Below are 54710 nucleotides of genomic sequence, written 5' to 3'. Positions count from 1 at the left end.
ACCGTTCGGATATCAAAAACTCGGTACACCATTCGCTCTAAACACGCTTAACTGAATGGTGTTAGCCTAATAGCGGGTTTTCGATTAGCTTTTTAATCGCTTTATCTAGATCCGCTTTTTGGTTTTGGTGAAGTTTTTTTACCGCTTTTTTAAAGGTAGGGGTTTGCAGGATTTGGGTTATGTTAGCCAAACTTATATGCCTCAAGCTTACCGGCTTCTTTTTCCGCTTTGGCTATAATGGCTTGTTTGACAAACTCATAAGACAATTCTGGATTATCCTCCATCATTACACCAATTTTAGCCCAGTGTTCGATTTGTTTGGGCGTGGTACGGTGTAACGCCTTTCCCATGATGGCGGCTTTATCCACTAAATTTTGATCAAGTCGTATGCTCGCTGTAGACATAATAAGCTCCTTTGCATAAGTCACAACAAGTGTAGCGTAACGCTACACTTGTAGCAATGCGCACCATAAAAATGAAGAACGCTACGTGCACAAATTGTTAAAAGAGCCTTAATCAGGATGACGGCAGGCCCTTCGGCCAGCTGTATGCTGTCAGATAAAGGTAAACACCGTTTTTTGTAGTCCGCCCGTCTCTTCAGTGAAGAGGACTTCGACGGTCTTGCGGAGCAAGATGGTTTTAAAATCCCGCTAAGACGGGACTATCAGCTAAAGCGATAGCCTACAAAAAACGGTGAGGGGTCATGAGTAAAGGGGGAAGGGTAAACCCCCAAATACTACAAGAGAGATACCGGAGCAGATCCGGTATGACGGCTGAAAATACAGCTGACGGCTTACAGCTTTCACTTCAATCTGATCCTTTTTCCGTGTTGTTCCGTGACTCTCGTAAAAAAGAAGCGTGGCAAAAAAATTTAGTGTCTAAAAGGTAGTTACTGGCTCGGTAAAACGAAAAACACCGCCCTTTGTGGGAGCGGTGTTTTGGGTTTAGCTTGGTGCCGAGCGCTTGGTGCTCGGCGCTGCTAATTAAATATAATTAAACAAGCTCATGCCTTGCAGCTTGCCGAATACACTTTGGCTGGCTTGCAGGGCGACCATGGTTTGGTTGAGCTCGCCAATGGCTTGGGCATAATCTAAGTCTTCCATGCCACTGCGTACTTTATCGAGCGTGAGCGTCATGTCGGCATGGGTTTCTCGCTGGCTGTCTAGCCGTTGCAGTCGAATACCGGTGTCGGCACGAATGCGGGTAAAGTGGCCACCCACGGCGTCTAGCTCGTCTAATATATCGGCAAATTCACTTTGCTCACTGGCCGTATTGCCGTCACCGTCTAGCCACTCTTTGGCTCGATTTAGCGCATCAAATACACCTAACGTGCTTTTGGCTGCTCCCTGGTTGGCTGCATCTGCCTTCAGGGTGACTTCATCTCCGGCTTTGGCTTCGCCGGTTAAGGTAATGCTGAGGCCACCGGCGCTAATGGCTTGGCCTGACTGATAAGGTTGAGGAATAAGCGGGTCGCCGTTGCTATCTAGCAGGGCATTACCATCACGGTCACTCACTAGCACTTCTACCGCCCCGGCGTTATCACTAAAGGTCAGGGTATAAGGCTGGGCGGCGGCCACATTAGTAGCGTCGTTAATCACTGCCTGTTCAACCATCAACCCTTGTTCGCGTACGCCGCCTTGCAAGTTGTAGCTGGCGGTTAAATCTCCTTTAGGGTTGGGCACTTGACCAAACACCAGTTTGCCATCGTGATTAAGCGCCACTTTTACATTATCGCTAATGGCTAATTCCCGTTGGCCGCTGTCACCTTGATAACTCACGCTGCCGTCGGCTTGACGTAAAAAAGGTTCGGCATCGGTTTGAAAGCCGGCAAATATATAATCACCAAATTCATCGCGGCTGTTGGCCAAGTCTAATAATTCATCTATACGACTATTTAGCTCGCTGCTTAGTGCCGCTTTTTCTTGTGCGGTATAAGCGCCGTTGTTGGCCTTTAGCATCAGCTCTTTGGCTTGTTGGCTGAGATTTTCTGCGCTAGTGAGTAGGCTTTCTTCGCGGCGTAGGAGATTTTCACCCATATTAATATTGTTTTGATAACGAGCAATATTACTCAGCTCTTGCTTGTAACTCATAATGCCATTGGCGGCTACCGGATCATCGGCGGCAGTTTGTACACGCACTCTAGACGATAGCTTATCGAGCTGCTGATTAGCTTGGCCGCTTTTATTGGTAATGTGACTCAGGTTGTTTTGATAAAATTGTGAAGTAGATAAGCGCACAACCTCTCCTTAGCGAATTTGCAGCAATGAGTTAAATAGTTCGTTAGCCACGCTAACCACTCGGCTAGACGCCATATAAGCCTGCTGAAAGCGCAACAGGTTAGCGGCTTCTTCATCCAAATTAACACCCGACACCGACTGCATGCGGTTTTGCGACTGGGTTAGTGCGGCGGCGGCAGAGTCGGCTTTTATTTTTTGGCTGTAGGTTTTACCACCCACATTAACCATGGTTTGGTTCAAACTGTCTGTAATAGTGCCTTGGCCGTCGTTAAGCCACTTCTTTTGTTTAATATCACCAAATGCTTGGGCATTGACGTTATTGCCGGCACCACTGGCGGCGGCAATTTCAAAGCTATCTCCGCCAGAGCTACCCAGGCCCGAGACGTTAATATCCAGACCATTAAGGCTAATCACCGGATCGGTGGGATCTAATGTGCCATTTTGAATAATGGTGGTGGGGTCGCTTTTTTTGAACACCTGATAGTCACCCGCAGCATCCAGCGTTACCACTAACGGATCGTTTTTAGTGGGCAACTCGGGGCCGCTACTGTCTGTTATATGTGGCGTTAAGCTGGCGTTACCGGTGTTTTGCGGGCTGGCGGTGGTGGTAAAGGCGCTGGACGCCGCCAGGCCTTCTGGCTGCTTCAAGCTCACCGCAAGATCTGCCGCCCCATTGCGCGTAGGGCGGATCAGCATGTTATCGCCATTGGCAGGCACATCACTCAGGCTGATAGAAAACCCATCTACATTAAGATTACCATCGGCATCGGCGGTCACGAGTTGGCGCTCACCAACGGCTAAGTCGGTAATAAAGTAATCCCCGTCTTTATAGTCGAGTCGATATTCACTGCCGGTTAATTTGCCGGTGTCGGTAATGGTAACTTCACCGCTCACGTTGGCGTTATCGGTAAAAAAGCGGCCAATGCGAGCATTGTCACTATTAATATCGGTAAACAGGTTTGCGCCTGGCACGCCGTTCAAGTCGACTCCCTGCTTCTGCACCTGGTTAAAGGCATCAGCCAAGCCGATGGCGGTGCGCCCCATGTCACTCATGGTAGGCGCCAACACCGTGTCTCTAAATTTAACCGTTGCCCCTAGCTTCCCGCCTAACTCGCTGGCATTAAGCTTGGTAGATAGATTAGGTTGATCGGGCGCAGTTAGGTGCAGTTCGGTTTGTTGCGGATCTGGGGTGCCTGGTTTGGCCTGCAAGCTAAAGGCACGGCTGCCACTCACCAATGTCTCGCGCCCACCTAACATCACCGACACTACGCCATTGGGCTCATTGATGGTGGTAATACTGACTTCTTGCCCAAGGTCGCTAATCAGCTTATCGCGTCGATCTAATAAATCATTCGGCGAGCTGTTCGTCCCGGTGTTCATAATTTGTTGGTTGAGCTCTGCTATGCCGGCAGACAACTCGCTAACGCGATGAGCGCGGCTGGCAATGTCTTCGCTGTTTACCGAATATTGCTGATTCAGGGTGTTCTGCATGGCATTAAAGCTGCTGGCTACGTCTTGAGCATGGCCCAGCAACAACTGACGATTGCCTAAATCTGCGGGGTTATCGGTAAAGGCATCAATGGTTTTATACAGTGAGTCAAGGTTTTGACTCACTGCTTTACCCATGTCGTTCACACCGCTGTTCAGGTAGTTCAGCTGCTCATACATGGCGTTGGCACCGGCTTGTTCGGTGCTGTTCGTCAGCACATCTTTAAAGGCGTACTGTTGATAGATACGGGTAACATCACTAATACTGGTACCAGTGCCATAAAATTGACCACCAGAATACTGAGCGCCTTCGGTCATTTGCTCTGCACGTTGCCGATGGTAGCCTTCGGTATTCACGTTGGCAATGTTGTGGCCGGTGGTGGCTAACTGGGCTTGAGCGGCCATTAAACCACTCACACCGGTTTGATACATATCAACAGCCATGATGTGTCCTTATGCTTGTGATACCAGTCGGGTAACGGTATCAAAAATGGAGCTGAGTTTGTCGGCATATTTGGGATCGGTAGCGTACCCTGCCTGCTGCAACTCTTTAAAATATTGCTTAGGCGAACCGGTTTGCTGCAAGGCGTTGCCGTAGCGCGGGTTCTCATGCAGAAAGTCTACATAGTTGTTAAAGCTGTCATTAAACGACTCATAAGATCGAAATGGCGCTTTAACCTTTACCGCTATGCCTTGTTCATATTCTAGGGTGTTCACCCATTTTTTTTCAGCCTTCCAACTGTTATCGGCCTTAATGCCAAAAAGATTATGGCTAGAGTCAGAATTTTTTGGCCCGATGATTTTTTTACCCCAACCGGTTTCTAGCGCGGCCTGCGCCAGCATGGCTTCGGGCGGGAGACCCATGCGTTTTCCGGCCTCAACTGCGGCGGGCATTAAGCGCTTTACAAAGTCTTCTGGCGAGCGAAACGGCTCGCTGGCGTTATAGACCACTGCGTCTTTATCGTTAGCTGACAGGCTAGCGGCTTGCAATGGCGGGCGCGCCATTTCTTTGGCTTTTTCAACCGCGCCAGCTACGCCATCGGCACCTAAGGGGCGTATTACTTTGCCGGATATTCGGCGCACATCGGCCAGATCAAACTGGCGAGCTTGGGGCTGCGGTGCGGCCTGTTCGCCGCCTAGCTGTTTAGAGACCAAATCGGCTAAACCTAAGCTGCCGCGCCGACTAAGTTCCGATGACATTTGTTGGTCGTACATGTCTTGATAATGCTCGGTGTAGCGGCTGTTCATGGGCCCGTCGGCTTCAAATACTTTGTTAGCCGCGCGCATCGATTTAAACAACTGTTGCGTAAACAGGCTTTCAAACTGCTGCGCAGCTTCGTCTAGCCCTTTGCCTCTATCTTGTGCAAAACCTTGTTGGCGCAGCTTATCGAGCCCTTGAATGTCGTTAACCAGTAAGCTGTTGCTGTATGAATCGACCGGTTTCATCCGCTACTCCTGAAAACATAGCTGGAAGCTTTAAGCTGTCAGCTGTAAGAAAAACCTAAATCTATATTTGCCACGGAATCCACGGAACCCACAGAAAAATAGAGATCAAATCTAAAACAAAGCTTTAAGCTATTAGCTGTAAGCCATAAGTTAAGTTCAACAACCAAGCCATCCTGCTCTGCAGAGCCAGCAGCTAAAGCGCAGGGCTACAGGCAGGAGCCGGTGCTTATCTTCGCTGATAGCTTACGGCTTAAAGCTTACCGCTGCCCGAAGGGCTGCCCCTTGTCTCAACCTTAATTTTTCCGTGCGTTCCGTGCTTCTCACAGCAAAGAGTCGCGGCAAAGATAGGTTTCGCCTACGGCAAAATGCGAGAGCAAGCGTTCGCCTACAAAACAATACGATCCCTGCCGTCTAGGTTTTGCTCTTACGAATAAGATTTCTTGGTACTTTTCGCACTTATCTCATCTTAATTTTTCCGTACGTTCCGTGTTCTTCCGTGGCAAAAAATCTTTAGGTTTAGGCTTGGCTCGTCAGCTGTAAGAAAAACCTAAAACCGAGATCCTGACGTGCGTCAGGATGACGGCTAAAACAACACACCTTTCTTTGTCTAGCTGGGCGCTTGGTGCTGGGCGCCGGGCGCTGCTCTTAAATAATAACCAGCTCGCCTTGTATGGCGCCGGCTTGGCGTAGCGCTTCTAAAATGGCTACTAGGTCGCCTGGGGCTACGCCCACCTGATTAACCGCGCGCACTAAGTCATCTAGCGTGGTGCCTGTGTCTAGTTTAAACATGCGGCCGTCTTGTTGCTCAACGTTAATATTGGTATTGGGCACTACCACGGTTTGGCCACCGGCAAGCGCATTAGGCTGAGATACCTGTGGGTTTTCCGAAATGGTGATGGTTAACCCGCCATGGGTGATCGCAGCAGGTTTTAACTGTACGTTTTGGCCAATAACCACGGTGCCAGTGCGCGAGTTAATAATAATTTTCGCCGCTTCGTCTGCCACATCTACTACTAAGTTCTCTAAGGTAGACAAGTAACTAACGCGCTGGCCGGGGTCGCGCGGTGCATAAACGCGTACCGAAGTGGCATCCAGCGCTTGGGCATTGTTAGGGCCTACTAAGTTGTTAATGGCCTCTGCCATGTGCTTAGCGGTGGTAAAGTCGGAGCGATGTAAGTTAAAGGTAATGGTGTCGCCACGGCCAAACGAGCTTTGCACTTCGCGCTCTACCATGGCACCGCCAGGTATGCGGCCCACGGTAGGAATGTTGATCATAATAGAAGAGCCATCGGCGCCTTCTGCCCCTAAACCGCCCACTACTAAACTGCCTTGTGCGATAGCATAAACCCGCCCGTCTACCCCTTTTAAGAAGGTTTGTAGCAAGGAGCCTCCGCGTAAGCTTTTGGCTTCGCCAATGGCCGACACGGTAATATCGATGGTTTGGCCGGGCTTAGCAAAAGCAGGCAACTCGGCGTGCACCGCAACCGGCGCTACGTCGTTCATTTTAGGACGCATATCGTCTGGCACCGTAATGCCAAAATTATTGAGCATGGTTCTAAATGTTTGGGCAGCAAAGGCGTTATTACGCTCGCCGGTGCCGGGCAAGCCCACTACTAGGCCGTAACCCACCAATTGGTTGGCTCGCACGCCCGCTACCGAGCTAATGTCTTTAATTCGCGCCGCATGGGCGGGAATAAAGGCACCGGCCAATAGGGTTAAGCTCAGTAATAATCCGGTGAGCAGCTTCATTTATTTCTCCTGAAAAACCTTAAAACAAAGCTGTAAGCTTTAAGCCGTAAGCTGGAAGCCGTAAGCTGGAAGCTGGAAGCCGTAAGCTGGAAGCCGTAAGCTGGAAGCCGTAAGCTAAACCCAAGATCCTGATTTTCATCAGGATGACGACAAAAAAAGAGACTAAACCCACAAGATTTTAAAACCATCCTGCTCCGCAGTTCCGGCAGCTAAAGCGCCGGCTACAAAATTCGGTACCTGCTTTTAACTTCCAGCTTCTAGCTTACGGCTTCAAGCTGCTTTAAAAAGGCATCCATTCGCTGTTGAAAAATTTGGCTAACCAGCCGCGGCTTTGGGTGTTGGCAAAGTCGCCGGTGCCGCCGTAATAAATACGCGCGTTAGCCACGCGGCTAGATTCTATTCGATTGTCGGCACCAATGTCTTGTGAGCGGATCATGCCGCTAATGCGCACATATTCTTCGCCAGTATTGAGCATAATCCATTTTTCGCCCTGCACCATCAGGTTACCGTTGGCCAACACTTGAGCCACGCTCACGGTAATGCTGCCTTGCAAGCTGTTGCTTTGGTTAGTGTTGGCCTGGCCGTCAAACTCGTTACTGCTAGACAGTGATGCACTAAAAGGATTACCCGCAATGCTGAGACCTCGGGCACCAATGGTTGGGGCGGCAATATTTACGCTAGAATCTTTACCCTGCTGGGTAGTCGCGCGCTTTTGGGCGCGGGTCGACTCTGCTAAATCCACAGTAATAATGTCGCCAACGCGGTGCGCTTTAATGTCGGAATATAGGCTGTTGGCGTAGTTATCCTGAAAAATAGCGCCGTTAGGCTCTAGCTGTTGCTCGCTTAAGCTGGGGATCACCGGCGCAAAATCTGGGTCATCCGGCTTAGGCGTATAGGGCGTGCTCGTACAGCCGGCTAAACCGAGTGCAGTTAGCACAACCACCCAGCTTAAGGCGGTAATTATGTTTCGCATCACGCTCGTCCCCTCACTGCTCATCATTATAACTGCTGATTCACATACGCCATCATGTCATCTACTGCCGAGATCACCTTAGAGTTCATCTCATATACCCGCTGCGCTTGAATAAGATTTACCAGCTCTTCGGTCACGTTCACATTAGAGGTTTCTAGCATGCCCTGCTTGATGGTGCCGTAACCGTCGGCACCGGCAATACCTTGCATAGCGGCACCGCTCGACTGGGTTTCTAAATACAAGTTTTCACCTTTAGGTTGCAGGCCCGCAGGGTTGGCAAAATCACTGATAATAAGCTGGCCAATAATTTGTGACTCGGCCTGGCCGGCTATTTGTACAGACACTTCACCGTTGGTGCCTACGCTAATACTTTGCGCATTATCGGGGATCTGCATTTCTGGCTGCACCGGATAACCGTTGCCTGGGCTAACAATCACGCCTTCTTCATTAAGCGCGAACTGGCCGTTACGGGTATAACCAGTAGTGCCGTCTGGCAGTAGCATTTCGAAAAAGCCACGGCCATCAATCATCACATCCAGCGCATTATCGGTGGTTTGCACACTACCCTGAGTAAAGGTTTTTTGCGTGGCCACCACCTTACTACCGGCACCCAACATTAGACCCGACGGCAAGTTAGTATCGGCAGTGGCTCGGCCGCCCGGCTGATGAATGTTTTGATAGAGCAAGTCTTCAAAAATAGCGCGGCCTTTTTTAAAGCCCACGGTGCTGGCGTTCGCCAAGTTATTAGAGGTTACCGAGATATTGGTCTGCTGAGCATCCAGGCCAGTTTTACTAATCCATAGTGCTGGGTTCATTGTAATCTCCTTTAGATGCGCAGCAGCTGGGCATGGGCTTTATCGTTTTCTTCCGCGTGGCTCATCATTTTAAGCTGAGTCTCAAAGCGGCGCTGCAAATCAATTAAATGGGTCATTTCGGCAACCGGATTCACGTTACTGCCTTCTAGTGCACCTGCCAGCAGCTGTACTTGGGCCGAAGGGGCTTCTATTTGGCCGTCTTTACGACGAAATAGACCGTCTGGCCCTTTTTCAAGATCGGCATTGTTAGGCAGTACGGTTTTAATACGCTGCAATTCTGCGCCGCCGTTGGCCGGTTCGCCTTCTAGCCGAGCAAAGATGGTACCGTCTTTATTTATTTCCATTTTTTCTAGCGGCAGTGGCAAAAAGATAGGCGCACCACCGTCGTCTAACACGCTAAGGCCATTGCTAGTTTGCAACAATCCGTCTGCCGCCACTTGCAGGCTGCCAAACCGGGTGTAAGCCTCACCGCCATCTTTAGACTCCACCGCCAACCAGCCGTCGCCGGCCACGGCAACGTCAAGATCCCGACCCGTGGTTTGTATGGGCCCGGAGGCAAAACTTTGCCCCGGCCGCTCGGTCATGGCAAATACGCGGGTTGGCAAACCTTCGCCAAAGGCCTGCATGGCTCGCGCCTGCTCCATGTCGGCTTTAAAGCCGGTGGTATTGGCGTTGGCCAAGTTATTAGAGCGCACGGCCACGCTGTGCATGTTTTCTTTGGCGCCAGACATGGCGATATAAAGCAAATGATCCATTTCAGCTCCGTCGGTGAGTTAGCCGAATAAATACTGATTAATGCTGAACAGTCGCAAAGTTCTGCCACTGACCGCTAATTGATTAAATACAATGCAAGATTGGTGCCACAAAGAAAGCTTGGAGCGATAAGCTGGAAGTTAAAGAAAAACACCCAGCCAAACACTACACCGCACTCCTTGTAGCCTGCGCTTCAGCTGCAGGTCCTGCGGAGCAGGATAGTTTTTAAATGCCAGCAAAGGTCACTGGCCCCCCGCCTTCGCGAGGGTGACGATAGGGGGAAGCCTGCGCTTTAGCTGCTGGGACTGCGGAGCAGGATGGTTTTTAAATCCCGCTGAGACGGGAGTGCCAGCTAAAGCGTCACCCTACAAAAACACCGACCTTGTAGCCTGCGCTTCAGCTGCAGGTCCTGCGGAGCAGGATAGTTTTTAAATGCCAGCAAAGGACACTGGCCCCCCGCCTTCGCGAGGGTGACGATAGAGGTAAGCCTGCGCTTCAGCTGCAGGTCCTGCGGAGCAGGATGGTTTTTAAATGCCAGCAAAGGTCACTGGACCCCCGCCTTCGCGAGGGTGACGATAGAGGTAAGCCAGCGCTTTAGCTGCTGGAACTGCGGAGCAGGATAGTTTTTAAATCCCGCTGAGACGGGAGTGCCAGCTAAAGCGTCACCCTACAAAAACACCGACCTTGTAGCCTGCGCTTCAGCTGCAGGGACTGCGGAGCAGGATGGTTTTTAAATGCCTGCAAAGGGCACTGGCCCCCCGCCTTCGCGAGGGTGACGATAGGGGTAAGACAGTGTTTGGCTCGTCCCCTTTGCTCTTAACACTTCACAGGTTTAAAGCGGCGAAATGCGAGAGCAAGCGCTCGCCTACAAAAGCTAAAGAGCAGATCCTGACTTTCGTCAGGATGACGGCATAAAGCAAAACTAAAGCGAGATCCTGAATCAAGTTCAGGATGACGGCATAAACAAAAACACCGCCCTTAAAGGAGCGGTATTTGGTTTTTCTGACAGCTGACAGCTTATCGCTTACAGCTTACAGCTTTAAATTAACGTATTTGCAGCACGGTTTGCATTAGGGTGCTGTTTACCTCTAATGCTCGTGAGTTAGCTTGAAAGTTACGCTGAGCGGTAATTAAGTCAACTAACTCAGACGTAAGGTTGGTATTAGATTGCTCTAGTTTAGAGGCGTCAATCTTACCCAAGGTGCCGGTATTTGGCTGCCCGACTACGGCTTCGCCCGATAGTAATGACTGTCGCCACTGGGTATCGCCTACTTGCGTTAGTCCTTGATCGTTAGGGAAACGCGCCAACGCAATAATACCCAGCTTTTCATTAGTGCCATTGCTGTAGGTTGCCACCACGTTACCGTCGGGCCCAACATCTACCTTCGTCAAGCGACCAACCGTTGCTCCATCTTGTGATAAACGACTAACTTCAAACGGAGAGGCAAACTGAGTAATGCTACTAAAACCAATTTCTAGCGTTTGTGTAATATCAGAGCCATTATTAAAATCTAACGCATTTGACGTGATTTCAGTCGGCTTGGGGGCTTGTATCAAGCCATTTTCATCAAAGGTAATATTTAATGTACGAGCTATCATAGGAGAAGACAGATCATTGGGATCGGACAACTCTGTACCTAGCGCATCCTGGCCATCAACGTAGGCGAACATTTGCCATTGGTTCTCTGCTGCGGTGTCTTTAACAAAATACTTAGTTAAAGTGTGCGGTTCACCTAATGAGTCATAAATAGTCACTGAAGTGGACGAGCTATAGGTTTCAGATATAGCCGGATCGAAACCTACAGGGTCAAGCGGTTCCGCCTTTGCTGGCAGATTCATTTCACCATTAGTACCCTCAGTCTTTTTAGGCACACCGGCACGCTCGGGTATTTGCAGGGGGCCACTAGCATTCAAAGACAAAGAGATGGGCGTTCCGTCTTCATTTACATCAAATTTTTGTAGGTAACTACCTTGAGAGTTGACCACAAAGCCTTGATCATTCAGCCTAAATGCGCCCGCTCGACTAAAGGTTCTATCTAATGAAGCTGTGTCATTAGACATTACAAAAAAACCATTGCCGTTAATCGCCATATCCAGCGCATTATTCGTAGTTAAGCGGCTACCCTGGTGAAATTGCTGTGCCACCGCGGCCGTTTGCACACCATTACCCACTTGAGTTTTTGAGTTTGCAAAAATCGAATTAGAGTATACATCGGCAAATTCAGCCCGTGATTCTTTAAAACCAATGGTATTCACGTTAGCAATATTATTAGCAGTTACATCAAGATCTTTCTGGGCCGCATTTACACCGCTTAGGGCAATATTAAAAGACATTATTGTTCTCCTTACGCCGCTTTACGGCCTGCAATTTCAAGCACTTGGCTTAAGGGGATGCCCCCAAGCCCAGAAAGATTAACCAAAGTAGGACTATCGCCACTACCAAGGGTGACACTGTTTACTCGAGCAAACATTAATGGGTTTAAGTCTTGTCGTTCATTACCGATTAATGCGTTAACTTTAAACTGGTATTTACCCACCGGAGCAGGTTCACCTTGCTCATTTAGGCCATCCCAGCTAAAAGGCGTATTACCACGCTGAGGGCCATCTAAGGTGATTTCTCTCACTAACTGACCACTTTCATCTTCTATACGCACCTTCACATTTTGTGCGCCTTCGCCAACGGCAATGACACCATTTACCGCGTCACCTTGATCCCAATATGCTAAATCACTGGGTAATAATACATCTTGCCCAACTAAGCTGGATGCTTGTAATGCTTGATTAGATGTCATCACTTCATTTAAACCGGCAAGTTGTGCACTCATCTGGTTAATACCTTCAGAGGTTGCAAAAGATGTCATTTGCGACACCATTTGTGCATTATCTGCTGGCTTAAAGGGATCTTGATAAGCCAATTGTTGAGTTAATAAAGAGAAAAAATCTTCTTGTTCTAACTTGGCATTATTATTTTGTTCTGCTTTTTCCGCCGGGCTAGCTTCGCCAGTCCATTTAAGGCCGTTAAGGTAATCTTGGTTTACTTGCATGGCTTATTACCCCTTGCCTAGGCGCAGCGTTTGTTGCAGCATTTGCTTGGCGGCGTCGGCTACTTGCACGTTAGTTTGGTAATTGCGCGAAGCACTTAGCATGTCGGTCATTTCTTCCACCACGTTGACATTCGGCTTATAAATAAAACCGTCTTGATCCGCCATGGGGTGGTCGGGGTGAAACTCTTTTAATAATGGCTTATCGGTTTCGACGATGCCCATCACTTTAACGCCGACGCTTTCTTGGCGGTTCGACAACGCTTGATCTAAATTAGCGGCAAACACCGGCTTGCGAGCACGGTAGGTTTCGTTAATGCTCGAGCTTACGCTGTCGGCGTTAGCCAAGTTACTGGCTGTGGTATTAAGCCGTACCGACTGAGCGCTCATGGCACTGCCGGAAATATCAAATACCCGAAATAGGCTCACATTGATTCTCCTTTAATCGCTTTTAACAGGCCGCTGATTTTACCGTTTAAAAACTCAAGCGAAGCCTGATACTGCAAGGCGTTTTCCATATAGCTATTACGCTCTGTTTGCACATCTACTGTATTACCGTCACCGGTGTCGGGTTGGTTAGGCACTCGAAACTGCACTGCACCGGGGGGCGCTAGGTTAACGGCAAAATGCTGCTGGCTGGTGCGAGCGAGTGAAAAGCCTTGGTTATTTTGTGCTTGACTAAGTGCCGCCTGAAAATCCATGTCTTTGGCTTTAAAACCTGGCGTATCGGCGTTAGCCAAGTTGCTGGCCAGTAGTTCGGCACGGCTAGAGCGTGTCACTAAGGCGTGTTGATGAATACCAAAGGCTTTATCGAAGGAAATCGTCACCCTGCACCTCTTACATTGTGTTGGCCAAACGGATTTGCACACTTGCTAATGCAAATTCATATTGATGTAACCTGCATATATCGATGCAAGGCTTGTGCCAAACTTCTGAAGCAGAGTATAAGAGGTGCCAAGTATTACTTAAGGCGGTAAATAATTCCGGGGTTACAGCGGATCATTTCAAACTTATCAGATAGTCCTGTTAAAGACTCAGACGCCCCCAGCAGCAAGTAACCACCAGGATTCAGCGCGCCGGCAAATTGATTAAGAATCTTAGTTTTATTGGCTGCAGAGAAATAAATCAACACGTTACGACAAAAGATGATGTCAAACTTGCCCAGCAAGCTATAGCTGTCCAGCAAGTTGAACGGCCGAAAAGACACCATTTTTCTTACTTTATCTTGCAGCTGCATTTTTCCTTCAGCTAACGGCGTAAAAAACTGGCTTCTGCGCTCGGGAGACAAGCCCCGAGCCAATGACAAGCTGTCATAAATACCGCTTTTGCACTGTTCCAGCATGCTACTAGAAATGTCGGTGGCAACAATTTGCAGCCCCGGCAATGCACCCGGCTTGCGAGACTGGTACTCGAGTGCGGTCATGGCAATAGAGTACGGCTCTTGCCCCGAGGAGCTAGCAGACGACCATATCTTTAAGGTTTTACCTGGCTTAGCTAGCTCAGGAAATAACTTTTCACTTAGCAAAGTAAAAGGGTAAACGTCACGAAACCACAAGGTTTCGTTAGTGGTCATGGCATCAATTACTGCTGTTTTTAGCTCTCGCTCACGCGGCGACATACTCTTAACAATTAAGTCATCAAGCGATTCTGTATGAAAGCGGGATAACAGCGGAGAGAGTCGGCTTTTTACTAAGTACTGCTTATTCTCGCCCAACACTATGCCTGTGCTAGCTTCAAGAAACTGGCAAAACGCTCGATACTGTTGATCGGTCAGATCCTTCATCAATTATCTGTTCCTTTATGCCTATTCTAAAGTGCGCTTTTAACGGCTGATGCCAGCTCATCGGGATGGAATTTAGCGATAAAATCGTTAGCACCCACTTTTTCAATCAAGGCTTTGTTAAACACACCACTGAGAGAGGTGTGCAAAATAACGTGCAGATTTTTTAGTGCTGCATTATTACGGATTTCGGCCGTTAATGTGTAGCCATCCATCTCCGGCATTTCTACATCAGAAATCACCATAGACAGTTGGTCTTGAATCGGCCCCAGCTCAGCCAATTCTTTCAGCTTGTTGAGCGCCTGCCTACCATTTTCGGTCACAATAACCTCAAATCCAAGACTTTCTATGGTTTTTTGAATTTGGCGGCGCGCAACAGAAGAGTCATCAGAAATCAAAATAGGCTTTTGCGTCACTCTGGTTAACTCAGACACCTCATCCATTAGCTCTTTTTTGACGGTAGAGTTAACGGGATTAATTTCATCAAGTATTTTTTCTACGTCTAGTATTTCAACCAGTTCGCCATCTATTTCTGTTACTGCGGTCATGTAATTTGAACGCCCTGCTCCTTTTGGCGGCGGTAAAATAGACTCCCAGTTAACGTTAATTATCCGTTCAACTGAGTTGACCAAAAAGCCTTGTACTGAGCGGTTGTACTCAGAAATAATCACAAAACTATTGTCAACCTGCTCAATGGGCCGCCCGCCCATGGCTTTACTAATATCAATAACAGAGATGGTTTGACCTCGAATATTAGCTACCCCTTTAATTACCGGGTTGCGCTGCGGCAAGGCCGTCAACTTGGGGCACTGCAGTACTTCCTTTACCTTAAACACATTAATGCCAAATCTTTGGCGGCCATTCAACTTAAATAGCAATAGTTCTAGTCTATTTTGACCAACAAGTTGTGTTCTTTGGTTTACTGAGTCGAGTATCCCTGCCATTACCATTTCTCCGTATATGCCATTACGAATGAATTTTCATGGCATGTTTTATGCTTGTATTGTGGTTGCTGTGCGTTTACCAAGCGCTAAAGCTTAACACTCGCACTAAGTGGACGCCAACTGCGGCCAGCTTACGTTCTTTATCGGCCACGAGGTAGTAATGCTTAGAATATTTTTTCGATTAGGTTTCACCTACAAACCGCATCGCTGGTTAGCATGTAAGGTGTGGCCATATAGAAAAAGCGTCATTATTGGCTTGTTAATTAACGGTGTGTTCGGGGCAGCGCACGCGCAAATACCTATCCTGTCGGTGCACGACAACATTCGCCAATATGCCGAAAATTATGTTCGCGATTTAGTTCCCGTACAGCCAAATGATAAGTTAGAAATTAACGCTGCCAGCGTAGACACTCGTCTACAACTCACCGAGTGCTTAGGTAAGCTCACTGCCGACATTCGAGGTGCGGGCGAGGTAAAACGTAATACTCATGTGTATTTACAGTGTCACGAAACCCCTGGCTGGGAGCTGTTTGTGCCCGTTCGAGTTCGCGTACTTAAACCCGTCGTTACCGCCCTCGACCCTATTTCGCGCAACACCCTGCTGCAGGCTCAGCATTTACATATAGAATATCAAGATGAAGTCTTACTGCGAGGCGATATTTTTAGCAGCACCAATGAGCTAATTGGCTCACGCAGCAAGCGCGACTTGCGCCCAGGCCAACCGATACGCAGCAGTCAACTTTGCGTCGTATGCAAAGGCGACAAAGTCAGTATTTTGGCGAAAACTGGCGGGCTAATGCTTAAAACTGATGGTATAGCCGAAGAAGATGGCTCATTTAATGACCGCATTCAAGTTAGCAATCTTAACTCTGGGCGCAAAATTAGTGCGCGCGTGATGGCCGCTGGGCAAGTACAAGTTAAATTATAAATTCTGCTAAAGTTATGGCTAACAAGGCCGATACTCCTTCTACGCAGCAGCAGAATAGGACGCTCACATTATGGCTATCGATAAATTACCCGCGGGCATTGGCAACAGTACGCCACTGACGAACAATAAATATAAACAACATGTTGGCAGCGAAACGCCACCAAGCACTACGCAGTCGGCCGTTTCAGCAAACCAAGACTCCGTTACGCTTACACCTCAGGCCCAGCGCCTTAGCCAGGTGCAGCAAACCTTGGTCAATACTCCGGCACCCGATAACAGTGCGCGGTTAGAGGCGCTAAAAAAAGCCATTAATGAAGGCAGTTATCAAGTAGACAGTGATAAGCTTGCAGCCAATATCTCAAGCTTTGAACAGGACTTAGAAGGCCTCTAATATGTCTCTTGCTGCGCTGCTAGAAACCCAAACATTACAGCTCAAGCAACTGTTGGATATCACCCAGCAGGAGCTTGAGTTGATCGTTAAACGTAAAGCCCTCGAACTCCCCCCGCTGACTGAAAGTAAGCAAACTCTGCTAACTCATATTCAGACAACGGACAGCGAACTGGCTAATCATCCAGAGCGCGAACGCTTAAACCACGAGTTTAAAGAGCAAGTAAGCCAACTTCGCGAATTAGTAGTGCAATGCCAAGAGCAAAGCCAGGTGGCCGAACAACTGTTAGAGCAGTCGTTAAATGGCGTGCGCCAACTTGCCAACATTTTAAGCAAACTCCACGAGCGCCAAAGCATGACCTATGACCAAAAAGGTCATACCAAAGGCATCAACAAGGGCGCCGGGTTTAAGGTTTAGGGGCTTAGCCCGTGAAGTGTAAAGGGTGAAGTGATGTGGCTAGCTTACCTTTATCGTCACCCTCGCGAAGGCGGGGGTCCAGTGACCTTTGCAGGCAACCCGCAGACTGACCGTTCTGCGCCACAAGTTCTGGATTCCCGCCTTCGCGGGAATGACGTTTCTACGCGACATTTAAAATCATCCTGCTCCGCAGCTGCTAAAGCGCTGCCTTACCCCTATCGTCACCCTCGCGAAGGCGGGGGTCCAGTGTCCTTTGCAGACAACCCGCAGACTGACCGTTCTGCGCCACAATTTCTGGATTCCCGCCTTCGCGGGAATGACGTTCCTACGCGAGATTTAAAATCATCCTGCTCCGCAGTCCCTGCAGCTAAAGCGCAGGCTACAAGGTCGGTGTCTTTTGTAGGGTATCCATATTTTGAATAAAGGATAACTGCTCTCCCACCTCTGTATTTCAACATTCAACACTCAGCATTGCCGTTTCGGTCACTTCCCGCGCCGTAGTTTTTCATACACATTTAGATCTAACTCTAACTCGGTAATGTACATATCGCCGTCGGGGTAGCTGTTCACTACTTTTGCGCCACGTACTATGCCGCGGCTGCTGTTTATCACGGTGCCATCTTGCAAAATATTGCTGTTCATAGTGCTTGAACTAGAAGACATAACGCCACCCAGTTGCTCGGTTAGCTCACGATAGGCATCCATTTTAGAAGCACGCATGGCATGTAATAACTTTTGTTGATGATCCGCCGGGTTTTGCAAGCTAATGGGCGCATACCCCACCGCATAAAGATGATTTTTAGCCGAATTAGCTCCATTCTGCTGGCTGCTACACCCAGCTAAAGTCACTAATAACAGTAGCCAAAGCTTACTTCGCATAACGGCTCCGTTCTGCAGCGGTGATCACTCGCGGTTGTGGACCCCTAGCGTTTAACATACCAGCTACTAAATACTCAGGAATATAATGCTGAGCACTGGCCACCACACTATTATCGCCAATAGAAACTAAACGCGCATTAATTAAACGACCACCGGTGGTTTCACTTACGGTACCGTGCAACAAGTAACGTGCATCCAACTGTGCGCTTAGCTGGCGATAGTCACGGCTGGTGCTAACGTCACCCTGAGGAGTAATGCGAATAAAAGGCAACGTTTTAAAATCAACAACCCGTAAGCCGTATTGATTAAGCTGAAACATCATGGTTTCGGAGAGTAAGCGGCTAAAGTTACTCTGACTCTCATAGTCCTGTTGATCAACAAAACCACTGACCGCAATACCTGCTTGTCCATTTAAATTATGCGCGCTGGACAGCAGACGAAAAGCAAGCGCCGATATATGCTGTTGCAGTAAAGTTTGCCCCTCTACCGCTGACGGTTCAGAGGGCGGCAGATAGACACTGCGAGCACCAGCACGCATCCGCATTGGCACACCATCTCTAATATGTCGAGGCGCTAAGTTTGCCTGTACTAAAGGACCCCGAGGCTTACTGTGAATGTAGTGAGACGCATGATCATGAGGCAGATAATGATGATGAGGATCAAAGACTGGCCTTTCTGTTGACGTACAGGCAGTCAAGCCAAATATGGCAACAAGAAAAAAAGGTTTTATCATTGTATAACTCGCTAAAATTAGTGGTATCAATAACTTATCGGCTGCTAAACAATAAGCTTTAATTTTATTTCCTCCATAATACATCTTCGTTTGTTAATAAAAATAACGAGTGTAAAAAAACTATGCATTTACATTATAATATTTTATTTAATGGGCAAGGTTTTTGCATAATCCTTGCCCATAATTGATCGACGCTGTGCTTTTATGAAACAGCCGTCTTAACACAGGATGATCCAGTGTCAATAAAAGCCCTTTTGCCCTCGTTGCTTCTACTGCTGCCGCTGACATTGCCGTTAACAGCTAACGCCAACTGGTATCAGACCGAAGGCTCAGCACCATTAAGCTTAGGCCCCGAAACTGCCCGCCAGCAAGCGTTGGAACAAGCGCTAACTGAAGCGCTGCTACAAGCCGGAGCATCACTGACCACTGTGCAGTCGGTTACTAACGGCGCGCTTTCTGAGCAGCAGCTTGATATTGCAGCTCAGGGTGAGCTTATGGATTATGTGGTTCTTAAAGAACGGCGAGCGCAAGGCCGACTGTGGCTAACCCTTAGAGCCGATATCTGGCCGAATAAACAAGTAACACCACAATGTAACGGTCGTTATAACCCAGGCGTTACCCTCAGTAACTTTGTGCTGCAATATCCCGAACAGGCTCGTTTTGGTCAAATATTTGACTTAGGCACCGCTGTTACTGCAAAGCTCGCGCACCACCTCACACCCAGCGTCAACCTAATGACACAACTGCCCTATCAAGTGATCACAGACCGCCAACTGCCTCGCAGCCCAGGGCTGCGCCAAGGCGGAGATGTACTAGCCAAACAGCAGCAGTCTAGGTTGTTGTTAAGTGGCGTGATCAATGACATTAGCATGGCAGAAGGCGACTGGGTGAAATGGCGCTTTAGTGACATGCCACGTCAGTTTAGCCTGTTAATTACGCTAGAAGACAGCTTCACAGGCGAGCGCTTAGTACAGCAACGCTATCAGGTAGAAGCGCCGTGGGCTTATAGCAAACACGCTAAGGTAAAAGTACTAGCACAAGAGTTTTGGCACTCAAGCTACGGGCAGCCCGTCGACCAGCTGCTACAACGCATTGCCCGAGATATTACCAATGCTCAGTCGTGCATGAAGGCCATCGGCCATATCTTGCAGCAGTCTGAAGAAGGTATCTTAATGGACTTAGGCCGGCAATCAGGCATTCAACCGGGCGATCGCTTCACCCTTATTAATCGCCGCCAGCTGCAGCCCGGTTATTACAGTGAAACCTCTACCAAGGTACAATTTGTCGTGCGGCAAAGCCATACCGATTACAGCATACTCACACCAGCGGATAATCAAGCAAAACAAGTACGCATCACCCCAGGCGACATCATGACGGCAATACATTAAAGTAAACACAGCGCCCGGCGCCAAGCACCCAGCTAAACAAAGGGCTAAAGAATATTGCTGAGTGTTGAATGAAAACATTTAACTCAACACTAGTTTGTAGCCAGCGCTTTAGCTGCTGGGACTGCGGAGCAGGATGTTTTTTAAATCCCGCTAAAGAACGTCATCCTCGCGTAGGCGGGGACGGACTATCAGCTAAAGCGATAGCCTACAAGAAACACCGAATTTCTGCCGTCATACCGGACGCGTTCCGGTATCTTGTTTCGTCTTTAAAGGTCAAAAGCGAGATCCTGATGTTCATCAGGATGACGGCTGTAGTGCGTCATCCTGACGTGCGTGAGGATGACCCCTTTCTATCCTTGTTTTTTGTAGGGGCGAATTCATTCGTACAATAATGGTGGCACGGCCTAAAAGAGACCAATTTACAAAAATACATTTTCAGATTTGATCTCTATTTTTCTGTGCTTCTCATAAATAAAGAGGCGTGTATTTTATGGCGAAGAGATCGTTAGTCTTACTGTTTAAGTAATGCCGCTTAACAGGCGTGGTTCTGGCGTCATTCCCGCGAAGGAACGTCATCCTCACGTAGGCGGGGACGGGACCCCAGGACCTGTGGCGCAAAGCTGTCAGCCTGCGCTTCTCCTGCAAAGACACTGGCCCCCGCCTTCGCGAGGGTGACGAGAAAGAAAAGCTAGCCCCTGAATCCACATAAGTTACGCAGGATTACTTAAGTACTAAAAAATAAAAACCGCCATGTTGGCGGTTTTTATTTAGCTGGGTGCAGGGCTCAGTCATGCTTAGCTTGCTCTCTTCCCCCTTCTCCCTTCACATTCTTTTAGCTGCAGCTGGCGTTTGCGGCTGCGGCTCTGGCTTTTTCTATACGCTCGGCGCTGGATGGGTGGCTAGAGAATAAACCGCCGCCATTACCAGATTGCTTAAGCAGTACTTCTTGAGCACGCATGGCAGCAAAAGGGTCCATGTTTAACTGACACAGCACTTCAATACCATATTCATCCGACTCTAGCTCATCGCCTTGCGAAAACTGAGCGCTCATAAACTGAGTACCAATATCAGCATATTGAGATGATGCCAAAGAGCCCACCGTTCCACCCACGGCGGTAGCCGCTTGGCGTGCAGCTTCTGTCAAATAAGCCGTTTTAAACTGGCTTAATGAGTGCTCAAGTTTAATGTGACCAATTTCGTGACCAATCACGGCAACCAGCTCGTCATCTTTCATCACGTCCATTAAACCAGAGTACACACGCACTGTGCCATCGGGCATAGCAAAGGCGTTAATTTCGTCGGCTAAATACACTTGAAAGTTAAGCGGCGTGCTATCAACAAAGGTTAACCCTTTGGTTAACTTAGCAAGACGCTGGCTATATTTGTTATTAGCAGGGGCTAGCTTATTTTCGCTGTCCATTTGCTTGGCAGACAAACTGGCTTGCATCTGTAATTCGCTTTTAGATAACGTAAGCCCTTTAAACGCCGTCATACCGGCGCCTAAAAACTGGCTAGGATCATCAGACACACAGCCGCTTAAGCCCAGAGTGATAACCGTGGCTGCAATTAATGTTTTTTTCATTTGTCTCTCTATCCCTGTGTAATATTATTTAGCTTAATATGTGTACTAACGTAGCGGCTCGATGCCAGATACAAAAGTAGCGTGCGTGATACCGGTATCTCGCTCTTAGCCCTAAACCTAACCCAAGATCCTGACGTGCGTCAGGATGACGGCTCAGGGCAAGGCCCTGACGACATAGCGCTGGGCGCTAGATTAGCAATATCCGTAGCCCATTAGGCGTTGGTAGCGCTGTTCTAGCAGAGTGTCGGTGTCTAACTGATCCAAGTCGGCTAAATCGGCAAGTAAGCGGGCCTTTAAGAACTCGGCAGCTAATAGCGGATTACCGTGGGCGCCGCCCATTGGCTCTTCTACTACGTTATCAATCAGCTTTAGCTCGTGAATACGCTTAGCCGTAATACCCATAGCTTCGGCAGCCAGCGGGGCTTTATCGGCGCTCTTCCACAAAATAGAAGCACAGCCTTCTGGCGAAATTACCGAATAAGTAGAATATTGCAGCATGTTCACGCGGTCACCCACGCCAATGGCTAATGCGCCGCCAGAGCCACCTTCACCAATCACGGTGCAGATAATTGGCGTTTTAAGGCCAGACATTACCTTTAGATTGCGAGCAATGGCTTCACTTTGACCGCGCTCTTCGGCACCCACACCCGGGTATGCACCTGGGGTGTCAATAAAGGTCAAAATAGGCATTTTAAAGCGCTCGGCCATTTCCATTAAGCGCAAAGCTTTACGGTAGCCTTCTGGGCGCGGCATACCAAAGTTACGACGAATTTTCTCTTTAGTTTCGCGGCCTTTTTGCTGGCCAATCACCATCACTGGGCGACCGTCGAGGCGGGCAATGCCGCCGACCATGGCTTTGTCGTCGGCATAGGCACGGTCGCCGGCCAGTTCGTCAAACTCACCAAAAATGTGCTCAAGATAATCTAAGGTATACGGGCGTAGCGGATGGCGAGCCAACTGCGAAATCTGCCAAGGCCCCAAGTTGGCGAACACCTTTTTGGTTAGTTCATCGCGCTTACCTTCAAGACGACTAACTTCTTCGTCTAGGTCAACGGCGTCGCCTTCGTTTACATGACGAAGTTCTTCGATTTGGGCCTGTAGCTCGGCAATCGGTTGTTCAAAATCCAGAAATTGGTGGCTCATAAGTCCCTCAGTTCAAAAATAGTTCGACTCAAAAAAGTAGCTCGACTTTATCTGGGCCCAGCAGTTGCTTTAACGACGCTAACACCTCGTCGGTGGGGGTTACCCGCCACTCGGTGCCTAACATCAACTGTGCCCGCGCTCCCGGTCGATAATACGTAACGCTAACAGGGCACACTCCCGCCCGTACGGGGGTCAGTATGTCCAATAATTGGCTAAAAAAGTGCTGATCAATCTGGCTGTTATTAATATTTAACGCCAAGCCGCGCGCAAAGCGCTCGCGGGCATCACTCATGTCTAGCACTTCCCGTGCCGACATTTTAAGGCCACCATTAAAATCATCAAAGCTGACCTGTCCGCTAATAACGAGGATTTTATCCTTTTCTAGCAAAGACTCATAGCGTTCTAATGCATCCGCAAACAAGGTAACGTCTAATCGGCCAGAGCGATCGTCTAACGTAATAATGCCCATGCGGTTGCCCCGCTTGGTGGTTATCACTCTGGCGGCAATAACCAACCCCGCCGCCGTGGTAACTTTGTCGCGGCTGGTGGCCTGCAAATCACTCAAGCGGCCAGTCGTATAATGGCGTAATTCTTTGGCATATTGGTTAATAGGGTGGCCCGTTAAATACAGCCCTAATGTGTCACGCTCGCCATCCAGCCATATTTTGTCCGGCCAGTGGGCTACGTCCACAAACGCATGTTCGGTCTGCTCTTCTTCAACCAATACGCCAAACATGTCGCTTTGGCCCAGCGCCTCGGCTTTGGCATGTTGCTCTGCCGCTTTCATGGCCTCAGCTAAGGTGGCCATGGTGGAGGCGCGGTGTGGGCCTAACCGGTCCATTGCGCCGGAGTAAATTAGCTTTTCCATTACCCGTTTATTGAGCTTTTTAAGATCTACCCGATTACAAAAATCGAATAAGTCCCGAAACGGCCCCGCTTCTCGTGCCGCTAAAATAGAATCAATCGGCCCTTCGCCTACGCCTTTAATGGCACCTATGCCATAGACAATTTCGCCCTGCTCGTTCACCGTAAAACGATATAACCCCGAATTTACATCGGGCGGCAGCAGGGTTAGTCCCATGCGCTGACATTCGTCGACCAGCGTCACCACTTTATCGGTGTTATCCATGTCGGCGGTCATTACCGCCGCCATAAATTCAGCAGGATAATGGGTTTTTAACCACAGCGTTTGGTACGACACCAAGGCATAGGCGGCAGAGTGAGACTTGTTAAAACCATAACCGGCAAATTTTTCTACCAAGTCGAAGATTTTCATCGCCAACTCGGCATCTATACCGTTAGCCACCGCGCCCGCTTCAAAGCCTTCGCGCTGCTTGGCCATTTCTTCGGGCTTTTTCTTACCCATGGCCCGGCGTAATAAGTCGGCCCCGCCCAGTGAATAGCCTGCCAAAATTTGCGCAATCTGCATCACTTGCTCTTGATACAGAATGATACCGTAGGTGGGCTCTAGGGTGACTTTAAGTGACTCGTGCTGCCAAGTTTCATCGGGGTAAGACACCGCCTCACGGCCGTGCTTACGGTCAATAAAGTTATCCACCATGCCCGACTGCAGCGGCCCCGGTCGAAACAACGCCACTAGGGCTATCATGTCTTCAAAACAGTCGGGCTGCAGGCGTTTAACCAAGTCTTTCATGCCGCGAGACTCAAGCTGAAACACCGCCGTGGTTTCATGGCGCTTCAGCACTTTAAACGAGGCAGGATCATCCATAGGGATGGCGGCAATATCAACCGGTGGCAAACCCCGCGCTACTAGCTTGGGATTAATCATCGCCAGCGCCCAGTCGATAATGGTTAACGTACGCAGTCCTAAAAAGTCGAACTTAACTAAGCCCGCTTCTTCTACGTCGTCTTTATCGAATTGGGTAACCGGGTTATTGCCGTGCTCGTCGCAATATAGCGGTGCAAAGTCGGTAATGCGCGTAGGCGCAATCACCACACCACCGGCGTGCTTACCGGCATTTCGGGTTACGCCTTCTAGCTTGCGCGCCATGTCGATAAGCGCCTGTACTTCCTCATCTTGGTCGTACAGCTCGGGCAGCTTAGGCTCGGCCTCAAAGGCTTTGGCCAGTGTCATGCCAGGCTCAGGCGGAATAAGCTTAGAAATTCGCTCGACAAAGCCATAAGGGTGACCCAATACCCGCCCCACATCGCGGATCACGGCCTTGGCGGCCATGGTACCAAAGGTGATAATTTGGCTTACTGCATCGCGGCCGTATAGCTCAGCAACGTGATCGATAACCTCGTCACGGCGGTCCATACAAAAGTCGATATCAAAGTCGGGCATCGACACCCGCTCTGGGTTCAAGAAGCGCTCAAACAGCAAGTCGAATTCTAGTGGGTCTAAGTCGGTAATTTTAAGCGCATAGGCCACCAAGGATCCCGCACCCGAGCCCCGCCCCGGCCCCACGGGAATGCCGTTATCTTTTGACCATTGGATAAACTCCATGACGATCAAAAAATAACCCGGAAAACCCATTTGGTTGATAACATCCAGCTCAATGTTCAGCCGGTCATCGTACTCGGGGCGCTTTGCAGCGCGCTCGGTGGCATCGGGAAACAAAAACGCCAGCCGCTCTTCTAAGCCGTCTTGTGAACATTTAACTAAAAAGTCGCCAATGCTCATATCACCGGTGGGAAAGTCCGGCAAAAAATATTCACCCAGGCGCACGGTCACGTTACAGCGCTTGGCAATTTCGACGCTGTTTTCTAGTGCTTCGGGAATATCACTGAACAACTCAGCCATTTCAGCTGGGCTTTTTAAATATTGCTCGGGGCTAAAGCGGCGTGGCCGACGTTTATCGTCGAGGGTAAAACCATCGTGAATGGCGACCCGTACTTCGTGAGAATCAAAATCGCTTTTATCAAGAAATACCACCTCGTTGGTGGCCACTACCGGCAACTGCACGCGTTCAGCTAACGCCACCGCCATATGCAGGTAGGTCTCTTCGTCTGGCCGCTCGGTGCGTTGTAATTCCAGATAATAACGATCGGCAAAATGTTGCTGATAAAAAGTAAGGCACTCATTAACTAAGGCGTCGTTGCCTTTGAGCAGGCTCATGCCCACGTCGCCTTCACGCCCGCCCGACAACACAATAATGCCGTCGTTAAATTCCGCCAGCCAAGCTTTATCTACCAACGGCTGATGCCGCACATGGCCGCGCTCGTAGGCCGCAGAAATAAGTCGGGTAATGTTTTGGTAGCCGTCGTTGTTCATCGCCAGCAAAGTAAGGCGAAACACCTGCTCGCCCAGCTCGTCGCTTTGCACCCACACATCGCACCCCACCAACGGCTTTAGCCCTTTGCGGTGCGCATCACCATAAAAGCGTACCAAACCACACATGTTCATTTGGTCGGTAAGCGCTAACGCCGGGTAACCTAACTCTTGGGTACGCTTGTTAATGGGGCCAATTTTGGCAACCCCATCCACCATAGAAAAATCGGAATGTACGCGCAGATGAACGAAGTGCGTGGTCATTTACTGGCCTCTGGTTGCTGTTAATGAGGCTTCTAGCAGCAACTGAGTCGCCACCGGCTTAAAGCTACGGCGATATTCCGGCAACACGCCATGCGCGCTCAGGGCGACAAAATGTGCTTTGGTGGGATAGCCTTTGTGCTGGGCAAAACCATATTGCGGATGCCGGGCATCCAGCTCAACCATGTCTTGATCGCGGGCCACTTTAGCCAAAATAGATGCGGCACTAATTTCTGCCACCCGGCTATCGCCTTTCACCACCGCTTGAGCGGGCATGGGCAATGACGGGCAGCGATTGCCGTCGATAAAGACAAAGCCTGGCTGTACGCTTAATGCGGCAACTGCGCGGCTCATGGCCAGCATGGTGGCCTGCAAAATATTTAATTCGTCAATTTCGGCTGGCGAGCAACGACCAATAGCCCACGCCAGGGCGTGCTCGCGAATAAGTGGCGCCAATAACTGGCGTTTTTTATCGCTTAACACTTTAGAGTCGCCAAGGCCGGCAATGGGATTATGAGGGTCGAGGATCACCGCCGCAGTCACGACGTCGCCAACTAGTGGCCCGCGGCCGACTTCATCTACGCCGGCCACTATCACCCCTTGGGGATATACAATTTCTATCATATTTCGTTAGCCGATGAGGTATTTGCTGCAGAGTGATTTGGCTCAGTGGGTAGCCGGTTAGCCAGCGCTAATACTGCCAGCGCCGCTTGTTCGTCGGCGTTGCAGCGAATTTGCTTATGCAAGCGCGTAAACTCGGCCAGCAAGCCGGTAGTATCAAAATCAATCAGCTTGCTCACTTCATCCACAATGTGGTCGGGTGTGCATTCATGCTGAATAAGCTCCGGCACCAACATGCGATCGGCCAACAAATTAGGTAAAGAAGCATAGGCGGTGTGTACAAATTTATTGGCCAACCAATAGCTAAACGGCTTAAATTTATAACCCACTACCATCGGCTTTTTCGCCAGCATGGCTTCTAAGGTCGCGGTACCCGAGGCCAGCAAAATAATGTCTGCCGCCGTCATCACATCGCGGCCTTGGCCTTCAATTAAAATGACCTCTAAATGCGGTGCCATTTGCTGTTTAATGGCCATAAACTCTTCGCGACGCTTAGGGTTTACCAGCGGCACCACAAACTCTAGACTCGGATGACGCACCTTTAGCTGTTTGCACGCTTCTAAATACACCGGACTAAGCAAGGTCACTTCCGCATGACGACTACCAGGCAGCAGCGCCATATAATGGCCATCGGGCTTTAAACCCAAGCGCTCACGCGCACCCGCGGTGTCGGGCACCAGTGGCATTTTATCGGCCAAGGTATGACCAATAAAACGGCACGGGGCATCAAAACGGTCGTAAAAGGCTTTTTCAAACGGCAAGAAAGCCAGCACCATATCGGTGGCTCGCTTTATTTTATGAATGCGATTTTGTCGCCATGCCCACACAGACGGGCTTACGTAGTGCAGCGTGGCAATACCGGATTTGCGCAGCTTTAGCTCAACGTCGATATTAAAATCGGGGGCATCAATGCCCACAAACACATCTGGCGGATTGTCTAAAAAATGGCGAACAATGCGCTTACGAATGCTTAAAATACGTGGCAGTCGGCCCAGCACCTCTACCAGCCCCATCACCGACAGCTCGTCCATTTCAAACAAAGCCGTGCAGCCCTCGGCCACCATTTGTGGCCCGGCAATGCCTTCAAAAATGGCGTTAGGATGACGGGCGCGCAGCTCGCGTATTAGCCCGGCACCCAAGGTATCGCCGGAGACTTCACCGGCCACTAGACCAATACGCAGCGGCCGCAGATCGGGGGCGGTTGCTGTAGCCGCCTCCGCTCTTGGCAAATGAGGATCAGGCACGAATAATACCGCGCTCATTTTGCTTCAAAAACTCAATCATGGGGCCTACTTCTGGTTGAGCCGCATTTAGCTCTTCCAACTCGGGGATCACTTCAGCCACGGTTTTACCGCTTCTAAAGATGATCTTATAGGCTTTTTTGATGGCCGAAATCGCTTCGGGTGAAAAACCACGGCGGCGTAAGCCCTCGGAGTTAACACCAAACGGCTTGGCATACAGCCCAGCAGCCATTACATAGGGCGGCACGTCTTTATTAAGCGCGGCACAACCGGCAATAAAAGCATGGCTGCCCACGCGGCCAAACTGGTGAATGGCGGCATGGCCACCAAAAATCACGTGCGAGCCAATATACACATGGCCCGCTAAGGTGGCGTTATTGGCAAAAATACAATCATCACCAACACGACAGTCGTGTGCCACATGCACGTTAACCATAAACAGATTACGGCTACCCACGCGAGTGAGACTTTCATCTTGGCTGGTGCCGCGATGAAAAGTGCAAGACTCACGGATCACGTTATCGTCGCCAATTTCTAGCCGAGTTAGCTCACCGGCGTACTTTTTATCTTGGCAGTCTTCCCCTATCGAGCAAAACTGAAAAATATGATTACGCTCACCGATGCGAGTTGGCCCTTTAATTACCACATGAGAGCCAATCCAGCAGTTATCACCAATTTCAACGTCGGCACCAATTAACGTCCAGGGGCCAATTTCGACCCCTTTACCTATTTTGGCATCCGGATGAACAATGGCGGTTTCATGGATCTTTGCACTTTGTTCAGTCACTCTCACCCCCCGCGTTTGGCACACATCAGTTCAGCAGTACACACCACTTCACCGTCTACGGTAGCCACACCGGTAAACTTGGCGATGCCACGGCGCTCTTTAAGAAAAACAACATCGAGCACCAGTTGATCTCCTGGTATTACAGGGCGCTTGAAGCGGGCGTTATCAATAGATGCAAAATAGTACAGCTCACCTGGCTTAGGTTTACCTACCATTTTAAACGCCAAAATACCGGTGGCCTGAGCCATGGCTTCTAAAATTAGCACGCCCGGAAATACCGGCTTGCCCGGAAAATGGCCAGTGAACATCGGCTCATTGAAAGACACATTTTTAATGCCTCTCAGGGTCTTACGCTCGGGGCTAATTTCATAATGTGCCACTTTGTCTACCATTAAAAACGGGTAGCGATGCGGCAACAGTTCCAGAATATCCTGGATATCCAACTGATTGTTCTCGGTATTTAGCTCGTCATTCAAAATGTAACCCTACCAAATTGTGCTTAATTTTTTTTGTCTGACTGCTTTTCAAGCTGATGTAATCGCTTGTGCATATCATCGATGCGCATCACTCGTGCCGCCGTTCTACGCCATTCTTTATTTGGCTGCAACGGTATACCGGACGAGTAGATGCCTGGTTCAGTAATGGAGCGCATCACCATGCTCATGCCGGTAATTGTCACTCCATCACAAATTTCTATGTGGCCGTTAATCACCACCGCACCACCAATAATACAATATTTACCCAGTTTTAGACTACCCGCCATTACGGTACCACCGGCGATGGCACAGCCATAACCAATTTGCACGTTGTGGGCAACTTGGCATTGGTTGTCGATAATCACGTTGTCGGCAATACAGGTATCACCTAAGGCGCCTCGGTCAATTGTAGTGCCCGCGCCAATTTCAACTCGGTTACCAATGACGACCGTGCCCAGCTGCGGAATTTTAACCCATTCGCCTTTGTTATTGGCATAGCCAAAGCCGTCACTGCCAATTACGGTTCCCGATTGTACCAGACAGTCATCCCCGAGGGTGACTCTATGATAAATGCTGACATTGCCCCATAGCCGAGTGCGCGCACCCAGTTTAGCGCCCTTGCCTATCACGCAACCTGGGCCAATCACTACGCCATCACCCAGCTCTACGCCCGACTCAATAACGGTATTGGCACCAATCGCCACTCCTTGCCCCAAAACGGCGTCTTCGGCAATCACCGCACTTGGGTGAATATCAACCGCAGGTGCGGGCGTGGTATCCAGTGCTTGGGCTGCCAGCGCAAAACCAAGATAAGGGTCATCCATTATCAAGCAAGAAACCGGACACAAAGCCGCGTCGGCCGCCTTAACGATCACAGCCCCCGCATGAGTAGCCTCAAGCAGATGATGATATTTTTCGTCCGACAAAAAAGCCACTTCATCTGCGCCGGCCTTGTCTAGGGTGTTTACGCGGCGAATAACAACACTTGCATTACCCTTAAATTCAGCATTCAGGCGCTGTGCCAATTCTTGTAACGTGATAGTCATAACCAAGGCTCTTACTTGCTCACTCGACTGATCACCTGCTGGGTGATGTCGAGGCTAGGTGAAACATGAATAACGGCGCCGCGCTCAACTACCAAGTCGATACCTTGTGACTGGGTAATGCTGGTAACGGCACTTTGAATACTTTTTAACATTTTTTGACGTTCTTCGTGCTCACGACGCGCCTGATCTTCTTCTAGCTTACGACGCTTTTGCACATAAGAGCCCTGCATGTCGTTAAGCTTTTTTTGCGCATCGGCTTTTTGCTGATCGTTCATAAATGCCATGTCTTTTTGCTGCTTTTCAATAAAGCTGCGGCCATCGGCTTCCATCTTTTGTACTTCTTTAACGCGACTAGAAAATTCGCCTTTCAGCTTGTTAGCCACCTGTTCGCGCTGGGGCATTTTTTGAAATACCAATGCCGTGTCCACCACCGCCACCTTGGTACTTTGCGCATACGCCGCACCCGCGCTCAACATCAGCGCCAACACACCGGCTATTTTAATTATCTGTTTCAAAGTTATCTCCTTTAAATAAAGCTGGAAGCTAGAAGCCGTAAGCTTGAAGCTTCAACAAAAACAAACCTAAAACCTATATCTGCCACGGAATACACGGAACCCACGGAAAAATAGTGATCAGATCTGAAAAATATTTTGATGGGTAAGATCTAACCCTATAACCTTACCGCTGCTGTCCTTGCCCTTACCCATAAAATCCCTTGTCACTTTTCGCCCTTATCCCAGCTTAATTTTTCCGTATTCTTCCGTGGGTTCCGTGGCAAAAATTCTTAGCACTTAGCTCTTCTCCTATATCTGCCACGGAATACACGGAACCCACGGAAAAATAGTGATCAGATCTGAAACAAAGCCTTAAGCTACCAGCGGTAAGCCATAAGCTAAGTTCAACGACCAAACCATCCTGCTCCGCAGGACCAGCAGCTAAAGCGCTGGGCTACAAGGTTCGGTGTTTATCTTAGCTGAACGCTTACGGCTTAAAGCTGCCCGAAGGGCTCGCCCTTATCCCAACTTAATTTTTCCGTGTTCTTCCGTGGGTTCCGTGGCAAAAATTCTTAGCACTTAGCTCTTCTCCTATATCTGCCACGGAATACACGGAACCCACGGAAAAATAGTGATCAGATCTGAAACAACGAAGCCTTAAGCTATCAGCGGTAAGCCATAAGCTAAGTTCAACGACCAAACCATCCTACTCCGCAGGACCAGCAGCTAAAGCGCTGGGCTACAAGGTTCGGTGTTTATCTTAGCTGAACGCTTACAGCGTACAGCTGCCCGAAGGGCTCACCCTTATCCCAGCTTAATTTTTCCGTGTTCTTCCGTGGGTTCCGTGGCAAAAATTCTTAGCACTTAGCTCTTCTTGGCGCTGAGAGCTGGGCGCCGGGCGCTATCTTTAGAACGTTCTACCGATGTTGAAGTTGAATATTTCGGTACGGTCGCCTTCTACATCTTTTAGTGGCGCTGCGAGTGAGAACACTAATGGGCCCAGCGGTGACAACCACTGCATGCTGACACCTGCCGAAGCGCGGAAGTTAGACGGATCGCCATAGTCGTAGATTAAGTCACAGTTACTATCGCCAGCATTACTACCACAGCCGTCGTATTCACCCGAGTAGTTAGTATTCCAAACCGTGCCCACATCTACAAACACGCTGGTGCGTAACGAGCGCTGCAAATCTTCACCGGCAAACGGCGTCGGCACTATTAGCTCGGCCGAGGCGGCAATAAGCGCGTTACCGCCAATGGTGCTGTCGTCTCCACGTAAATCACCATTAGCGTCTTTGTATACCGCTCTTGGGCCTACCGAGTTGCTCTTAAAACCACGCAAGGTGTTAAAGCCACCCGCATAGTAGTTTTCAAAAAACGGGAGTCGTTGATCACCTGAACCCGCCTCACCGTAGCCGTCACCGTAAGAGGCGCGAAACTTACCTGCCAACACCCAATTGTGCTCGCGGTCGATTGGGAAGTAATGGGCATCATCAAAACTGGCTTTGTAATACTGCAAATCTGAGCCCGGCACCGTCACTTTAAGCGACAGATTTTGACGGTCACCTGCCGTGGCAAAATACCCGCGATTCAGCGTATTACGAGTCCAACCGGCGGTTAGGTCAAACGTGTCAAAACTAATTTCATCCGCACCAGCCACTTTATCGCTATGCAGCTTCCAAAAATCATTCAGCTGCTCATAACTGTCGCTAGGTTTACCTAAGGTGTTGTGTTCGTAACCCACACTAAAGTTCAGTCGATTATCTTCGTTAACGGGGAAGCCACTGAGTGCTCGCACACCGTATAAGGTGCTGTCGTAGTCGGCGATGTTGGCGTCGCGGGCATCAAACTCACGGTAATAAACACGCCCGCCCAAGCTCACACCATCAACGGTAAAGTAGGGATCGGTAAAGTCTAGCGACACGTCTTTAGAGTAGTCGTTCATTTGTGAGTTAATGCCCACCCGATTACCCGTGCCCAAGAAGTTTTCTTGTTGCAGGCCGGCCTGAATACTAAAGCCCGAGTCGGTACCAAAACCAATACCAAAGTTAATGGAGCCTGCAGGTTGCTCTTTTACGCTGACGTCTAAATCCACCAAGTCGGCTTCGCCCGGCACACGGCGAGTGTCAACTTCAACGGTGTCGAAATACCCCAAGCGGTTTAAGCGGGTGCGAGACTGTTCAATGTCTTCACTGGACAGGCTTGCCCCTTCCATTTGGCGCATCTCGCGGCGTAGCACTTCGTCTTTAGTGATGATATTGCCGCTAAAGTTAATGCGACGTACATACACTCGGCTACCCGGATCGATGTTCACCACCATCTCTACTTTTTTGCTGGTTTCGTCTATTTGCGGAAAGGTCGAAATTTTAGGGTAGGCATAACCGAAGCGGCCCAAAAACTTAGACAGCACCTCTTCCATGTGCGCCACGTCGGCGGCGGAGTAAAGGTCGCCGACTTGTAATGGAACTAACGCTTTTAACTCAGACTCACGGTCCACCAAGTTACCGCGCAAATTCACGTCCGACACGGTATAACGATCGCCTTCGCTTACGTTGAGGGTGATATATACACCTTCTTTGTTCGGCGACATTGCGACCTGAGTAGAGCTAATTTCGGCTTTTAAGTAGCCGCGGTCACGGTAGTAAGAGCGCAGGGTTTCAATATCACCCGCCAGCTTCTGCTTTTGGTAGCGCTTATCGCCCATAATATTCCACCAAGGCACACTGTCCGACAGCTCTAGCTGCGACAATAACTGCTTTTCGCTAAATGCCTTGTTGCCCACTATGTTGATCTGCTTAATTTCGGCAGCCGCACCTTCCACAAACTCAAACTTCAAATCCACCCGATTACGCGGCAACGGCGTTAATACCGCCTTCACGTTAGCTGAGTATTTACCCACCCCGTAATAGAAGTCTTCTAAGCCTTTTTCAAGGGAACTTAAGGTAGTGCGATCCAGTGGCTCACCCACTCGCACGCCGGCACCTTCTAAGCTTTTTTGTAGCTGATCTTCTTTAAGTTCTTTATTACCGCTAAAGCTAATGCCAGCAATGGTTGGCCGCTCGGTAACTTGCACCACTAAAATGCCGTTGTCGCGCAGCAGCTGTACGTTTTCGAAGTTACCCGACGCATACAGGCTTTTAATGGCTTGGCCTAAGCGTGCGGCATCCAATTCTTCGCCAACCCGCACCGGCAAGCTCAGCAAAGTGGCACCCAAGGTGACACGCTGCAAACCATTAACTTGAATGTCTTGTACTACAAAAGGAGCCATACTGCCCTGAGCATGGGCCAGCATGCTAGCACTAAGCAAGCAAGTGGCGACAAGTGTGTTGGTCAAGACCGTTTTGGCCGGCCTTTTCTTCATTGCCTGTTTTTTCACTAGCATGGTCTGACTTTATCCTTGTAAGTAATTTCGTAAACTCATTAAGCGCCCGGCGCCCAGCACCACGCGCCCAGCTAAAACATCAAATCACACAATACCAAAACATATATCTGCCACGGAATACACGGAAGAACACGGAAAAATAGAGATTAAATCTAAAACAAAGCTTTAAGCTATCAGCTGTAAGCCATAAGTTAAGTTCAACGACCAAACCATCCTGCTCCGCAGGACCTGCAGCTAAAGCGCAGGGCTACAAGAGCCGGTGTTTGTCTTCGCTGATAGCTTACGGCTTAAAGCTTACCGCTGCCCGAAGGGCTCTCCCTTATCCCATGTTAATTTTTCCGTGCGTTCCGTGTTCTTCCGTGGCAAAAAATTATTTAGCCCTTTCTCTTCCTTGGCGCTGGGAGCTGGGCGCCGGGCGCTATCTCTTGCCCTTACCAATAAATATCTTGGTACTTTTCGCACTTATCCCATGTTAATTTTTCCGTGCGTTCCGTGTTCTTCCGTAGCAAAAAATTGTTTAGCCCTTTCTCTTCCTTGGCGCTGGGAGCTGGGCGCCGGGCGCTATCTCTTGCCCTTACCAATAAATATCTTGGTACTTTTCGCCCTTATCCCATGTTAATTTTTCCGTGCGTTCCGTGTTCTTCCGTGGCAAAAAATTATTTAGCCCTTTCTCTTCCTTGGCGCTGGGAGCTGGGCGCCGGGCGCTATCTCTTTCTTTATAGCCGGGCAAAATCGTTAAACAGTGCTAAGCCCATTAGCATCATCAATAAGGCGGCGCCGATTTTAAAACCGACTTCTTGTATTTTTTCTGGCACCGGTCGCCCGGTGACGGCTTCAATCACATAAAACAGCAAGTGTCCGCCGTCTAATACCGGCAGTGGCAATAGGTTAATAATGCCTAAGTTGACACTCACCAGCGCCATAAACCCTAAAAAGTAGACTAAGCCATATTCGGCGGTGGCTCCCGCGCCCTTGGCAATAGAAATGGGGCCACTTAAATTATCAACTGACACCACGCCCGTCACCAACTTACCCAACATTTGAAAGGTAAGCACGGTTAAATCCCAGGTGCGGCTCATGCCGGCACCAATGGCCGCTAACGGTCCATAACGCAGATCGAAGCGATATTCGTCGGCCACCGGCAGCACTTGTGGGGCTAGTCCTGCATAGCCAATTACTCGGTCTGTGCTTTCATGACGCGCGGGGGTCAGCAACATGCTTTGTGTCTGACCATTGCGCAGCACTGCAAGTTCCATTTCAATTTCAGGTGATGCTTGCACCTTATTTACCAGATCTCGCCAATCGGTTAGTGTTTCGCCATTTATGGCCTGCAACACGTCGCCGGTTTTAACGCCTGCGGCACTGGCGGGGCCATTCTCCACCACCTGTGCGACGGTGAGCGTTAATGCCGGCCCCACTGGCACCAAACCTAGAGCGCTAATGGGCGATTGTTCATCGGGATTAAACTGCCAATTCGCTAATGCAATGCTCGCTTCAGTTTTTTGACCGCGGTTATCTTGTACTGAAAATTCAGTCGCGTCGTCACCAATGCGTGCTATTAGTGCAAAGTTAACGTCTTCCCACGTGCGCACTGTTTTGCCGTCAATGGCCAGTATTTCCATGCCCGGCAGTAAGCCCGCTTCTGCTGCAGGCGACGACTGGGTGACGTCATTTAATACCGGTTTAACCGCCGGTACGCCAATTAAAAACATCAACCAGAAGGCAAAAATGGCAAACACAAAGTTTGCCATGGGGCCGGCCACTACAATGGCCATTCTCGCCCATACCGACTTATGATTAAATGCTTGGTCTTTAAGCGCCTCGGGCACCTCGTCTACGCGGCCGTCCAGCATTTTCACATAGCCACCCAGCGGGATCATCGCCAGCACATATTCGGTGCCGTCTTTACCCATGCGCCGCCAAATGGCCTTACCAAAACCAATAGAAAAGCGTTCTACTTTAACGCCGTTGCGCCGAGCTACCCAAAAGTGGCCGTATTCGTGCACTGCCACTAATATACCCAGCGCCACAATAAACGCGCCTAGGTTCCATAATATGCCGCCCATTACCGCTTCCTTATTTCTGCTGCGGCACACGTTCGTGCCTTATTATCCTGCGCTATTATGTCATCTAAATTGCACACTGCCGTGCTACCCAGTTGTTGCATCACCGCCTCGTTCACCTCGGCAATGGCCATAAAGCTCAAATTACCGGCTAAAAACGCCGATACCGCTACTTCATTAGCGGCATTTAATGCGGTAGTCGCCCCTTGACCACTGGCGCAAGCGTCTATGGCCAGTTGCAAACAAGGGTAACGCGCCATGTCTGGCGCCATAAAACTTAAATCTCCTAGCGCACAAAAATCGAGCGGTGCCACACCCGAGGCAATACGTGCCGGATACGCCAAGGCATGGGTAATGGGGGTCATCATATCTGGCTGGCCCAATTGCGCCAATACCGAGCCGTCGGAATACTGCACCATAGAGTGAATAACCGACTGCGGATGCACCAGCACCTGCAACTGCTCGGGGGTGGCATTAAACAACCAGCGCGCTTCTATATACTCCAGCCCCTTGTTCATCATGGTGGCCGAGTCGACGGAAATTTTTGGTCCCATGCTCCAGTTAGGATGCGCGATGGCTTGCGCCGGTGTTACCGTAGCCAGCTGCTCGATGGGCGTATAACGAAACGGTCCGCCAGAGCCGGTCAGTAAAATTTTACTCACTCCGGCATCATGCAAGCTACCGCGCCCCGGGTTTTGTTGTAACGTAGTCGGCAGGCACTGAAAAATAGCATTATGCTCGCTGTCTATTGGCAGTAACTCGGCGCCGTGGCGGTGCACTTTATCAATAAACAACTCACCACTCATCACCAGCGCTTCTTTATTGGCCAGCAATACCCGTTTGCCCGCCTCTACTGCCGCCAGCGTAGATAACAAACCCGCCGCCCCGACAATAGCCGCCATTACGGTGGTTACTTCCGCGTCGCGCGCTACTTCACACAGCGCTTGCGCCCCGCTAAGCACTTGCGTACGACACGAGGTTTGCGCTAATTGGCGACGTAATTCTTTTGCGGCCAAATTATCGGTCATCACCGCAAAGCGCGGAGCAAACTCCACACAATCGGCCAGCATGCGCACCACATTGCTATTGGCACTTAAGGCAAACAACGAAAATTGCTCTGGGTGCTGGCGCACCACCGCGAGTGTACTTTGGCCAATAGAGCCAGAAGCACCGAGTATGGTAAGAGTTTGCATCATCTCTCTCCTCCCACTAAACACAAGGTTGGGCATTTGGCGGCAGAGGCGAGTGCTCGTAAGCAAACCTTCTGTGCCAGGGACGGCACAGCAGAGCCGATATGGGGCAGCTTGCTGCCGAGACCGCGCAGGACAATGGACCGAACATCCAGTGAATGTTCGCAGCCATTGCCCTGCGTCGGTGGCCTTAACACACGGCGAGTTTGCGCTCGAGCTTCGCCTCTGCCGTTAAATCTAACTCGAAGATTTTTCAGCATCATCCTAACAACCACACCACAACCACAAACACCGGCAAGGCCGCCGTCAAACTATCAATTCGGTCCATAATGCCGCCGTGGCCCGGCAAAATACTCCCCGAGTCTTTAAGGCCCGCATCACGCTTAAACATACTTTCGGTTAGATCACCCAGCACAGACGCAAACACCGCCACAACAGAGGCCACCAACAACACCATGCTGTGGTGCGACGATAAACTTAAACTTTGCGTAACAACCAACGCCAATACAGTCGAGGCTGCCAAGCCGCCCAACATGCCCTCTATGGTTTTACCTGGGCTTACATTTGGGCACAGCTTGCGCTTACCAAAAGCTTTGCCGGCAAAGTAGGCGCCGGTATCTGCGGCCCACACCAGTGACATCACAAACAACAACAACCAAGCGCCATAATGCGCATCTTGTTCATACTGATAACTGCGCAGCGCCAGTAGCGCCCAGTAAAATGGCACCAGCGTAAACAAGGCACACAAGGCCTTTACGCCCGGCTGTTCCCGCCACAAGGCCGCACTACGAGGAAAGCGAATCACCATGCCCAGTGCCACTAACCACCACACCGCACCTAGCCCTAACAGCCACATTACCGGCTCGTGTAAACCCGCGGCTAAGGTGGCTTGCGATGCGCTATCGGTCCACAGGTGATTAATGGGCAAAAAGCCCATTAGCCCAATTAACACTAACGCCAGCGACACCATAAACACACTGGCTTTTTCTGCATCTATAAAACGCCCCCACTCCCGTGCCGCCAACAAATACACGCCACCGGCAAACAACGCAAAGTACGTAAACGGCAGCAAAAACATCGCTGCTAATACCAAAGGCACCAGGCACAAAGCCGTGATAATTCTAAGTTTTAACAAAGCAAATCCTTAAAAACACAGCTGTAAGCTATAAGCCGTAAGCTGGAAGTTAAAAAACAAACACTCAACACTCAACACTCAACACTCAACACTCAACACTCAACACTCAACACTAAAGCCTATATCTGCCACGGAATCCACGGAACCCACGGAAAAATAGAGATCAAATCTGAAACAAAGCCTTAAGCTATTAGCTGTAAGCCATAAGCTAAGTTCAACGACCAAACCATCCTGCTCCGCAGGACCGCCAAATAAATGGGCGGACTTAATTTTATCGTCACCCTCGCGAAGGCGGGGGTCCAGTGCCTTTTGTAGGCACCGCGCAGGCTCACAGTGCAGCGCCACAAATCCTGGATTCCCGCCTTCGCGGGAATGACGACAGAACCACACCCAAAATCGGCGAGTGTTGAGTTTTTAGTTATGAATTAAGTGCTTTCACTCACCATTCAACACTCATAACTCAACACTATTCCCGATCTTATCCCATGTTAATTTTTCCGTGCGTTCCGTGTTCTTCCGTTGCAAAAATCTCTAAGAGCTTGATCTGCAACGGACCCCGCAGAAGAACGCGGAACAATAGTGATCAAATCTGAAAATGCATGCTTAATGGTTAAGACCTTACCAATAAAAGTCTTTTGTCTTGGTAATTTCCGTGTTCTTCCGTGTATTCCGTGGCAAAAAATCTTTAATCTCTTTCTTTCAGCTCTCAGCCTTCAACAGAGCTCTAATTTGTTCTCCGGTGCAGCCGAAGCGGCGTTCTCGGCTTACAAAGGCGGCAATCGCATTACTAAACGCGGTCTCGTCAAAGTCGGGCCATAACACCTGTGTAAAATGCAGCTCGGCATACGCTAACTGCCACAACAAAAAATTGCTAATGCGTTGTTCACCACCGGTACGGATCAGTAGATCCATTGGTGCCAAATCCGCCATATTCATTAAACCATTTAAATAATCTTCATCAATATCGCCCGCATTTAGCTCACCGTTGGCCACCTGCTCTGCCGCACGACGGCAGGCCTGAGTAATGTCCCAACGGCCACCATAATTGGCTGCTATATTTAACGTCAGCCCGGTGTTGTTTGCAGTAAGTGCTTCGGCATCGGCTATTTTACGCTGCAAATGAGCACTAAAGCCCGATCGAGCACCAATAACTTGCAAGCGAATATTATTGCGATGCAGCTTCTTAACTTCTGAGCCCAGCACGGCAATAAACAAGCTCATTAACGCACTCACTTCATCTTCGGGGCGGCGCCAGTTTTCACTAGAGAAAGCAAATAATGTGAGTGCTTCTAATTTTAATTGATGAGCAAAGCTCACCGCCGCTCGCACCGACTTAACGCCGGCCTTATGACCACTTACCCGCAACTTACCGCGCAATTTTGCCCAACGGCCGTTACCATCCATGATGATAGCCACATGGCGAGGGAGTGTAGAATGTTCAAATGATGCCATTGATTCTGTCGTTGGCATTTAAGTGCTCCTGCGCAAAGAAAAACGCCGCGCAGACAGCTGCACGGCGTTGGTCACTATACCCGATGTAACTATCAGATTTCCATTAACTCTTTCTCTTTGGCAGTCAGTGCTTCGTCTACCAGTTTAATGCAAGCATCAGTGAGCTTCTGAATATCGTCGTGGGCACGGCGATCATCATCTTCCGAAATTTCTTTCTCTTTTAGCAGCGCTTTAAAGTCGCCGTTGGCATCGCGACGAATGTTACGAATAGCCACTCGGCCCTGCTCTGCTTCGTTGCGCACTACTTTGATCAGGTCTTTACGACGCTCTTCGGTTAATGAAGGCAGCGGAATACGGATCATAGTACCGGTGCTAGACGGGTTCAGGCCTAGGTCTGAACTCATAATCGCCTTTTCTACCGCTTTGATCATAGTGCTATCAAATACGGTAACGGCCAAAGTACGAGAATCTTCGGTAGTAATATTACCGACCTGCTTCAGCGGAGTAGCAGCACCGTAGTAGTCTACAAAAATGGTGTCTAGCAAGCTTGGGTGAGCACGACCAGTACGCACTTTGTTCATCTGACCTTTTAGTGACTCAAGGCTTTTTTCCATCCGCTCTTTGGCGTCAGTTACAATTTCGTTAATCACGGTTTATTCCTTAGTTATCAGCGCTAAGTAAAGTTAAAACATAAAACCTATATCTGCCACGGAATCCACGGAACCCACGGAAAAATAGAGATAAAATCTAAAAAAATTTTAATGGGTAAGTTCTAAGTAATTTCTCATAACTGATATGAATTATGAGGCTGGCTTGCCTTTATCGTCACCCTCGCGAAGGCGGGGGTCCAGTGCCCTTTGCTGGCGTCCCGCTGGCTGACCGTTCTGCGTCACAAATCCTAGATTCCCGCCTTCGCGGGAATGACGGTAGAACCACTATTGTTATGCGGCATTACTTAGAGGACAGCAGATCCTTTATCTTGAACTTACTCATAGAATCTCTTGTCACTTTTCGCCCTTATCTCATGTTAATTTTTCCGTGTTCTTCCGTGTATTCCGTGGCAAAAAAATCTTTAATCTCTTTCTTTTAGCTTAAAGCTTACAGCTTACGGCTTATTAACGTGCCTTCGCTTTCGCCCATTACTGCGCGGCGTAGTGCGCCGGGCTTGTTCATGTTGAACACCCGAATTGGCATATTATGATCTCGCGCCAGGGTAAAGGCGGCCAAGTCCATCACTTTTAGTTCTTTGTTAAGCACATCGTCGTAATCAAGGTGGTTATATAGCTCGGCATCCGGATTTTTCATTGGATCTTCGCTGTACACACCATCCACCTTAGTGGCCTTTAATACTACGTCGGCTTCAATTTCAATGCCACGCAAACAGGCGGCAGAATCGGTGGTAAAAAACGGATTACCGGTGCCGGCAGAAAATATCACCACTCGGCCTTTGCGCAACATACTAATGGCATTTGCCCAATTATAAGCGTCGCACACGCCTTCTAGCGTAATGGCAGACATTAGACGGGCATTCACATAAGCACGGTGCAAGGCATCGCGCATTGCCAAGCCGTTCATCACGGTCGCCAACATACCCATGTGGTCGCCCACCACGCGGTTCATTCCCGCTTCGGCTAGGCCTGCACCACGAAACAGGTTACCACCGCCGATGACAACGCCAACTTGCACGCCCAGCTCAGCCAGTTCTTTAATCTCTTGCGCCATACGTTCTAACACAGCGGGATCAATACCAAAGCCTTCTTCTCCTTGCAGCGCTTCGCCGCTTAGTTTAAGAAGAATGCGTCTGTATGCGGGTTTAGGGTTGGTGCTCATGCTTTCTATTCCTAGTTATAGAAAAACCGCGACAGAAGTCGCGGTCTTAGTAGCATTTAAACTGCTAAATTTATGCCTTAGAAGCGGCGATTTGTGCTTGAACTTCAGCAGCAAAATCTTCTTCTGCACGCTCAATACCTTCACCCACTTCAAAGCGGACAAAGCTGATAGCGTCGGCGTTGGCTTGCTTTAAGCGATCGGCCACGGTAATAGCAGGATCTTTAATGAACGGCTGACCAGTCAGAGAAATCTCACCGGTGAACTTCTTCATACGACCTTCAACCATTTTCTCAGCAATTTCTTTTGGCTTGCCAGAGTTAATAGCGATGTCTACCTGAATTTCGCGCTCTTTAGCAACGACTTCTTCAGACACATCTTCAGGCTTAACGAACTGTGGGCTAGAAGCAGCAACGTGCATAGCAACGTCTTTAACTACTTCTTCATCACCGCCTTTCAGGTTGGCGATAACGCCAATGCGCGTGCCGTGCAAGTAAGTAGTTAGGTTGTCACCTTCTACCAACTCAATGCGGCGCAGACTCATGTTCTCACCAATTTTGGCAATCAGGTTAGTCAACGCAACTTCAATGCTTTCGCCGTTTTCATACTCGGCCGCTTTTAAAGCGTCCAGGTCATTGATTTTGTTAGCCAGAGCAATGTCGGCTACCTTGTCACCAAAGGCACAAAAGCTTGCATCTTTAGCTACAAAGTCAGTTTCGCTGTTCAGCTCAATCATTACAGCTGTGTTGCCAGACTGGCGCATCAGGATCACACCTTCAGCAGCAATACGGCCGGCTTTTTTAGCGGCTTTTGCTTGACCAGACTTACGCATTTCTTCAATCGCCAGCTCAATGTCACCACTGGCTTCGGTTAATGCTTTTTTACAATCCATCATGCCAGCGCCAGTGCGCTCGCGCAGTTCTTTTACCATGGCCGCGGTAATAGTTGCCATATTTAATATCCTCAATCTTAGTCCACAAGAAAACAGGGGCACTTGGCCCCTGTTAATCCATTACTTTCGTATGGTTAATAACGGCATAAGCCTAAGCTTTTGCTCTATTACTCTTCTACGACGTAGTTGTCTTCGGCTTGCACGGCCAAGTCTTGTGCACGAGCAGCAATCACAGAGTCAGCAGCAGCGTTCAGGTATAACTGAACGGCACGGATGGCGTCATCGTTACCTGGAATGATGTAATCGATGTTGTCCGGATTAGAGTTGGTGTCCACAATTGATACTACAGGAATGCCAAGGTTGTTGGCTTCTTTAATAGCAATGTGCTCGTGGTCAGCGTCTACTACAAACAGTACGTCTGGCAGACCGCCCATGTTTTTAATACCACCCAGTGACTTCTCCAGCTTTTCCATTTCGCGAGTACGCATCAGCGCCTCTTTCTTGGTCAGCTTGTCGAAGGTACCGTCTGCAGACTGGATTTCCAGCTCTTTCAAACGACTGATAGACTGACGAACAGTCTTCCAGTTAGTCAGCATGCCACCTAACCAGCGGTGGTTAACATAGAACTGATCGCATTTGGTAGCGGCTTCTTTAACGGCTTCAGACGCTGCGCGCTTAGTACCAACAAACAGGATTTTACCTTTCTTAGAAGCAACGCTGCCCATGTAGTTCAACGCGTTGTTGAACATAGGAACGGTTTTTTCTAAGTTGATAATGTGAACTCGGTTGCTGGCGCCAAAAATAAACGGCTTCATCTTAGGGTTCCAGTAACGAGTCTGGTGACCAAAGTGAACGCCGGCTTTCAGCATGTCGCGCATAGATACTTGTGCCATGATTTCCTCAAATAAGTGTATTGGGTTAGGCCTCCACACATCCCATGTCTCCAACTCCGAAGAGCACCCTAGAGCATGTGCCGATGTGTGTGTGTATTAAAAAGGTGAATTTACGTAATACCAAGCTGTAAGCTGTAAGCGATAAGCCGTAAGCAAAACAAAATCAGAACTACGGCGCGCTTTATACCACGAAACAGACCTAAAACACCAGTGAAATTTGTAAACAAAGCGCCCTGCGCCCAGCACCAAGAGCCGAGGTAAATGAACGCTTGCTCTCGCATTTCAACCCAGGCAGAACCCTTTAGGTCACAACACAAAACTAAGGACTTTTTCGCCACGGAATACACGGAAAAATAGAGATCAGATCTGAAAGAGCTCTTTAATGGTAAGAACTGAGATTAGACCGAAGCAAAAGTGACAGGCGAAACAGAGACTGAATATGTAGGCTAGTTTGGCTGTTGTCCCTTATGCCGTCATACCGGGCTCGCCCCGGTATCTCGCCATTAAAGATTAAAAGCTTTTTTTGCCACGGAATACACGGAAGAACACGGAACAATAGAGATCAGATCTGAAAAGATAATTTATGGGTAAGGTCAAGCCCATGCCATCTTACCGGGGCTACCAGAACGGTGTCTATCTTTAACTTACGGCGTAAAGCTGCGGCCGGGATGCTTGCTCTTACCCCAATAAGATCCCTTCGCTTTTTTAGCTCTTACCCCAATAGAGTTTTTTTGGAACTTTTCGTTCTTATCTCAGCTTAATTTTTCCGTGCGTTCCGTGTTCTTCCGTGGCAAAAAATCCTTAGCCCTTCAAGCCCCTCGCAACGGAATCCACGGAACCCGCAGAAAAATAGAGATAAAATCTGAAACAAAGCCTTAAGCTATCAGCGGTAAGCCATAAGCTAAGTTCAACGACCACCAAACCATCCTGCTCCGCAGGACCAGCAGCTAAAGCGCTGGGCTACAAAGTTCGGTTCGGTGCTTATCTTCGCTAATAGCTTACGGCTTAAAGCTTACCGCTGCCCGAAGGGCTCACCCTTGTCTCATGTTAATTTTTCCGTGTATTCCGTGGCAAAAAAATCTTTAATTTTTAGCCCTTTATTTAGCTGGGTGCTCGGCGCTGGGCGCTGGGCGCTTTACCCTTCACCACTATAGCGTTACAATTTTCGGCCTGATGGCGGCAATACTGCCCGTTATCGATCCTATTCAATAGCCGCCCCGCGCTATAACAACGCATTACTAACCGGGCGCCAACCCACAGAGACAAGATTCAATGAGCAACATCGTCATAAAAACCCCGGAAGAAATGGAAAAAATGCGCGTAGCTGGCCGCTTGGCCGCCGATGTACTAGAAATGATCGAGCCCCATGTACAAGTCGGTGTTACCACCGAACAGCTTAATCAAATCTGCCACGACTTTATCGTGAACGAACAGCAAGCCATTCCTGCGCCGCTGAACTATCACGGTTTTCCCAAGTCTATTTGTACCTCAGTAAACCACGTCATTTGCCACGGCATTCCGGGAGACAAAAAGCTCAAGGACGGCGACATCATCAATATCGACATTACCGTGATCAAGGATGGCTACCACGGTGATTCATCAAAAATGTTTATGGTTGGCAAGCCCAGCATCATGGCCGATCGCCTGTGCCGCGTAACACTAGAATGCCTAGAAATCGGTATTAAGCTGGTGAAGCCAGGTGCTCACTTAGGTGACATTGGCGAAGCCATTCAAAAGCATGCCGAAGCCCATAGCTACTCAGTAGTACGTGAATATTGCGGCCACGGCATTGGTGCCGAATTTCACGAAGAGCCACAAGTATTGCACTACGGCAAAGCCGGCACCGGCGAAGTGTTAGCAGCAGGCATGTGCTTCACCATAGAGCCCATGATCAACGTCGGCAAACGCCACAGCAAAATGCTCAACGACGGCTGGACTGTAATCACCAAAGACCGCAGCCTAACCGCCCAATACGAGCACACATTGTTAGTGACCGAAGACGGCTGCGAAATACTTACCCTGCGTAAAGACGACACCCTACCGCGCTTTATTAAAGCTTAAAGCGGTAAGCTGGAAGTTGAAACAAAAACACCGAGCCTGTTCCTAGGCTCGGTGTTTTTGTTTGCTGTCATATTGGTACTGAATCTTCGTCATGCTGAACTTGATTCAGTATGACGAAGCCCCGGTATCTTTGTTTCGCTAGGCGCCGGGCGCTCTGTTTTTCCCTTACCAATCAAAAACACGTTTCGCCCTTTCTTGTCTTAATTTTTCTGTGGGTTCCGTGGATTCCGTGGCAAATGATTTTTAGTATCTTTGCTCTTATCTTTAGGTTGGAGCTCGGCGCCGACGCTGCGTTTTTCATATGCCCTTAATGTGCCCCACAGCACGGCCAACCAAAACGCATACACCATCACGCCGCTGTTATGGCCAAAAAACACCTGCGACAAACCAAAATCCATAAAAGCGACCGGTAAAATAGCCCCCGCAGTAGCGAGCGCACGCAGCTCCAAATTAGACTCGGTCAAGCGCCGAGCAAACAATCGTAATGGCACCAGATACAGCGCCAACAAAGACAGTAACCCCAAAATGCCGCGACGGGCAAAATTATCGAGATACTCATTATGGGCATGATGATCAGCCGCAAACTGTATCACTTCGCCTTTATCCACCAGCGCCTGCATACCAATCTGATAACCCTCCCAGCCCCAACCCGTCAGTGGCTTTTCGGCAATCAAGATCAAAGCGCCTTGCCACATCTCAAACCGCGCTCCTAAAGAAGTGGTTTGACTTTGCCCACTAATATACAAGTCAATATCGGTAAAGGCCCGATGCACTCGCGACTGCACACCGGTTTGCGGCACAACATACACCAAGGCAACCAGAGCCAATAGCCCTGCCATTATGCCTAGCCGTAGCTTAACCGCCAGCAAGTTGCCATAGGCGCGATAGAGCACTAAAAAAACAAACGGCAACCCTATCCAGCCACCGCGAGTACCGGAGAGCAAAGATCCCAGCACACCAAATACCGCCCCCAACAACAATAATACTACCCAGCGCTTGGAGTTAGGTTGTACAGCAGCCCAACCCAAGCCGGCTAAGCAGAATAGGCCAAACAACATGCTGATGTTGCCAAACTGGATCACATAAGTGTAACCGGTTGCCCTATCTACGCCCAAAACCAGCTTTTGCCAAATGGCCCAACTGCCGGTAAGCACAGAGCCGACTGCCAGGCCGCTCCACAACCAGCTCAGCTTTGGTGGATAGGCAAATACAAACAACAACACCGGCACGGCAAACAAAAAGCGACTGGGCCTGTCATAAGTCCGAGAGCCGGCACCTTCCCACATCAACTGAGCAAGAAACAACAAGCTATAACCGGCAATCACCGCCATTAGCCATTTATCTTCAGCCTGCAAGTTCAATACTGGGCGGCGCCACAGCAAAGTCACACTAGCCAACAAAAGCAATGCCGGCCCTATGGTGTAACCACTGTCTACCACCAGCGCCAACGCCCCCATCAAGGATACCGCTAAGCTGGTAAAGAGACGTTTACCAGCAACTTGCGAATGCTGTGATGTTAATGTTGAATGTTGAATGGAAAGCCCCACTTGCTATACCCTATATTTAATTTTCAATGATGGATGTTTAACGAAACTCGATTTTACCAAACAATGCGATAGGTTCAGATTTTACTTCACACTTCACTGTAAAGTGTACTCCGCACAATATTTTAATAGGCATTTTTATTGATAAAACCTTTAAGCACAGTTGCCAAAATAATCCGCAGATCCAGCCACAGGCTCCAATTGTCTATATACCAGAGATCATGCTCTACCCGCCGTTCCATTTTTTCGATGGTGTCAGTTTCGCCGCGCAGGCCATTCACTTGCGCCCAACCGGTAATGCCTGGTTTTACCTTATGCCGCTTCATGTAGGACTCAACAAGATCCATATAATGTTCGTTATGAGCCAAAGCGTGGGGCCGGGGTCCAACAATCGACATGCGGCCTTGCAGCACATTATAGAATTGCGGTAGTTCATCCAAAGATGTTCGGCGCAAAAAAGCACCCACCGGTGTAATACGACTATCTGCTTTAGTGGCTTGGGTAACCTGCTTACCTTTTTCCTGGTGTATTTTCATCGACCGAAACTTATACACTTTAAACTTACGCCCATTGGCACCGGTACGATATTGCTTAAACATGACAGGCCCAGAAGAAGTGAGCTTAACTGCAGCGGCAATAATCAGACAAACAGGCGCGATCAACAAACAAATAAACAGGCCAATGGTAATGTCTTCCAGTCTTTTTACCATGCGCGCAACACCGCTCATAGGCGACACACTCAGGTCGATAGAGAAATGCCCCGCCACCTCGCTAACCTTGTGATTAAGCAGTTGCATATCCGAGAAATTAGGAATAAAGCGTACTTCCACCGTGTGATGCCGTAATGCATGGTAGATCGCCCGAATGGACTCGCCCATACCCAGCGGCATACACAGCCACACTTCTTCCGCACCCGACTCACTGATTCGCCGTGTTAGATGCGTCAATTCCTGTTCGCAATATGCCATCTTAAGCCGCGCCACCCCGGCCAGCACATGGCCTTCTTCTGGGGCATTGCGCATGCCCTTGCCTACCGACAGCACACATTGATCCGGCCCCACCAAAAATACCTTTTTGGTGGCCAGCACCTTGAGCCGGGAATGACGCAGCACCTGCTGCGCTACAATACGTACACCACCGGCCATTACAAACGACAGCAGCAACGACATTCCCACCCACAGCCGAGAATAACGATGTGCCACATGAGCAAAATAAATAATAGAAGTTACCACCACCGCCACTAGTAGCCACACCAGTAACAGCCGGAGCAGCAAGGTGGGAATACGCTTGATTCGCCAACGCCGGTAACCGCCAAAAGCGCTGTTGAACACCACCAACAGCAAAGCCATCAGGACCATAACCAGCACGTAACGCTCCGGCAATTGCATATCGCCAAAACGCCACCAGTGAGCCAACACGCAGCTCGCGACCACCACCAGCATATCCACCAGAGGCACCAGCAACTGGGCCGGGTAACGTTCGGTAAGGCCGTTTGTAGTTCGAGACATAATTTACTCTTGGTTTAAATGCGTAAGCAGGCTACCAGCTCGTGTTGAAGTTGTGCAGGTTCAAGCGACAGTTGCAATAACCCACCAGCTAAGGTCGCAGGCTCTTTGCAGAGCCCAACCCAAAGCTGGGCACAGAATATGGATGCTACTTCCTGATTACGGCGACAGCCAGATGCCATAGGCAGATTATCTGGCTTTCATCGTCAATCTTCTTTGATGGGATTACGTGATCAACAAGCCTAACAATGAGTAGTATAAGGCAAGCAGATGTAAAATTAGAAGCCCAGTATTGGAATACTGGTGTAATGTATGTGAGTGGTGCTAACTAAGATACGCTGCACCGCTCACCTTGTGCTCAGCACAATAATCGACTTGACTTTCCCCACTTTTCTCAAAACAGTAATTAACTCTCTCCACCGCGCCTAATTACGATGCTGTCTACTCATAGCTCACCTCATTTATTAAAATAGGTAATCTACGGCATCATAAATAGACTAAACAGGTGCGGATGCGGTGACGCTTACTCAGCGCTCACTGTCCGAGACCGCGATGTCTCGATATAAACAACTGCTTAGTCCAGGGCAAGATCATGAAGAACCCTTATGTAGCAAGGCTTACAGCGAGGTGTAATTTTGAACATAACAGCCCATTTTCACCCTAAACTACGCCATTATTAAAGAAAAATAGACTAATCAAACGATCGCTTTGACGATTAGCTTTTTACTTCAATATTGGCTGTAGCTCTTTCATGCTCAAAACTAGATTCTCACCATGCATGGACTTAGCTTGTTAGATCACCTCGCGATTATTAATGACCTTCGTCAGCAGTGGAAAATAGAGCATAAGCTATCGGATATTTTGTTTCTTTCCATTGTCGCTGTTATTGGTGGAGCGGAAGGCTGGGAAGAAATCCAAGATTTTGGTGTTGATCATTTTGACTGGTTGCAACAGTACAGTGATTTCGACAATGGTATTCCCGTACACGATACCATCGCTCGTGTGATGGGCATGATCTCAGCTAAACAGTTACAAAAGAGCTTTGCTACATGGATGAGAGACTGCCATATAGCGACCGAAGGTGAAGTGATTGCTATCGACGGTAAAACCTTGCGTGGAACTTACGACAAGGGGCGCAGGCAAGGAATGATCCACATGGTGAGTGCCTTTAGTGCCGCTAATCAGGTGGTGCTGGTACAAGTTAAAACGGCAGAGAAAAGTAATGAGATCACCGCCATTCCAAAGCTGCTAGAGCTGCTGAATATCAGAGGTTGCTTGGTCACCATCGATGCAATGGGTTGCCAGAAAGCCATCGCCAAGAAGGTGCTAAATAAAGATGCAGACTACCTGCTGTCGGTCAAAAGCAACCAGCCAAGCCTGGAAGCCGCGTTTGATAATTACTTTAAACCCGACATTCCGCACCTGTTTTAATATTTATTTTCGACGAAGATGCCTACACATTTGCGGAAGATGAGGAAAGTAGCTGTTTTGAAATCAAAGTGTAAAATCGAATTTCGGGATGGTAATGCATGCTCCCCAGCTTCCTTATGTGGGATAAAAACAGCGTAACCGATTATTAATACATGGCACCACTTTAGGTGTCAGCTAAATTCTGTACCCAGTGTCAAAGTTGCGATGTAAATCTCAATTTTAAATCTAAAAATTAGGTGCGGAATGTCGGTTAAACTGTAAACGTCACTGGAACCACACCTAACAAGCCACATTAACCGATGTTAACGTGGCGTCTTAGGGATGAGTTATAAGCGGATAGCCCAGGGCAACAGGTGGTCGACGGACTCGCCATCGGTGAGATGAGGTAATTGTTCAAACAGTGCCGTGAGATAAACACCCGGCGGTACGTTATTGGCTTTGGCGGTTTCAATCAGGCTGTACAGCATGGCACTGGCTTGGGCACCACTGCGACTATTCGAGAACAACCAGTTCTTTCTGCCAATCACGAATGGCTTGATAGCCCGCTCAGCACGGTTGTTATCAATCGCTGCTGCGCCATGTTCAAGATAAACCTGTAGCTTATCCCATTGATTCAAGGTGTAGCCGATGGCTTTACCAATGGCATTTTTGGGCGGCACTTGGTGCAGCGCTTTATCTAGCCACGCTTTAAGTTGTTCCATGATCGAAGCCGACTGGGCTTGGCGAGCAGCGCGCTTGTCCTCTATCGACAGCTGACGAATGGACTTCTCGATACCATACAGCTTTTGTATCAGATTCAGCGCCTGGTCGGCTCGACCGGTTTTGCCCTTGGGTTGCACGGCTTTGGCTTCGATAAACTTCCGACGCGCATGCGCCCAGCAACCGGCTAACATCGCATCGGTACCGTGATAGCCTGCGTAGCCGTCGACTTGCAATAAGCCGTGATAGCCCGCTAAAAAGGTATTGGGATGGATGCCGCCACGGCCATCTTGATAGTCGTACAGCACGATATTGGGCGGTGACGCCGTATTATTCGGTAAGCTCTCGGATTTATCGCCGCCACAGCCATACACCCACATGGTGCATTGCACTTTATCAACGTCGAGTACCTTGACCGGCGTATCGTCAGACCACAGCGCCGGCCGCTCCAGCATCAAGGCGTGCAGCCGCTGATACAGTGGCGTTAACTGCCTGCTGACTCTGATGAGCCAGCGACTCATGGTTTGTCGGTGCAGCTCAATGCCGAAGCTTTTGAATAACGCTTCTTGCCGATACAGCGGTAGCCCAAACTGATATTTAGCGGTAATGATTTGCGACAGTAAGGTCGGGGTGGCGATGCTTTTCGGTAGTATACTGGCTGGAGACGGCGCTATTTTAATCGTGGTGCGTGTGGCCTGTTGTTCGCAGCAACGGCAGCTGTATTTCGGTCGGATATGGCGAATGACTTTAACGGTAGCGGGGATGAACTCCAGCTTCTCGCTGACTTCTTCACCCATCTGATGCAAGTCATGGCCGCAGTCGTCGCAGACCTTGTCTGCACCTGCAATATCGTGCACCACGTCTTCACGCGGCAGCTCAGCACTCAAGCTCGAACGACGGGATTTCTTGCGGATGTAAGTCATGGTTTCATCGGCGGCAACTTCTTCGGCGCTGGGCGTCAGGCACTCCTCGACTTCGTTAAACAACTCGCCTTGGCCGGGGTGACCTTCACTGCTGGCCGCAAAACGCTTCCTCAATGCTAATTGCCACTGCTCAAGCGCGTGGTTATATAACTGCTGAAAACGCTTCGCTTCTCGCTGATGATGGGCACTTTCTTTCTGCACCCGTTCACTTTCCTGTTGATGACGCAAGCTCTCTCGCTGCGATTTTTGCAGCAAGGTTTGCATCTCAAGTAGCTGCTGTTTCAAGCTCTCGATATCATCAGGAATGGCGGTGGCACGGGTTTTTTTCATGGTGCTTATTTTACTATAAACCCGCCGTGAACGCTTTAATATATCAGGCTTTTTTAGTCGTAAATGGCATAGATAATCCTCAATAAACAGCAGTAAATTGCAGCGGCTGATGGCCAGTCATTTTCTGAATATCGAGACCTTCCAGCAACCAATGCCACTGGCGTACTGATAAGGTCAGCACTTCTCCTGACATCGTCTTCGGCCACTTAAATTTGTCTTGCTCCAGCCGTTTGTACCACAGGCAGAAACCGGTCTGGTCCCAATACAGCACCTTGATTTTGTCCCGCTGTCGATTGCAGAACACAAACAACGCGCCGCTGAACGAAGAGAGCTGCATGTGCTCTTCCACGATAACACTGAGCCCGCTAATGCTTTTCCTGAAATCCACCGGCTGTTTATGCAAATAAATGGCGGGCAGCTCCACGAACATCTTCATGCCGACAGAGCCTTTATCAAACCGGCCAACCAGCGCGGCTCTACCGAGAGTGGCAATGCCAGTTCAGTTTGCTGATAACGCAGTGTTAATGAAGGGCTTCCAGGATCTGACATGAAAGCAGCGTGAGAGACAGTCGGCTTTACCGCAATGAAAGCCGCACCATCGAGACTCAATAGCGCTTTACGGCGCTGACTAAAATACGCAGAGCTTATGCTCTGCTCAGCACAAAACTCGACCTGGCTTTGTCCACTTTGCTCAAAGGCGCTAATTAGCTCCCGCCACTGTGCTTCGTTACGATACTGTCGACTCATAGATCACCTCATTTATTAAAATGGGTAATCTACGGTATTAAAAATAGGCTAAACAGGTGCGGATGCTGTGACGCTCTGAGGGATCCCCACATAATTAAACCGTCGCATCGCCATTTCGCCTGATTTTTTTGATAAATAGTGCCGCACCCTTAAGCAGATCTCGCTTCGTGAGGGGATAATCTTTTCGCCTCAGCACTTCCTTGCCAAGGCGAACCAAGGACAACACATTTCTTGACCGCTCCGTGTTCGCTTGGAAGTGTGTGTGCCACTGGGCATTCTGGGCAAACAGGCCAATCCACCACAACAGCAGTTGTAACAGTAAGGCGATAAGCAGCATGATATCGAACCGCTGAGAGCTGCGAGTTCGGCTGTGACGCAAGCCCAATCCGTAAGCCGGACTCTTCAGATCTCGGAAGGTCTCTTCTATCTGCATCCGTTTCTGATACAGCCTCACCAGCTGTATCGGTGCCCACATGCTTTCGGGTAGATTGGTGGCCAAGACCCATGGCTCTTTCGCTGCTCGGCTGTATATGGCTGCATCAGGGTGATGGCTGTTGGTGGTCGTTGAACGCTGATTTTTTCGCCCTTTAAGCTTGCCTCGGTACAGGTAGAGTTCACAGGGTATCGGGTTAGAGCTCGCCAATCGGCACGAGCCAACGAACTTTGCCCTGCTGCTAGCCATCTTGTGCAACGTACTGACTGGCTTCCAATTTTCGGCTATGCGGTCTGCATAGGTGACTCGCCCTCTTACCCGGGAAAGCCAGTACCACCCCTGCTTCTCGACGGCACGGAACCAAGGATTCTTAAAACCGGCATCGGTGACAATCAATAACTTGACTCCAGCCGGCAGCAGCGATGCCAGTTCGTTGAGGAACTGCTGATGAGCCTGGGCCGTATTGTGCTCTTCCAACGTGAAAGTGCGTTCATACAAGGTGACTGAGCGACCCGACAATGCCACTGATGCTCTCAAGACCATCAGTCGTTGTTGCTCCCGAATGTCGGCCCAGTCGACCAAGACGGTGGGCAGCGTGTTTCCCTGACACAGCAGGGCGGCATGCCAGCGATAGATGACCATTCGCTCTTTATGGAGGTGATGATTGCCCAGCAATCGATCCATACGCTTGATGCAGTGCTTGGGTTTGACGCCGTTATCAATATGGCGCCCCATCGCGGTGAGGGTAAGGGTGTCACTGCGAAAGAGCGCCTCACAGGCGGCCATGAGTGTATTAAGGCGTTTGGCATGCAGCTCAGGGCAGCATTGGAGCAGAGCTTGATGTACAATCTTGAATTCGCGCATCTTGTTGAACCCATGTATCTTTTGGTGTTTGGCGATAGCATTAGATCATGTCACAAGGTGCGCGTCACCCCCTAACTCCCTGTTTTAAAATGAAATCATGTGGGGATTCCTCAGTGTGACGCTTACGTTAAACTAGAGATGCTGCAGAGTGATGAAGATGATACTTACAGCACAAAAGAGCAAGGGCATGGTCGAGTAGAAACGAGATTATGCCTGGTTAATGACGACCTCTCAGTGCTCGGTGACCTTGAGTTTGAATGGCCGGAGTTAAAGACGATGGGCATTGTGGCTGCGATACGCCAAGAGAAAGGCCAGCCGGCGACGGACATCTCCATTCGTTACTATATTAGCTCAGCAAAATTAACGTCCAAGCAGCTGCTGGAAGCGAGCAGAGCCCATTGGTCCATCGAATCTCAGCTGCACTGGCGGCTGGATGTTGGGATGAGCGAAGATAACTGTCGGATCCGCCGTGATGAGGCAGGCGAGAACTTTGCTG

The 54710-nt window shown here is 49.4% G+C and carries 46 protein-coding genes and 2 pseudogenes (1 of these 48 only partly in view); 7 read left to right on the top strand and 41 right to left on the bottom strand.

The features are described from left to right. Positions 1-61: 61 nt before the first annotated feature. From ACFQ1C_RS04150 to ACFQ1C_RS04080, 15 genes are all read right to left on the bottom strand, one after another. Positions 62-190: a type II toxin-antitoxin system RelE/ParE family toxin gene (locus tag ACFQ1C_RS04150; RefSeq protein ID WP_379557271.1), complete on the bottom strand. Its 129-nt coding sequence runs from the start codon at positions 188-190 to the stop codon at positions 62-64. Further along, entirely contained in the window at positions 183-404 is a 222-nt protein-coding gene (locus tag ACFQ1C_RS04145; protein WP_319781842.1) for a TA system antitoxin ParD family protein, read from the bottom strand. The genes ACFQ1C_RS04150 and ACFQ1C_RS04145 overlap by 8 nt, the downstream gene beginning before the upstream one ends. Positions 405-983: 579 nt before the next feature. Beyond that, the gene (gene flgL, locus ACFQ1C_RS04140; RefSeq protein WP_379557270.1) at positions 984-2237 is read right to left on the bottom strand and encodes a flagellar hook-associated protein FlgL; all 1254 of its coding nucleotides are present in this window, start codon (positions 2235-2237) and stop codon (positions 984-986) included. A gap of 9 nt (positions 2238-2246) precedes the next feature. Beyond that, a complete protein-coding gene (flgK, locus tag ACFQ1C_RS04135) occupies positions 2247-4169 on the bottom strand; it encodes a flagellar hook-associated protein FlgK (RefSeq protein WP_379557269.1) in 1923 nt (640 codons plus the stop codon). A gap of 9 nt (positions 4170-4178) precedes the next feature. Continuing rightward, positions 4179-5171 (bottom strand): flagellar assembly peptidoglycan hydrolase FlgJ, encoded by a 993-nt coding sequence (gene flgJ / locus ACFQ1C_RS04130; protein WP_379557268.1) that lies wholly within the window; start codon positions 5169-5171, stop codon positions 4179-4181. Positions 5172-5816: 645 nt separating this feature from the next. Further along, positions 5817-6920, bottom strand: coding sequence for a flagellar basal body P-ring protein FlgI (locus tag ACFQ1C_RS04125; RefSeq protein ID WP_379557267.1), 1104 nt, complete (start codon positions 6918-6920; stop codon positions 5817-5819). A 280-nt stretch (positions 6921-7200) separates the two neighbouring features. After that, on the bottom strand, positions 7201-7893 hold the full coding sequence (gene flgH, locus ACFQ1C_RS04120) for a flagellar basal body L-ring protein FlgH (RefSeq protein WP_379557274.1): 693 nt from the start codon (positions 7891-7893) through the stop codon (positions 7201-7203). Between the two features lie 26 nt (positions 7894-7919). Next, on the bottom strand, positions 7920-8708 hold the full coding sequence (gene flgG / locus ACFQ1C_RS04115; RefSeq protein WP_379557266.1) for a flagellar basal-body rod protein FlgG: 789 nt from the start codon (positions 8706-8708) through the stop codon (positions 7920-7922). An 11-nt stretch (positions 8709-8719) separates the two neighbouring features. Beyond that, positions 8720-9463, bottom strand: coding sequence for a flagellar basal-body rod protein FlgF (flgF, locus tag ACFQ1C_RS04110; RefSeq protein WP_379557265.1), 744 nt, complete (start codon positions 9461-9463; stop codon positions 8720-8722). Between the two features lie 1042 nt (positions 9464-10505). After that, positions 10506-11795, bottom strand: a complete 1290-nt coding sequence (gene flgE, locus ACFQ1C_RS04105) for a flagellar hook protein FlgE (RefSeq protein ID WP_379557264.1) — start codon at positions 11793-11795, stop codon at positions 10506-10508. An 11-nt stretch (positions 11796-11806) separates the two neighbouring features. Beyond that, positions 11807-12505 (bottom strand): flagellar hook assembly protein FlgD, encoded by a 699-nt coding sequence (locus ACFQ1C_RS04100; RefSeq protein ID WP_379557263.1) that lies wholly within the window; start codon positions 12503-12505, stop codon positions 11807-11809. Between the two features lie 6 nt (positions 12506-12511). Beyond that, the gene (gene flgC / locus ACFQ1C_RS04095; protein WP_379557262.1) at positions 12512-12931 is read right to left on the bottom strand and encodes a flagellar basal body rod protein FlgC; all 420 of its coding nucleotides are present in this window, start codon (positions 12929-12931) and stop codon (positions 12512-12514) included. Next, positions 12928-13329 carry a flagellar basal body rod protein FlgB gene (gene flgB / locus ACFQ1C_RS04090; RefSeq protein WP_379557261.1) on the bottom strand — a complete coding sequence of 134 codons (402 nt, stop codon included), beginning with the start codon at positions 13327-13329 and terminating at the stop codon, positions 12928-12930. Before flgB ends, flgC begins: the two co-directional genes overlap by 4 nt. Positions 13330-13463: 134 nt before the next feature. Next, a complete protein-coding gene (locus ACFQ1C_RS04085) occupies positions 13464-14285 on the bottom strand; it encodes a CheR family methyltransferase (RefSeq protein ID WP_379557260.1) in 822 nt (273 codons plus the stop codon). 26 nt (positions 14286-14311) lie between these two features. Beyond that, positions 14312-15226 (bottom strand): chemotaxis protein CheV, encoded by a 915-nt coding sequence (locus tag ACFQ1C_RS04080; protein ID WP_379557259.1) that lies wholly within the window; start codon positions 15224-15226, stop codon positions 14312-14314. 160 nt (positions 15227-15386) lie between these two features. Here ACFQ1C_RS04080 and flgA point away from each other — a divergent pair, with 160 nt between their 5' ends. From flgA to flgN, 3 genes are all read left to right on the top strand, one after another. After that, positions 15387-16154 (top strand): flagellar basal body P-ring formation chaperone FlgA, encoded by a 768-nt coding sequence (gene flgA / locus ACFQ1C_RS04075; protein ID WP_379557258.1) that lies wholly within the window; start codon positions 15387-15389, stop codon positions 16152-16154. A gap of 70 nt (positions 16155-16224) precedes the next feature. Continuing rightward, the gene (flgM, locus tag ACFQ1C_RS04070) at positions 16225-16545 is read left to right on the top strand and encodes a flagellar biosynthesis anti-sigma factor FlgM (RefSeq protein ID WP_379557257.1); all 321 of its coding nucleotides are present in this window, start codon (positions 16225-16227) and stop codon (positions 16543-16545) included. A gap of 1 nt (position 16546) precedes the next feature. Beyond that, positions 16547-16960, top strand: coding sequence for a flagellar export chaperone FlgN (gene flgN / locus ACFQ1C_RS04065; protein WP_379557256.1), 414 nt, complete (start codon positions 16547-16549; stop codon positions 16958-16960). Between the two features lie 483 nt (positions 16961-17443). On the opposite strand, the gene ACFQ1C_RS04060 is transcribed toward flgN, so the two are convergent. Both ACFQ1C_RS04060 and ACFQ1C_RS04055 read right to left on the bottom strand, forming a co-directional pair. Further along, positions 17444-17839, bottom strand: coding sequence for an LPP20 family lipoprotein (locus tag ACFQ1C_RS04060; RefSeq protein WP_379557255.1), 396 nt, complete (start codon positions 17837-17839; stop codon positions 17444-17446). Continuing rightward, positions 17829-18383 carry a FlgO family outer membrane protein gene (locus ACFQ1C_RS04055; protein WP_379557254.1) on the bottom strand — a complete coding sequence of 185 codons (555 nt, stop codon included), beginning with the start codon at positions 18381-18383 and terminating at the stop codon, positions 17829-17831. The genes ACFQ1C_RS04060 and ACFQ1C_RS04055 overlap by 11 nt, the downstream gene beginning before the upstream one ends. Positions 18384-18808: 425 nt before the next feature. Here ACFQ1C_RS04055 and ACFQ1C_RS04050 point away from each other — a divergent pair, with 425 nt between their 5' ends. Then, positions 18809-19960 (top strand): flagellar assembly protein T N-terminal domain-containing protein, encoded by a 1152-nt coding sequence (locus ACFQ1C_RS04050; protein WP_379557253.1) that lies wholly within the window; start codon positions 18809-18811, stop codon positions 19958-19960. 832 nt (positions 19961-20792) lie between these two features. Here ACFQ1C_RS04050 and ACFQ1C_RS04045 read toward each other — a convergent pair. The 18 genes from ACFQ1C_RS04045 to rpsB form a co-directional block, all read right to left on the bottom strand. Continuing rightward, entirely contained in the window at positions 20793-21542 is a 750-nt protein-coding gene (locus ACFQ1C_RS04045) for a M48 family metallopeptidase (RefSeq protein WP_379557252.1), read from the bottom strand. A gap of 192 nt (positions 21543-21734) precedes the next feature. Continuing rightward, positions 21735-22685, bottom strand: coding sequence for an acetyl-CoA carboxylase carboxyl transferase subunit alpha (accA, locus tag ACFQ1C_RS04040; protein WP_379557251.1), 951 nt, complete (start codon positions 22683-22685; stop codon positions 21735-21737). A gap of 28 nt (positions 22686-22713) precedes the next feature. Then, on the bottom strand, positions 22714-26181 hold the full coding sequence (dnaE, locus tag ACFQ1C_RS04035) for a DNA polymerase III subunit alpha (protein WP_379557250.1): 3468 nt from the start codon (positions 26179-26181) through the stop codon (positions 22714-22716). Next, positions 26182-26802, bottom strand: a complete 621-nt coding sequence (gene rnhB, locus ACFQ1C_RS04030; protein ID WP_379557249.1) for a ribonuclease HII — start codon at positions 26800-26802, stop codon at positions 26182-26184. Continuing rightward, complete coding sequence (gene lpxB / locus ACFQ1C_RS04025; protein ID WP_379557248.1) at positions 26799-28061, bottom strand: lipid-A-disaccharide synthase; 1263 nt, start codon at positions 28059-28061, stop codon at positions 26799-26801. Before lpxB ends, rnhB begins: the two co-directional genes overlap by 4 nt. Next, on the bottom strand, positions 28036-28827 hold the full coding sequence (gene lpxA, locus ACFQ1C_RS04020; protein WP_379557247.1) for an acyl-ACP--UDP-N-acetylglucosamine O-acyltransferase: 792 nt from the start codon (positions 28825-28827) through the stop codon (positions 28036-28038). Before lpxA ends, lpxB begins: the two co-directional genes overlap by 26 nt. A gap of 2 nt (positions 28828-28829) precedes the next feature. Continuing rightward, entirely contained in the window at positions 28830-29303 is a 474-nt protein-coding gene (fabZ, locus tag ACFQ1C_RS04015; RefSeq protein WP_449290058.1) for a 3-hydroxyacyl-ACP dehydratase FabZ, read from the bottom strand. 23 nt (positions 29304-29326) lie between these two features. After that, positions 29327-30349: a UDP-3-O-(3-hydroxymyristoyl)glucosamine N-acyltransferase gene (lpxD, locus tag ACFQ1C_RS04010; RefSeq protein ID WP_379557246.1), complete on the bottom strand. Its 1023-nt coding sequence runs from the start codon at positions 30347-30349 to the stop codon at positions 29327-29329. Positions 30350-30360: 11 nt separating this feature from the next. Continuing rightward, on the bottom strand, positions 30361-30864 hold the full coding sequence (locus tag ACFQ1C_RS04005; RefSeq protein WP_379557245.1) for an OmpH family outer membrane protein: 504 nt from the start codon (positions 30862-30864) through the stop codon (positions 30361-30363). An 886-nt stretch (positions 30865-31750) separates the two neighbouring features. Next, a complete protein-coding gene (gene bamA / locus ACFQ1C_RS04000; RefSeq protein WP_379557244.1) occupies positions 31751-34225 on the bottom strand; it encodes an outer membrane protein assembly factor BamA in 2475 nt (824 codons plus the stop codon). A gap of 716 nt (positions 34226-34941) precedes the next feature. Then, positions 34942-36291 (bottom strand): sigma E protease regulator RseP, encoded by a 1350-nt coding sequence (gene rseP, locus ACFQ1C_RS03995; RefSeq protein ID WP_379557243.1) that lies wholly within the window; start codon positions 36289-36291, stop codon positions 34942-34944. Next, positions 36291-37481 carry a 1-deoxy-D-xylulose-5-phosphate reductoisomerase gene (gene ispC / locus ACFQ1C_RS03990; RefSeq protein WP_379557272.1) on the bottom strand — a complete coding sequence of 397 codons (1191 nt, stop codon included), beginning with the start codon at positions 37479-37481 and terminating at the stop codon, positions 36291-36293. Before ispC ends, rseP begins: the two co-directional genes overlap by 1 nt. A 256-nt stretch (positions 37482-37737) precedes the next feature. Beyond that, the gene (locus ACFQ1C_RS03985; protein ID WP_379557242.1) at positions 37738-38613 is read right to left on the bottom strand and encodes a phosphatidate cytidylyltransferase; all 876 of its coding nucleotides are present in this window, start codon (positions 38611-38613) and stop codon (positions 37738-37740) included. Between the two features lie 699 nt (positions 38614-39312). Beyond that, positions 39313-40083 carry a polyprenyl diphosphate synthase gene (uppS, locus tag ACFQ1C_RS03980; RefSeq protein WP_379557241.1) on the bottom strand — a complete coding sequence of 257 codons (771 nt, stop codon included), beginning with the start codon at positions 40081-40083 and terminating at the stop codon, positions 39313-39315. A 74-nt stretch (positions 40084-40157) separates the two neighbouring features. Further along, positions 40158-40715 (bottom strand): ribosome recycling factor, encoded by a 558-nt coding sequence (frr, locus tag ACFQ1C_RS03975; RefSeq protein ID WP_379557240.1) that lies wholly within the window; start codon positions 40713-40715, stop codon positions 40158-40160. Between the two features lie 448 nt (positions 40716-41163). Next, positions 41164-41895, bottom strand: a complete 732-nt coding sequence (gene pyrH, locus ACFQ1C_RS03970; RefSeq protein WP_379557239.1) for a UMP kinase — start codon at positions 41893-41895, stop codon at positions 41164-41166. 70 nt (positions 41896-41965) lie between these two features. Beyond that, a complete protein-coding gene (gene tsf, locus ACFQ1C_RS03965) occupies positions 41966-42844 on the bottom strand; it encodes a translation elongation factor Ts (protein ID WP_379557238.1) in 879 nt (292 codons plus the stop codon). Positions 42845-42951: 107 nt separating this feature from the next. Continuing rightward, complete coding sequence (rpsB, locus tag ACFQ1C_RS03960; protein WP_379557237.1) at positions 42952-43677, bottom strand: 30S ribosomal protein S2; 726 nt, start codon at positions 43675-43677, stop codon at positions 42952-42954. A gap of 1272 nt (positions 43678-44949) precedes the next feature. Between rpsB and map the strand changes: the two genes are divergently transcribed. After that, positions 44950-45738: a type I methionyl aminopeptidase gene (gene map / locus ACFQ1C_RS03955; RefSeq protein ID WP_379557236.1), complete on the top strand. Its 789-nt coding sequence runs from the start codon at positions 44950-44952 to the stop codon at positions 45736-45738. Between the two features lie 200 nt (positions 45739-45938). Here the strand turns inward: map and ACFQ1C_RS03950 are convergent, their stop codons facing one another. Both ACFQ1C_RS03950 and ACFQ1C_RS03945 read right to left on the bottom strand, forming a co-directional pair. Further along, positions 45939-47285, bottom strand: coding sequence for an O-antigen ligase family protein (locus ACFQ1C_RS03950; protein WP_379557235.1), 1347 nt, complete (start codon positions 47283-47285; stop codon positions 45939-45941). Positions 47286-47407: 122 nt separating this feature from the next. Then, the gene (locus tag ACFQ1C_RS03945; protein ID WP_379557234.1) at positions 47408-48790 is read right to left on the bottom strand and encodes an undecaprenyl-phosphate glucose phosphotransferase; all 1383 of its coding nucleotides are present in this window, start codon (positions 48788-48790) and stop codon (positions 47408-47410) included. Positions 48791-49561: 771 nt separating this feature from the next. On the opposite strand from ACFQ1C_RS03945, the pseudogene ACFQ1C_RS03940 reads away from it, so the two are divergent. After that, a pseudogene (locus ACFQ1C_RS03940) lies at positions 49562-50203 on the top strand (ISAs1 family transposase); the annotation flags it as partial. 341 nt (positions 50204-50544) lie between these two features. On the opposite strand, the gene tnpC reads toward ACFQ1C_RS03940, so the two are convergent. From tnpC to ACFQ1C_RS03920, 4 genes are all read right to left on the bottom strand, one after another. After that, on the bottom strand, positions 50545-52170 hold the full coding sequence (gene tnpC, locus ACFQ1C_RS03935) for an IS66 family transposase (protein ID WP_379557233.1): 1626 nt from the start codon (positions 52168-52170) through the stop codon (positions 50545-50547). Positions 52171-52249: 79 nt separating this feature from the next. Then, complete coding sequence (tnpB, locus tag ACFQ1C_RS03930) at positions 52250-52606, bottom strand: IS66 family insertion sequence element accessory protein TnpB (RefSeq protein ID WP_379557232.1); 357 nt, start codon at positions 52604-52606, stop codon at positions 52250-52252. Continuing rightward, positions 52603-52917, bottom strand: coding sequence for an IS66 family insertion sequence element accessory protein TnpA (gene tnpA, locus ACFQ1C_RS03925; RefSeq protein WP_379557231.1), 315 nt, complete (start codon positions 52915-52917; stop codon positions 52603-52605). Before tnpA ends, tnpB begins: the two co-directional genes overlap by 4 nt. A 94-nt stretch (positions 52918-53011) precedes the next feature. Beyond that, positions 53012-54214: an IS4 family transposase gene (locus ACFQ1C_RS03920; RefSeq protein ID WP_379557230.1), complete on the bottom strand. Its 1203-nt coding sequence runs from the start codon at positions 54212-54214 to the stop codon at positions 53012-53014. Between the two features lie 123 nt (positions 54215-54337). On the opposite strand from ACFQ1C_RS03920, the pseudogene ACFQ1C_RS03915 reads away from it, so the two are divergent. Further along, positions 54338-54710, top strand: a pseudogene (locus tag ACFQ1C_RS03915) (ISAs1 family transposase) (its annotated part continues 134 nt past the right edge of the window); the annotation flags it as partial.

Source organism: Oceanisphaera ostreae (assembly GCF_042676125.1).
Taxonomy (GTDB): domain Bacteria; phylum Pseudomonadota; class Gammaproteobacteria; order Enterobacterales; family Aeromonadaceae; genus Oceanimonas; species Oceanimonas ostreae.
The sequence above is the reverse complement of the archived record's forward strand: the minus strand, read 5'-3'. Positions and strand labels throughout refer to the sequence as shown.

Bases quoted from the DNA above. Each gene is read 5' to 3' on its own strand.
- ACFQ1C_RS04085 (WP_379557260.1), bottom strand. From the start codon at position 14,285: ATGAAGGATCTGACCGATCAACAGTATCGAGCGTTTTGCCAGTTTCTT.
- rpsB (WP_379557237.1), bottom strand. From the start codon at position 43,677: ATGGCACAAGTATCTATGCGCGACATGCTGAAAGCCGGCGTTCACTTT.
- flgA (WP_379557258.1), top strand. From the start codon at position 15,387: ATGCTTAGAATATTTTTTCGATTAGGTTTCACCTACAAACCGCATCGC.
- ACFQ1C_RS04100 (WP_379557263.1), bottom strand. From the start codon at position 12,505: ATGCAAGTAAACCAAGATTACCTTAACGGCCTTAAATGGACTGGCGAA.
- accA (WP_379557251.1), bottom strand. From the start codon at position 22,685: ATGAGCCACCAATTTCTGGATTTTGAACAACCGATTGCCGAGCTACAG.
- lpxD (WP_379557246.1), bottom strand. From the start codon at position 30,349: ATGACTATCACGTTACAAGAATTGGCACAGCGCCTGAATGCTGAATTT.
- map (WP_379557236.1), top strand. From the start codon at position 44,950: ATGAGCAACATCGTCATAAAAACCCCGGAAGAAATGGAAAAAATGCGC.
- tnpC (WP_379557233.1), bottom strand. From the start codon at position 52,170: ATGAAAAAAACCCGTGCCACCGCCATTCCTGATGATATCGAGAGCTTG.
- rseP (WP_379557243.1), bottom strand. From the start codon at position 36,291: ATGGGCGGCATATTATGGAACCTAGGCGCGTTTATTGTGGCGCTGGGT.
- ispC (WP_379557272.1), bottom strand. From the start codon at position 37,481: ATGCAAACTCTTACCATACTCGGTGCTTCTGGCTCTATTGGCCAAAGT.
- ACFQ1C_RS03945 (WP_379557234.1), bottom strand. From the start codon at position 48,790: ATGTCTCGAACTACAAACGGCCTTACCGAACGTTACCCGGCCCAGTTG.
- flgM (WP_379557257.1), top strand. From the start codon at position 16,225: ATGGCTATCGATAAATTACCCGCGGGCATTGGCAACAGTACGCCACTG.
- ACFQ1C_RS04125 (WP_379557267.1), bottom strand. From the start codon at position 6,920: ATGAAGCTGCTCACCGGATTATTACTGAGCTTAACCCTATTGGCCGGT.
- tnpA (WP_379557231.1), bottom strand. From the start codon at position 52,917: ATGAGTCGACAGTATCGTAACGAAGCACAGTGGCGGGAGCTAATTAGC.
- bamA (WP_379557244.1), bottom strand. From the start codon at position 34,225: ATGCTAGTGAAAAAACAGGCAATGAAGAAAAGGCCGGCCAAAACGGTC.
- ACFQ1C_RS03920 (WP_379557230.1), bottom strand. From the start codon at position 54,214: ATGCGCGAATTCAAGATTGTACATCAAGCTCTGCTCCAATGCTGCCCT.
- tsf (WP_379557238.1), bottom strand. From the start codon at position 42,844: ATGGCAACTATTACCGCGGCCATGGTAAAAGAACTGCGCGAGCGCACT.
- dnaE (WP_379557250.1), bottom strand. From the start codon at position 26,181: ATGACCACGCACTTCGTTCATCTGCGCGTACATTCCGATTTTTCTATG.
- lpxB (WP_379557248.1), bottom strand. From the start codon at position 28,061: ATGAGCGCGGTATTATTCGTGCCTGATCCTCATTTGCCAAGAGCGGAG.
- ACFQ1C_RS04080 (WP_379557259.1), bottom strand. From the start codon at position 15,226: ATGGCAGGGATACTCGACTCAGTAAACCAAAGAACACAACTTGTTGGT.
- flgK (WP_379557269.1), bottom strand. From the start codon at position 4,169: ATGGCTGTTGATATGTATCAAACCGGTGTGAGTGGTTTAATGGCCGCT.
- flgN (WP_379557256.1), top strand. From the start codon at position 16,547: ATGTCTCTTGCTGCGCTGCTAGAAACCCAAACATTACAGCTCAAGCAA.
- flgJ (WP_379557268.1), bottom strand. From the start codon at position 5,171: ATGAAACCGGTCGATTCATACAGCAACAGCTTACTGGTTAACGACATT.
- flgG (WP_379557266.1), bottom strand. From the start codon at position 8,708: ATGAACCCAGCACTATGGATTAGTAAAACTGGCCTGGATGCTCAGCAG.
- ACFQ1C_RS04045 (WP_379557252.1), bottom strand. From the start codon at position 21,542: ATGAAAAAAACATTAATTGCAGCCACGGTTATCACTCTGGGCTTAAGC.
- flgF (WP_379557265.1), bottom strand. From the start codon at position 9,463: ATGGATCATTTGCTTTATATCGCCATGTCTGGCGCCAAAGAAAACATG.
- flgE (WP_379557264.1), bottom strand. From the start codon at position 11,795: ATGTCTTTTAATATTGCCCTAAGCGGTGTAAATGCGGCCCAGAAAGAT.
- flgH (WP_379557274.1), bottom strand. From the start codon at position 7,893: ATGCGAAACATAATTACCGCCTTAAGCTGGGTGGTTGTGCTAACTGCA.
- ACFQ1C_RS04145 (WP_319781842.1), bottom strand. From the start codon at position 404: ATGTCTACAGCGAGCATACGACTTGATCAAAATTTAGTGGATAAAGCC.
- ACFQ1C_RS04055 (WP_379557254.1), bottom strand. From the start codon at position 18,383: ATGCGGATGCGTGCTGGTGCTCGCAGTGTCTATCTGCCGCCCTCTGAA.
- uppS (WP_379557241.1), bottom strand. From the start codon at position 40,083: ATGCCAACGACAGAATCAATGGCATCATTTGAACATTCTACACTCCCT.
- ACFQ1C_RS04060 (WP_379557255.1), bottom strand. From the start codon at position 17,839: ATGCGAAGTAAGCTTTGGCTACTGTTATTAGTGACTTTAGCTGGGTGT.
- tnpB (WP_379557232.1), bottom strand. From the start codon at position 52,606: ATGAAGATGTTCGTGGAGCTGCCCGCCATTTATTTGCATAAACAGCCG.
- pyrH (WP_379557239.1), bottom strand. From the start codon at position 41,895: ATGAGCACCAACCCTAAACCCGCATACAGACGCATTCTTCTTAAACTA.
- rnhB (WP_379557249.1), bottom strand. From the start codon at position 26,802: ATGATAGAAATTGTATATCCCCAAGGGGTGATAGTGGCCGGCGTAGAT.